51 protein-coding genes and 2 pseudogenes (2 of these 53 cut by a window edge) are annotated in these 56146 nt (G+C 71.8%); 24 read left to right on the top strand and 29 right to left on the bottom strand.

Annotation, left to right across the window (positions count from 1 at the left end; all coding sequences use genetic code 11):
- On the bottom strand, positions 1–337 hold the 5' end (the start) of the coding sequence (locus AAFF41_RS16420) for a hypothetical protein (RefSeq protein ID WP_343324127.1). Its footprint begins 1187 nt before the window's first position; only the first 337 of its 1524 coding nucleotides appear in the window; it begins with the start codon at positions 335–337; the stop codon falls past the left edge of the window.
- Between the two features lie 162 nt (positions 338–499).
- Between AAFF41_RS16420 and AAFF41_RS16415 the strand changes: the two genes are divergently transcribed.
- Genes AAFF41_RS16415 through AAFF41_RS16405 form a run of 3 tightly spaced genes read left to right on the top strand, consistent with a single transcriptional unit; the run spans position 500 to position 2984 of the window.
- On the top strand, positions 500–979 hold the full coding sequence (locus tag AAFF41_RS16415; RefSeq protein ID WP_319743860.1) for a MarR family winged helix-turn-helix transcriptional regulator: 480 nt from the start codon (positions 500–502) through the stop codon (positions 977–979).
- Positions 979–2391: an MFS transporter gene (locus AAFF41_RS16410; protein ID WP_319743858.1), complete on the top strand. Its 1413-nt coding sequence runs from the start codon at positions 979–981 to the stop codon at positions 2389–2391. Before AAFF41_RS16415 ends, AAFF41_RS16410 begins: the two co-directional genes overlap by 1 nt.
- 2 nt (positions 2392–2393) lie before the next feature.
- Positions 2394–2984: a hydrolase gene (locus tag AAFF41_RS16405; RefSeq protein ID WP_319743856.1), complete on the top strand. Its 591-nt coding sequence runs from the start codon at positions 2394–2396 to the stop codon at positions 2982–2984.
- 68 nt (positions 2985–3052) lie between these two features.
- Here the strand turns inward: AAFF41_RS16405 and AAFF41_RS16400 are convergent, their stop codons facing one another.
- Positions 3053–4003, bottom strand: coding sequence for a ketopantoate reductase family protein (locus AAFF41_RS16400; protein ID WP_319743854.1), 951 nt, complete (start codon positions 4001–4003; stop codon positions 3053–3055).
- Between the two features lie 118 nt (positions 4004–4121).
- Here AAFF41_RS16400 and AAFF41_RS16395 point away from each other — a divergent pair, with 118 nt between their 5' ends.
- Positions 4122–4355: a DUF2277 domain-containing protein gene (locus tag AAFF41_RS16395; RefSeq protein WP_054230973.1), complete on the top strand. Its 234-nt coding sequence runs from the start codon at positions 4122–4124 to the stop codon at positions 4353–4355.
- Positions 4356–4422: 67 nt separating this feature from the next.
- Here the strand turns inward: AAFF41_RS16395 and AAFF41_RS16390 are convergent, their stop codons facing one another.
- From AAFF41_RS16390 to AAFF41_RS16370, 5 genes are all read right to left on the bottom strand, one after another.
- The gene (locus tag AAFF41_RS16390) at positions 4423–5061 is read right to left on the bottom strand and encodes a DedA family protein (protein ID WP_319743852.1); all 639 of its coding nucleotides are present in this window, start codon (positions 5059–5061) and stop codon (positions 4423–4425) included.
- 297 nt (positions 5062–5358) lie between these two features.
- On the bottom strand, positions 5359–5814 hold the full coding sequence (locus AAFF41_RS16385; protein WP_319743850.1) for a DoxX family protein: 456 nt from the start codon (positions 5812–5814) through the stop codon (positions 5359–5361).
- Positions 5815–5900: 86 nt separating this feature from the next.
- On the bottom strand, positions 5901–7871 hold the full coding sequence (locus AAFF41_RS16380) for an FAD/NAD(P)-binding protein (RefSeq protein WP_343324126.1): 1971 nt from the start codon (positions 7869–7871) through the stop codon (positions 5901–5903).
- A 314-nt stretch (positions 7872–8185) separates the two neighbouring features.
- Entirely contained in the window at positions 8186–9850 is a 1665-nt protein-coding gene (locus AAFF41_RS16375) for an alkaline phosphatase D family protein (protein ID WP_343326300.1), read from the bottom strand.
- A gap of 131 nt (positions 9851–9981) precedes the next feature.
- The gene (locus AAFF41_RS16370; RefSeq protein ID WP_343324125.1) at positions 9982–10626 is read right to left on the bottom strand and encodes an HNH endonuclease family protein; all 645 of its coding nucleotides are present in this window, start codon (positions 10624–10626) and stop codon (positions 9982–9984) included.
- 472 nt (positions 10627–11098) lie between these two features.
- Between AAFF41_RS16370 and AAFF41_RS16365 the strand changes: the two genes are divergently transcribed.
- Positions 11099–11680, top strand: a complete 582-nt coding sequence (locus AAFF41_RS16365) for a TMEM165/GDT1 family protein (RefSeq protein WP_319743844.1) — start codon at positions 11099–11101, stop codon at positions 11678–11680.
- Between the two features lie 254 nt (positions 11681–11934).
- Entirely contained in the window at positions 11935–12594 is a 660-nt protein-coding gene (locus AAFF41_RS16360; protein WP_319743842.1) for an HAD family hydrolase, read from the top strand.
- 360 nt (positions 12595–12954) lie between these two features.
- Here the strand turns inward: AAFF41_RS16360 and AAFF41_RS16355 are convergent, their stop codons facing one another.
- Entirely contained in the window at positions 12955–13902 is a 948-nt protein-coding gene (locus AAFF41_RS16355; RefSeq protein WP_343324124.1) for a peptidoglycan-binding domain-containing protein, read from the bottom strand.
- Between the two features lie 360 nt (positions 13903–14262).
- Between AAFF41_RS16355 and AAFF41_RS16350 the strand changes: the two genes are divergently transcribed.
- On the top strand, positions 14263–16224 hold the full coding sequence (locus tag AAFF41_RS16350) for an MDR family MFS transporter (protein ID WP_343326299.1): 1962 nt from the start codon (positions 14263–14265) through the stop codon (positions 16222–16224).
- Between the two features lie 15 nt (positions 16225–16239).
- On the opposite strand, the gene AAFF41_RS16345 is transcribed toward AAFF41_RS16350, so the two are convergent.
- Positions 16240–16743, bottom strand: a complete 504-nt coding sequence (locus AAFF41_RS16345) for a GNAT family N-acetyltransferase (RefSeq protein ID WP_319743839.1) — start codon at positions 16741–16743, stop codon at positions 16240–16242.
- A gap of 133 nt (positions 16744–16876) precedes the next feature.
- Here AAFF41_RS16345 and AAFF41_RS16340 point away from each other — a divergent pair.
- Positions 16877–17535, top strand: a pseudogene (locus AAFF41_RS16340) (hypothetical protein).
- A gap of 4 nt (positions 17536–17539) precedes the next feature.
- Complete coding sequence (locus AAFF41_RS16335) at positions 17540–18352, top strand: hypothetical protein (RefSeq protein ID WP_388405569.1); 813 nt, start codon at positions 17540–17542, stop codon at positions 18350–18352.
- Positions 18353–18458: 106 nt separating this feature from the next.
- Here AAFF41_RS16335 and AAFF41_RS16330 read toward each other — a convergent pair whose 3' ends face one another.
- Positions 18459–18863 (bottom strand): DnaJ family domain-containing protein, encoded by a 405-nt coding sequence (locus AAFF41_RS16330; RefSeq protein ID WP_054230964.1) that lies wholly within the window; start codon positions 18861–18863, stop codon positions 18459–18461.
- 137 nt (positions 18864–19000) lie between these two features.
- Between AAFF41_RS16330 and AAFF41_RS16325 the strand changes: the two genes are divergently transcribed.
- The gene (locus tag AAFF41_RS16325) at positions 19001–19396 is read left to right on the top strand and encodes an FHA domain-containing protein (protein ID WP_054230963.1); all 396 of its coding nucleotides are present in this window, start codon (positions 19001–19003) and stop codon (positions 19394–19396) included.
- A 25-nt stretch (positions 19397–19421) separates the two neighbouring features.
- On the opposite strand, the gene AAFF41_RS16320 is transcribed toward AAFF41_RS16325, so the two are convergent.
- Both AAFF41_RS16320 and proP read right to left on the bottom strand, forming a co-directional pair.
- Positions 19422–20093, bottom strand: a complete 672-nt coding sequence (locus tag AAFF41_RS16320) for an O-methyltransferase (protein ID WP_143613229.1) — start codon at positions 20091–20093, stop codon at positions 19422–19424.
- A gap of 55 nt (positions 20094–20148) precedes the next feature.
- On the bottom strand, positions 20149–21528 hold the full coding sequence (gene proP, locus AAFF41_RS16315; protein ID WP_373559476.1) for a glycine betaine/L-proline transporter ProP: 1380 nt from the start codon (positions 21526–21528) through the stop codon (positions 20149–20151).
- A gap of 375 nt (positions 21529–21903) precedes the next feature.
- Between proP and AAFF41_RS16310 the strand changes: the two genes are divergently transcribed.
- The gene (locus AAFF41_RS16310; RefSeq protein ID WP_319743835.1) at positions 21904–23955 is read left to right on the top strand and encodes a bifunctional glycosyltransferase 87/phosphatase PAP2 family protein; all 2052 of its coding nucleotides are present in this window, start codon (positions 21904–21906) and stop codon (positions 23953–23955) included.
- Here AAFF41_RS16310 and AAFF41_RS16305 read toward each other — a convergent pair.
- Positions 23909–25537, bottom strand: coding sequence for a hypothetical protein (locus AAFF41_RS16305; protein ID WP_388405574.1), 1629 nt, complete (start codon positions 25535–25537; stop codon positions 23909–23911). The genes AAFF41_RS16310 and AAFF41_RS16305 overlap by 47 nt on opposite strands.
- Positions 25538–25742: 205 nt before the next feature.
- Positions 25743–26978: a cytochrome P450 gene (locus tag AAFF41_RS16300; protein ID WP_319743833.1), complete on the bottom strand. Its 1236-nt coding sequence runs from the start codon at positions 26976–26978 to the stop codon at positions 25743–25745.
- Between the two features lie 292 nt (positions 26979–27270).
- Here AAFF41_RS16300 and AAFF41_RS16295 point away from each other — a divergent pair, with 292 nt between their 5' ends.
- Positions 27271–28440 carry a steroid 3-ketoacyl-CoA thiolase gene (locus tag AAFF41_RS16295; protein WP_319743831.1) on the top strand — a complete coding sequence of 390 codons (1170 nt, stop codon included), beginning with the start codon at positions 27271–27273 and terminating at the stop codon, positions 28438–28440.
- Here AAFF41_RS16295 and AAFF41_RS16290 read toward each other — a convergent pair.
- Complete coding sequence (locus tag AAFF41_RS16290; protein WP_319743829.1) at positions 28424–28627, bottom strand: DUF397 domain-containing protein; 204 nt, start codon at positions 28625–28627, stop codon at positions 28424–28426. The two genes, AAFF41_RS16295 and AAFF41_RS16290, sit on opposite strands and share 17 nt — an antisense overlap.
- A complete protein-coding gene (locus tag AAFF41_RS16285) occupies positions 28587–29435 on the bottom strand; it encodes a helix-turn-helix domain-containing protein (RefSeq protein ID WP_343324123.1) in 849 nt (282 codons plus the stop codon). Before AAFF41_RS16285 ends, AAFF41_RS16290 begins: the two co-directional genes overlap by 41 nt.
- Positions 29436–29581: 146 nt before the next feature.
- Here AAFF41_RS16285 and AAFF41_RS16280 point away from each other — a divergent pair, with 146 nt between their 5' ends.
- Positions 29582–29989, top strand: coding sequence for an ATP-binding protein (locus AAFF41_RS16280; protein ID WP_343324122.1), 408 nt, complete (start codon positions 29582–29584; stop codon positions 29987–29989).
- Positions 29990–30131: 142 nt separating this feature from the next.
- Positions 30132–31412 (top strand): esterase/lipase family protein, encoded by a 1281-nt coding sequence (locus AAFF41_RS16275; RefSeq protein WP_319743823.1) that lies wholly within the window; start codon positions 30132–30134, stop codon positions 31410–31412.
- A gap of 80 nt (positions 31413–31492) precedes the next feature.
- Here the strand turns inward: AAFF41_RS16275 and AAFF41_RS16270 are convergent, their stop codons facing one another.
- Complete coding sequence (locus AAFF41_RS16270) at positions 31493–32179, bottom strand: YoaK family protein (protein WP_343324121.1); 687 nt, start codon at positions 32177–32179, stop codon at positions 31493–31495.
- A gap of 206 nt (positions 32180–32385) precedes the next feature.
- Here AAFF41_RS16270 and AAFF41_RS16265 point away from each other — a divergent pair, with 206 nt between their 5' ends.
- A complete protein-coding gene (locus AAFF41_RS16265; RefSeq protein ID WP_343324120.1) occupies positions 32386–34119 on the top strand; it encodes a PE-PGRS family protein in 1734 nt (577 codons plus the stop codon).
- Between the two features lie 145 nt (positions 34120–34264).
- Here AAFF41_RS16265 and AAFF41_RS16260 read toward each other — a convergent pair whose 3' ends face one another.
- The 6 genes from AAFF41_RS16260 to AAFF41_RS16235 form a co-directional block, all read right to left on the bottom strand.
- Positions 34265–34681 carry an aggregation-promoting factor C-terminal-like domain-containing protein gene (locus AAFF41_RS16260; RefSeq protein WP_319743817.1) on the bottom strand — a complete coding sequence of 139 codons (417 nt, stop codon included), beginning with the start codon at positions 34679–34681 and terminating at the stop codon, positions 34265–34267.
- A gap of 377 nt (positions 34682–35058) precedes the next feature.
- Complete coding sequence (locus AAFF41_RS16255) at positions 35059–35880, bottom strand: ECF transporter S component (protein WP_319743815.1); 822 nt, start codon at positions 35878–35880, stop codon at positions 35059–35061.
- Positions 35877–37520, bottom strand: a complete 1644-nt coding sequence (locus tag AAFF41_RS16250; RefSeq protein WP_343324119.1) for an ABC transporter ATP-binding protein — start codon at positions 37518–37520, stop codon at positions 35877–35879. Before AAFF41_RS16250 ends, AAFF41_RS16255 begins: the two co-directional genes overlap by 4 nt.
- A complete protein-coding gene (locus AAFF41_RS16245; RefSeq protein ID WP_319743811.1) occupies positions 37517–38632 on the bottom strand; it encodes a CbiQ family ECF transporter T component in 1116 nt (371 codons plus the stop codon). The genes AAFF41_RS16250 and AAFF41_RS16245 overlap by 4 nt, the downstream gene beginning before the upstream one ends.
- Positions 38633–38647: 15 nt before the next feature.
- Positions 38648–39319 carry an SCO2322 family protein gene (locus tag AAFF41_RS16240; RefSeq protein WP_343324118.1) on the bottom strand — a complete coding sequence of 224 codons (672 nt, stop codon included), beginning with the start codon at positions 39317–39319 and terminating at the stop codon, positions 38648–38650.
- Entirely contained in the window at positions 39316–40536 is a 1221-nt protein-coding gene (locus AAFF41_RS16235; protein WP_343324117.1) for an SCO2321 family membrane protein, read from the bottom strand. The genes AAFF41_RS16240 and AAFF41_RS16235 overlap by 4 nt, the downstream gene beginning before the upstream one ends.
- Before the next feature lie 477 nt (positions 40537–41013).
- On the opposite strand from AAFF41_RS16235, the gene AAFF41_RS16230 reads away from it, so the two are divergent.
- Positions 41014–42180 (top strand): M48 family metallopeptidase, encoded by a 1167-nt coding sequence (locus AAFF41_RS16230; protein WP_343324116.1) that lies wholly within the window; start codon positions 41014–41016, stop codon positions 42178–42180.
- A 230-nt stretch (positions 42181–42410) separates the two neighbouring features.
- Positions 42411–42728, top strand: a pseudogene (locus AAFF41_RS16225) (phosphotransferase family protein); the annotation flags it as partial.
- Between the two features lie 38 nt (positions 42729–42766).
- Here the strand turns inward: AAFF41_RS16225 and AAFF41_RS16220 are convergent.
- Positions 42767–43795 (bottom strand): PP2C family protein-serine/threonine phosphatase, encoded by a 1029-nt coding sequence (locus tag AAFF41_RS16220; protein ID WP_319743799.1) that lies wholly within the window; start codon positions 43793–43795, stop codon positions 42767–42769.
- Positions 43796–44054: 259 nt separating this feature from the next.
- Between AAFF41_RS16220 and AAFF41_RS16215 the strand changes: the two genes are divergently transcribed.
- Positions 44055–46148, top strand: coding sequence for an ATP-binding protein (locus AAFF41_RS16215; RefSeq protein WP_319743797.1), 2094 nt, complete (start codon positions 44055–44057; stop codon positions 46146–46148).
- Here AAFF41_RS16215 and AAFF41_RS16210 read toward each other — a convergent pair.
- Positions 46127–46597, bottom strand: coding sequence for a nuclear transport factor 2 family protein (locus AAFF41_RS16210; protein WP_319743795.1), 471 nt, complete (start codon positions 46595–46597; stop codon positions 46127–46129). The genes AAFF41_RS16215 and AAFF41_RS16210 overlap by 22 nt on opposite strands.
- Before the next feature lie 104 nt (positions 46598–46701).
- Positions 46702–47739: a Strvi_7410 family MBL fold metallo-hydrolase gene (locus AAFF41_RS16205; protein ID WP_319743793.1), complete on the bottom strand. Its 1038-nt coding sequence runs from the start codon at positions 47737–47739 to the stop codon at positions 46702–46704.
- A gap of 181 nt (positions 47740–47920) precedes the next feature.
- Between AAFF41_RS16205 and AAFF41_RS16200 the strand changes: the two genes are divergently transcribed.
- Together AAFF41_RS16200 and AAFF41_RS16195 are read left to right on the top strand one after the other, a co-directional pair.
- Positions 47921–49378, top strand: a complete 1458-nt coding sequence (locus tag AAFF41_RS16200; RefSeq protein ID WP_343324115.1) for an aldehyde dehydrogenase — start codon at positions 47921–47923, stop codon at positions 49376–49378.
- Between the two features lie 2 nt (positions 49379–49380).
- Positions 49381–49614 carry a ferredoxin gene (locus AAFF41_RS16195; protein ID WP_054230941.1) on the top strand — a complete coding sequence of 78 codons (234 nt, stop codon included), beginning with the start codon at positions 49381–49383 and terminating at the stop codon, positions 49612–49614.
- Between the two features lie 296 nt (positions 49615–49910).
- On the opposite strand, the gene AAFF41_RS16190 is transcribed toward AAFF41_RS16195, so the two are convergent.
- On the bottom strand, positions 49911–50555 hold the full coding sequence (locus AAFF41_RS16190) for a TetR family transcriptional regulator (RefSeq protein WP_319743791.1): 645 nt from the start codon (positions 50553–50555) through the stop codon (positions 49911–49913).
- Positions 50556–50805: 250 nt separating this feature from the next.
- Here AAFF41_RS16190 and AAFF41_RS16185 point away from each other — a divergent pair, with 250 nt between their 5' ends.
- The 3 genes from AAFF41_RS16185 to AAFF41_RS16175 are packed head-to-tail and all read left to right on the top strand — an operon-like array spanning position 50806 to position 54241.
- A complete protein-coding gene (locus AAFF41_RS16185; protein WP_319743790.1) occupies positions 50806–52428 on the top strand; it encodes a glycosyltransferase family 4 protein in 1623 nt (540 codons plus the stop codon).
- Positions 52422–53168 (top strand): class I SAM-dependent methyltransferase, encoded by a 747-nt coding sequence (locus AAFF41_RS16180; protein ID WP_075026596.1) that lies wholly within the window; start codon positions 52422–52424, stop codon positions 53166–53168. The genes AAFF41_RS16185 and AAFF41_RS16180 overlap by 7 nt, the downstream gene beginning before the upstream one ends.
- Positions 53165–54241, top strand: a complete 1077-nt coding sequence (locus AAFF41_RS16175) for a prenyltransferase (RefSeq protein ID WP_319743787.1) — start codon at positions 53165–53167, stop codon at positions 54239–54241. The genes AAFF41_RS16180 and AAFF41_RS16175 overlap by 4 nt, the downstream gene beginning before the upstream one ends.
- Positions 54242–54453: 212 nt before the next feature.
- Here AAFF41_RS16175 and AAFF41_RS16170 read toward each other — a convergent pair whose 3' ends face one another.
- Positions 54454–54747, bottom strand: coding sequence for a hypothetical protein (locus AAFF41_RS16170; protein WP_054230936.1), 294 nt, complete (start codon positions 54745–54747; stop codon positions 54454–54456).
- Between the two features lie 156 nt (positions 54748–54903).
- On the opposite strand from AAFF41_RS16170, the gene AAFF41_RS16165 reads away from it, so the two are divergent.
- The gene (locus AAFF41_RS16165; RefSeq protein WP_319743785.1) at positions 54904–55467 is read left to right on the top strand and encodes a hypothetical protein; all 564 of its coding nucleotides are present in this window, start codon (positions 54904–54906) and stop codon (positions 55465–55467) included.
- A 55-nt stretch (positions 55468–55522) separates the two neighbouring features.
- Here the strand turns inward: AAFF41_RS16165 and AAFF41_RS16160 are convergent, their stop codons facing one another.
- Positions 55523–56146, bottom strand: partial view of an LLM class F420-dependent oxidoreductase gene (locus AAFF41_RS16160; RefSeq protein ID WP_319743783.1) — the 3' portion only. The gene runs 387 nt beyond the window's last position; 624 of the gene's 1011 nt are visible here — the last part of the coding sequence; its start codon lies beyond the right edge, outside the window; the stop codon is at positions 55523–55525.

The following is a 56146-nucleotide window of genomic DNA, read 5'->3' as shown; positions in this document are numbered from 1 at the left end:
CCGGGCAGGCGGCCAGCTTCGCGCGGCGCTCGGTGACCGGATCCGTCGCGAAGCGGCGCGCCCACTCCGGGAGGCCGGCCCCCGTGTCGAGCAGGGCGAGCGCGGCCTGCGGCTGGGCCACGGGATCGATGTCGGCGGACGTCAGCCGTCCCTCGTACGCGAGGTGTACGGCGGTGCCCTCGTCGCGGGCGGCCAGCGCGAGTGCCTGGGCGCGGCCGAGGTCCGGGCGGGCGGCGAGTTCCGTGGCGATCTCGTCGTCGGCGACCGTGATCAGCCGGTCGACCAGCTCGGCGGGGAGGGCCGGGTTGGCGGCGAGCCCGCACAGGATGTGGTTCACGAGGGCACATCCTGCCCGGGGCGGGCGGGAAGCGCCCGCGGATTTCTTTCCGGTTCCCCTGGCTCCCCGTATCACCAGACATTGCTCAGCCCGGTGGTTTGCTCAGCCTGGACTGCGCAGTTTGAACTGGACAGTCTGGACTGAAGGTCTTAGCGTGGGGGCATGGACGACAGCAGGGATGACACCGAAGGTGTCGACGGCGTCTCCGGGTCCGCCGCCCGTGCCGCGCGGGATCTTCGGGTCGCGTTCAACCGGCTGCGCCGGCGGATCCGGGAGGTCGCCGAGACGCAGGGTGAGGCGCAGGACCTCACCCCCTCCCAGGTGTCCGCGCTCACGTTGGTGAGCAAGAGCGGCGCCGCGACGGCCAGTGGACTTGCGGCCTCCGAGGGGGTGCGCCCGCAGTCGATGGCCGCCACGCTCGCCGCGCTCGACCAGTACGGGCTGATCGAGCGCAACCCCGACCCCGGGGACGGCCGACGGCAGCTGGTCACGCTCACCGACGCGGGGCGCGAGCGCATCGAGGGCACCCGTCAGGCCCGTGCGGAGTGGCTGGCCCGGGCCTTCGAGGACCGCTGCACGGAGGCCGAGCGGCAGACCGTCATCGAGGCCATGGCCGTACTGGACCGGCTCACCCGGCCGTGATGCCCAAGATATCCGGACTCGCTCGCTCCGACCGGCCCTCGCGCCCTCGCCCCGCGGACTCCTTCGACCGGCGGCTGATCGCCCCGATGGTCCTCGGGTCCGTGCTGAACCCCATCAACTCCGCCATGATCGCGGTGGCGTTGGTGCCGATCGGGGCCGCGCTCGGGGCACCGCCCGCGCAGACGGCCTGGCTGGTCACGGGGCTCTACCTGGCCACCGCCGTGGGGCAGCCCGTCATCGGACGGCTCGTGGACACGTACGGACCTCGTCGTCTCTATCTCATCGGGACGGCGCTCGTGGGGATCGCCGGGCTGCTCGGCGCCCTCGCTCCGAGCCTCGGCGCGCTGGTCGCCGCCCGGGTGCTGCTCGGAGTCGGCACCTCCGCCGCGTACCCCGCCTCCATGAGCCTCACCCGCAGTGAGGCCGAGCGCACCGGGCGGGACAGCCCGGCCGGAGTGCTGACCGCGCTCGCCGTCTCCGCCCAGACCGTCTCCGTCGTCGGCCCCACCCTGGGGGGACTGCTGATCGGCGTGGGTGGCTGGCGCACCATCTTCCTCGTCAACGTGCCGCTGTCGGTGGCCTGTCTGGTCCTCGGTGCGCTGCGGCTGCCGAAGAGTCCGGGCGGGCGGCGGGAGAGGCGGAGCGTCGATCCGCTCGGCATGGCGCTGTTCGCCGGCCTGCTCGCCGCCCTCATGTTCTTCCTGATGAAACCGCGGGCCGACCACTGGTGGCTGCTCGCCCTCGCCGGTGGCGCGGCAACGGCCTTCGCGCTGAGGGAGGTTCGCGTCGCGGAGCCGTTCATCGATCTGCGGGTGCTCGGCGGCAACGTCCCCATGCTGGCGACCTTCCTGCGTCAATTCCTCAGCTTCACGACGGCGTACGCGTTCCTGTACGGCTTCACGCAGTGGCTGGAGGAGGGGCGGGACCTGTCCGCCGCCAGCACCGGACTCGTACTGCTGCCCCTGTCGCTCAGCGCGCTGGCCGTCTCCGCCGTCACCGGGCGCCGTGAGGCGATCCGGGGCAAGCTCGTCGTGGGCGGTCTGGTGCAGATCGCCGGGTGTGCCGCGCTGTTGGGCGCGAACTCCGGCAGCGCGATCTGGCTGCTCGGCACCGTCGGGATCGTCATGGGCATCCCGCAGGGACTCAACGGCCTCGCCAACCAGAACGCCCTCTACCGGCAGGCCGACCCCGCCCGCATGGGCTCCGCGGCCGGCCTCCTGCGCACCTTCATGTACCTCGGCGCGATGGTCGCCTCCGCCGCCGACGCGGCCGTCTTCCCCCATGGCGCCGACACCGGGGGCCTGCACGACCTGGCCCTCTTCATGCTCGCCGGAGCCACGCTGCTCCTGGCGGTGACCCTGCTCGACCGATCCCTGCGCTCCCTCGCGCCCTCCACCCCCCGAAAGGCCTGACCATGGCTGTCACCACGCTCGACCCGAAGACCGCGCTCGTCGTCATCGACCTGCAGAACGGCATCGCCGGAAACCCCGGCCTCGCCCCGCACCCGGCCGCCGAGGTCGTGGAGCGGGCGGCCCGGCTCGCGGACGCGTTCCGTGAGCAGAGCCTCCCCGTCGTCCTCGTCCGGGTCACCGCCGCCGCCCACGGCGCGGACGGCGTCCCCGGGCGCATCGACGGCCCCGCCCGCGCCCCCCGTGTCTGGCCGGAGGGCTGGGACGTCCTCGTCGACGAGCTCGCCGGTCACCCGGAGGACATCGTCGTCACCAAGCGGAACTGGGGCGCGTTCTACGGCACCGACCTCGACCTGCAGCTGCGTCGCCGCGGGATCACCCAGATCGTGCTGGTCGGCATCGCCACCAGCATCGGCGTCGAGTCCAGTGCCCGCGCCGCCCACGAGCACGGATACCACGTCACCCTGGCGACCGACGCGATGTCCGACATCGACGCCGACACCCACCGCAACAGCGTCGAGCGGATCTTCCCCCGTCTCGGTGAGACGGGTACGACGGACGAGATCCTGGAAGTGCTGGCCAAGACCCACGCCTGAGCCGCGCGTCGGGTGAACCGTCGTCGGGGTGAACCGTAGTCGGGAGTCGGGGTGAGCTGTAGCCGGGGTCAGTGGCGGCGGTTGCCCTCCGGCTCCTCCAACTCCCGCACCAGCCCCCGCGCCACCGGCACGGCCACCCCGTGCCGGTCCGCGGCCCGCAGCAACGCGCCGCCGATCGCGTCCAGTTCGAGCGGACGGCCCGCCTCGGCGTCGCGCTGCATGGAGGACTTGGTGTCCGGCGGGAAGGCGTCGTAGCGGGCGAGGGCCACGGCCGGGTCCGCCGGGGCGCCGCACGCCCGGCTGACGGCGGCCGTCTCCGCCACCAGGGCCGTCAACTCCTCGCGGTGGCGCGTACGGACCTCGCCCAGCGGTACCCCGTAACGGGTCGTCAGCAGCGCGAACGGCGCGAGGAACGACATCTTCGCCCACAGCGTCGCCGCCTCGTCGTCCAGCACGCGGACGGCGGGGCCGGCCGACCCCAACACCCCGGCCAGCGCCTCAAGTCGGCCGCGCGGCACGCTCTCCCCGGTCAGGTCGATCTCGGCGAAGGGGCTGCCGTGTTCGATGACCCCGGGTGCGGTCCGGGTCGACTCGACGCGGATGACGGCGGGGGCGACACGGGCGGCGCCGTAGCGGGCGCGCAGCGTCGCGGGGTGTTCGACACCGTTCAGGAACGGGACCAGCAGGCCGTCGCCGAGCACTTCCGGCCGTACCCGCTCCAGGGCCGCGTCCAGCGCCGTGTGCTTGACGGTGATCAGGCAGGCGTCGACCGGTTCGCGCAGTTCGGTGTCGGCCTCCACCGCCGCCGTGAAGTCCCCGAACCGGCCGCTGCGGACGCGGATGCCGTCCGTGCGCAGCGCCCGCGCCGTTTCGTCCCCGGCCAGACAGATCACCCGGTGTCCGGCCCGGGCCACCAGCGCCGCCAGCAGCCCGCCGACGCCGCCCGGGCCCAGTACGGCCACGGTCGACCGTTCCTCGGTCCGTTCGTCCGCCTGTTCCTTCGACTGGTCCTTCGTCATGGCTGTTCGATCCTCTCGTCGGTCGGCCCCGGAAGGTGGCCGCCTCGACGTAGATCATCCCGCTGCGGCAACAGGACCGACGCCCCGGGTTCCCACAGGTGTGCGCGAGACTGGACGCATGTGCCGCAGCATCAAGACACTCCGCCCGCCCGTGCTCCCCGAAGAGGCCACCGAGGAGGAGATCCGGGCCGCCGCCCTCCAGTACGTCCGCAAGGTGTCCGGATTCCGCGCCCCGGCCGCCCACAACCGTGAGGTGTTCGACCGAGCGGTCGAGGCGATCGCCGCCGCCACGGCCGAACTGCTGGACGGCCTGGAGGTAAGGGGAGCCGCTCAGCCGCAGCGCGCCGGATAGCACCCCGCGCGTCCGCAGGTCTGTGCGTCCGCAGGTCTGCGCGTCCGCGGGTCCGCAGGTCCGTGGGTCAGGCGCCGGTGGCCGACTCCTGGGGTTCGGGACGGCGCATCAGGTACGCCGCGCCCGCCCCCGCGCCGAACAGCGCCAGGAACGACACCCCGGTCGCGAACCAGCTCGCGCCCAGCCACTGGCCGCCGAAGTAGCCGAGGGCGACGCTGTAGGCGGCCCAGGCCAGGCCCGCCACGATCGACCACGGCAGGAACTCGCGGACCCGGCGGTGGGCCGCGCCCGCGCCGAGTGAGACGACGGAGCGTCCGGCGGGCGCGAAGCGGGCGAGGACGACCAGCGCGCCCCGGGCGCCGCCGCCGCGCGCGAGGACCGCGCCGAGGCGTTCCTGCGCGCTGGACAGCCGGCGCGAGCGGGCTATGGCCCGGTCCAGGCGTTCGCCGCCGCGCCAGGCCAGCCGGTAGGCCACCAGGTCGCCGAGGACCGAGGCGGTGGCCGCGGAGAGGGTGAGCGCCAGGATGTTGGGGACCGCCTGCCCGACGGCGGCCCCCGCGGAGGAGCCCGCCGCCGCTGCCGTGGCCGCCGTGATGACGAGGACGCCGCTCGGCAGGACCGGCAGGAAGACGTCCAGCAGGACCGAGACGGCCACCGCCGCGTAGATCCATGGGCTGCCCGTCAGCGGCCCCACACTCTCCAACACCGAAACTCCCCTGTACTCCCCCGTTGGCACGACCTCGCCGCTACGTCGCGGGGGAGCGGCAGGCGGCCTGTGACAGCCATACAGCGTACGCGGCGGGTGTGACAGGAGGGTCACTGGGGGTTCATGTGCTCCTCCCGGCGGGAGCGAGTCCGGCCGCGGCGGGCGGGGTCTGCCGGCACCTCGCGGACCCGGCTCACGCTGGAGAGGGCGGTACGGGACGGCCTGAGAAAGCGCGGTACGGTCCGGCGCCCACCTCCGGGTGAGGGGAGGTGGGCGCCGGGCCGGGTGGCGTCCGGGTCAGGCCGCGACGGGCTCCGAGGCACGCTCGTCCGCACGGGACGCGGCGGTGCGCCCGGCGAAGAGACGGTCGAGGCCGAGCGCGCCGGAGCCGGTGAAGACCAGCAGCAGCATGGTCCAGCAGAACAGCACGGAGAGCTCGCCGCCGTTCTGGATCGGCCACAGGGCCATCGACTGGTGCACGTCGAAGTACGCGTACGCCATCGAGCCCGACGCGATGAACGCCGCGCCGCGGGTGCCGAGGCCCAGCAGCACCAGGGCGCCGCCGACGAGCTGGATCACGGCCGCGTACCAGCCCGGCCAGGTGCCGGACGGGATGGAGCCGCCGTCGGTGCCGGCCGCGCCGCCGAGCACACCGAAGAGTGAGGCGGCGCCGTGCACGGCGAAGAGCAGGCCCATGACGATGCGGAACAGGCCGATGGCGTACGGCTGAGCGCTGTTGAGGCGGTCGGTCATGTGGGGGACTCCTTCGGTCTGGTCCGGCCCGTGGGGGAACCGGATCCTGGGGGCGGAACCGAGTGAGTCACCAACGTTAGGTGAACCTAATCAATGCTTGCAAGTTCAACATTTAGCCATGCTCCGGGTTCCGCTTGGGCTTCCGTTTCCGCTGTCGCCGCACGTAGCGCGGCTCGCGCCACCGCGTCGGCGTCCGAAAGCGTGACCGAATCCACACCCGGCCGGGCCCCGGCCGCGGTCACCCAGTGCACGCCCTCCGTGGGCACTCCGAAGGCGAACCGCTTTGCGTGCGTGCGACCTTGACGGTCAATCAGACGGTAGGGGCGCGGTGATACGTCCAGCCCTCCGGTTTCGTAACCGTCGCTCGTGTGCGGGCGGCACGCGCCCGTCCTGAGCAGCCGGGTGAGCAGCTCGTCGCCCGTCCGCCGGAGGTCCGGTTCCGGCAGTCGCGCCTCTATCAGCGTCGTCGCGCGCACGGTCGAACCCGGCACGTCGGGGGAGTGCGCGACCCACGCCCCGTCCTCGGCCCGCACCTCCAGCCGGGGGCCCAGCACGTCCAGGACACCCGCCTCGATCAGCGCGGCCATCTCCTCGACGCGGCGGCGGGGCGGCCCGATGGAGAGGAAGGCGTTGAGCGGTGTGTACCAGCGGTCCAGGTGGTCACGCCGGGAGCCGCCCGGCAGGCCCCCGTGGTCCACGATCCGCCGCACCTCGTTGCGCAGGTCGCGCAGGACGTCCAGGGCGGCCTTCAGGGGGCCGTCGACGTTCCCGAGCGCGGCCTGCTCGGCGTCCTCGCGCAGATGCGCCAGCAGCCAGGAGCGCCAGGCGCCGGGCGTGGCGAAGTCGCGGCCGGCGTACGGGCGCGAAACGCGGTCCCAGCACCAACGCTCGCCCTCCGGGACGCCGAACTCGTCGAGGACGCCGACCTCTTGAGGGCTCCGGTGCGGGGTGGCGAGGAAACGGTCCCTGAACTCCAGCAGCCTCGGACGCTCCCACCGCCCGGCGCACACCCCCTCGTAGTAGACCGTCTCCACCTCCTTGGCGATCAGCGGCCATATCTCGCCCAGGAAGTCCGGCGCCTCACCGGAGTCGGCGCGCTTGCGGAAGCCGGCGATGACCTCGTCGGTGAGGACGAGGGGGAGGTGGCGGCCGTAGGGGCCTTTCGCGTTGTCCCCGCGGGCCTGGTACGGGACACCGCGGCGCGAGCCCGCGTACAGACGGGGCTCGCGGCCGGAGGGGAGGTAGCGCAGGCCCTCGGCGGTGCGGGTGAAACGGCCGCCGCGGCCCGTCGTGAGCAGGGCCATGTGGTCGAAGAAGTTGAGACCGAGCCCGCGCAGCAGGACGCCTTCGCCGGGCGCGAGGGCGACGGCGGAGAGGTCGACGTCCGCCGGGTTGGCGGGCGGGATGTGGCGCAGGCCGTGCCGTTCGGCGTACGCCGTGAGGTCGCGTTGGGCGCGGTCCGGGGCCGCCGGCAGATGGCCCTGGGCGAGGACGACCGCGGACAGTTCCGGCAGGGCGCGCCCGTTGTCGAGGGTGAGGGTCTGCCGGCCGTCGGGGTCGTCGTCGAGCCGTACCGCGCGCGCGGGGTGCACCTCGACGCGCACGCCGGGCGGCGCCCCGCGCACCACCTCGGCGAACACCCACTCCAGGTAGCGACCGTAGTGCGCGCGGGTCGGGTAGTCGTCCGGGCCCAGCTCGCCGCCCGCCCAGATGTGCAGGCTCGGCCCGGGGCGGACCGGACCCGAGCAGTCCACGCTGTCGTCGGTGAAGAGGGTCACCTGCGAGGCCACGGTGTTCATCAGCAGATGCGGCGACTGCGCGGTGCGCCAGACGCGGCCGGGGCCCGGCGGCGACGGGTCGACCATGTGGACCGTCAGCCGCGCTCCGGGCGGGAGCAGCTCCGGCGCGGAGGCGCACAGGCGTTCAAGGACGCTGGTGCCCCGCGGTCCCGCGCCGACGACGGCGAGGGACACATCGACGGCAGGGGTGGTCCCGGACCCGGAGGGCGTGGCGCTCACTGCAGACAAAGGTGTGACTCCCGGGCATGGAGGGCGCATGACGGCGAACCGCCTGCTGGGAGCTCCACGGGAAGGTCCCCTGGAAGCGGACGGTCCGCCTCATCATGCCGTCGGCGAGAACCCGAACCGAGCCCCGCGCGGGGGGATCGCCGCCCGCTGTGGGATGCGTCACGGGTATCTCACGCGGCCCTCACGCACCTCTCGCACGGCCATCACGCTTGCTTCACAAGCGTGTTGTGAACGACAGGGGACGGTGGAGGACGACAGAAGACGACAAGGGGCGGCAGGGGACGACAAGGGACGGCAGAGGACGTCCGTGGGCGACAGTGCATGACCGCGCGCGACCTGGAGGCTCACGAAGCGATCTCGGACTCCGTGACCGTCCGCAGCCGGGCGGCGCCCCCGCCCTTCCCCGCCCGCGCCTGTTCCAGCCGCAGCCGGGCCGAACGTCCGTGCAGGGTCAGGGTCATGAGCTGGTTGCCGAACCAAGGGCCGCCCGTCTTGCGCCAGTCGACGGGCGGCCGGTCGCACTTGCCGTGCCGGGCGAACCGGCGCCCGATCGCCCGGCCGACCGCGCTCCACCCGAAGCGGAAGCCGAGCCTTATGGACAGGGGGATGGAGTTGTGGACGGGGGAGCAGGTCAGCTGGAGGACGCGGGCGTCGGGGGAACGGGGGGAGGGTGTCCCAGGGGTCCCGGAAGGCCACTGGGGCTCGGCGATGTAGGCGTGGTGGACGTCTCCGGACAGCACGGACACCGTCGCCGGGGCGTCCGGTCCGGAACCGGCCTCGGCGATCAGCCCCGCGAGCGCGGCGAAGGACGCGGGGAAGGCCGCCCAGTGCTCGAGGTCGGCCCGGCGGCGCAGCCTCTCCCCGAACCGGGCCCAGCGCGCGCCCCGTTCACCCCGGCACAGGGCGGCGTCCCACGCCTCGGCGTCGTGCACGAGGTGGGGGAGCAGCCAGGGCAGTGAGGTGCCGATCAGGAGGTGGTCGCAGGAGCCCGGCGCGTCCAGCGCCTGCTCGCGCAGCCACCGCTCCTCGCCCGCGTCCAGCATCGCCCGCCGGTCCTCGGCCAGCACGCGGGCCGCCCGGGTGTCCACCATCAGCAGCCGTACGCGGCCGAAGTCGCGGCGGTAGCTCCAGCGGGCGGAGGCCGGGTCGGCGTCGGACTGGGCGGCGAAGGCGCTCAGCACGTCGGTGCCGTCGGGGGTCTCGCGGACGGCGGCGTACAGGGCGTCCTCGGCGAGTTCGCGCGGTGAGAGGTTGCCGAGGTGCTGGTGGACCCAGTACGACATCAGTCCGCTCAGCAGCCGCTCGCGCCACCACGCCGTGGCCCGCATGTCGGCGAGCCAGGAGGCGCTGGTGTTCCAGTCGTCGATGACGTCGTGGTCGTCGAAGATCATGCAGCTCGGCACGGTCGACAGCAGCCAGCGCACTTCCGGGTCGAGCCAGGATTCGTAGTAGAGGCGGGTGTACTCCTCGTAGTCCGCGACCTGGTCGCCCGGGGGGTCCGCGAGGTTGCGGCGGGCGGCGAGCCAGCGCTGGGTGGCCTTCGAGGTCTCGTCGGCGTACACCTGGTCGCCCAACAGGATCAGGACGTCCGGCCGTTCGCTCCCGGGCTCGCCCGCGATACGGGCCGCGAGTGTGTCCAGCGCGTCGGGCCCGACCGGGTCCTTCTCGTCGGCGGGCGGCGCGGCCCAGCGGCAGGAGCCGAAGGTGACACGGACGGCGTCCTCCTCGCCCGGGGTGCGGACGACGGAGGGCGGGAAGGGGGAGCCGGGCAGCGGCCAGACACCGACGCCGTCCAGCACTACCTCGTAGGCGGTGTCCGTGCCCGGGGTCAGACCGCTCACCGGCACCAACGCGTAGTGGTGCCCGGCGACTTGGAAGGTGCGGGCCGAGCCGCGGGCGCCGTCGGCGCAGCGCACCTCGGCGGTGCACGGACGGCTCGCCTCGACCCAGAAGGTCGCGGACGAGCCGTCGACGTACCTCAACAGCGGTCCCAGGCGCAGCTCCGCCAAGGTGATCACCCCTCTCCGTCGCCCCGTACGGTACGGAACGACGGAGAGGAGCGGGGAGGTTCCGGGAACTGCGCCGGTTTCCGTGGGGGGAGGGGACCGGTGGGGATCCGTGGGGGGAGAGGTGCGGGGGATCAGCAGCCGCTGAGGACCGAGCTGAGCTTGCTCTTCTCCGCCGAGTCGACCTTGAGGTTGTAGTAGTACTTCACCTGGACCCAGGCGCGGACGTAGGTGCAGGCGTAGGAGTTGAGCGGGGGCATCCACTCGGCCGGGTCCTGGTCGCTCTTCTGCTGGTTCACGTTGTCCGTGACGGCGATGAGCTGCGGACGGGTCACGTCGTTGGCGAAGGCCTGGCGCTGGGCCGTGGTCCAGGCGCTGGCGCCGGAGTCCCAGGCCTCGGCGAGCGGGACGAGGTGGTCGATGTCCAGGTCGGAGGCGGCGGTCCAGGTGGCGCCGTCGTAGACCGAGTACCAGGTGCCGCTGGTGGCGGTGCAGGCGGAGTCGGTGACGACGTTCGAACCGTCGCGCTTGAGGACGTACTCACGGGTGTTGCAGGTGCCGCTGATGGTGATCCAGGTGGGGAACAGGTCCCGGCTGTAGCCGGTGCGGTTCTCCGCCGCCACGGTGAGCGAGGCGAGGTAGGTGCGCGCGGTGGCGGCGCTGACCGGGGTGGGGAGCGCGGCGGAGGCGGTCGGGCCGTTGAAAATCCCGACCATGGCTATCAGGCCGGTGAAGGCCGCGAGTATGCTCAGCCGTCGACGCGCGTAGACCTTTGGCATGCGAACTCCCTTGAGGTGGGGGGACGTTGGGGGCGAGCGGGCCCATGCTCGCGGTGGCGCATTTCCGGAAGGTGTGAGGCAGGTAAGAAACTAGTGACGTGCGCATGACATGCCAAGGGCTTCCGGGTAATCGGTTTCTGTGGATCGGGGAAGGTGGGCTCCGAGGGCGCGGCGGTGTGGCCGGCCCCGGGGGGCTCGGGACCTTTGGCCCTGTCCGGCTCGTTTCGTCATCCCGTACGATGGGTGGCGCAGAAGGGGAGTAGCTCTTCGCCGGACCGTCGACATACTGCTCAGCTCGTCTGAGCCGGCGCCCGGAGGCAGACCGTCACGGTCGGCCAGCGAGACCTTCGGCAGAGCAGTGCACTGTCCGCGCGTACGTCCTCGTGCGGACGCCGATGTGTGCTGCCGTGCCGAGGTGTCGCGTAGCAGTCACAGCACTCTCGGTGGGGCAGCCCCGACCGATTGAGGGATTTTGATCAGCATCACCGTGATGGCGCTCGTCTTCGGCGTCGTCTTCCTCGCCGAGCTGCCGGACAAGACCGCGCTCGCCGGGCTCGTCCTCGGCACTCGCTATCGCGCCTCGTACGTCTTCGCGGGCGTCGCCACCGCCTTCGCCGTGCACGTCGTGCTCGCCGTCGCCGCGGGCAGTGCGCTGACCCTGCTGCCGCAGCGGATCGTGCACGCGATCACGGGTGTGCTGTTCCTCGCCGGTGCCGCCGTGCTGCTCCTGAAGAAGGGCGAGGGCGAGGAGGAGATCCGCGATCCCGCGAACCAGAGTTTCTGGAAGGTCTCGGGGGCGGGCTTCATGCTCATCCTGGTCGCCGAGTTCGGTGACCTCACGCAGATCATGACGGCGAACCTCGCGGCCCGCTACGACGACCCGCTCTCGGTCGGTCTCGGTGCGGTGCTCGCGCTCTGGGCGGTGGCCGGACTCGGCATCGTCGGCGGCAAGGCCCTGATGAAGCGGGTTCCGCTGGAGCTCATCACCAAGGTCGCGGCCATGCTCATGCTGGCGCTGGGGGTCTGGAGTCTGTACGAGGCGGTGGCGGCCTGAGCCACTGGCGCCCCGCTCGTCGGGGTGTCGCCGCAGGGCCCGACGCTCGTCCGTCGGGGTGCCGTCGAAGGGTCCGGCGCTCGCCCTGGTCGGAGGTGGTGGCGCCGGCCCCTCTCGTTTTGTATCGTAGAGAAACAAAGTGGCTCCCGTCCGCACTCCCTGACCGGCGGGCGGGGCCGCCTTGTCCCCCGGGGGACCCGGTGCTGATCCAAGGGACGCCCCCGGCCCCTTCCCCCATGCTCTGGAGCCTGCCGATGACGGCCACCACCGTTCTGACCGCCCGCGCCCTCCTGCTCGACATGGACGGCACCCTCGTCAACTCGGACGCCGTGGTCGAGCGCTGCTGGCGCCGCTGGGCCGAGCGGCACGGTCTGGACGGGGACGAGGTCATGAAGGTCGTCCACGGGCGGCAGGGGTACGCGTCGATGGCGGTGCTGCTGCCGAACCGGCCCATGGAGCAGAACTACGCCGACAACGCGCGCATGCTCGCCGAGGAGACCGCGGACATGGACGGGGTCGTCGCGATTGCGGGTGCCGCGGAGTTTCTTGCCTCGCTGGAGGGTGTGCCGCACGCCCTTGTCACCTCCGCGGATGTGGGGCTGTCCACGGCGCGGATGGCTGCCGCCGGGCTGGGGCTGCCGGATGTGCGGGTCACCGCGGAGTCCGTCGGTGCGAGCAAGCCTGATCCGGAGGGTTTTCTGAAGGGTGCTGCCGAGTTGGGTGTGGCGCCTGAGGACTGTGTGGTCTTCGAGGACTCGGGGGCCGGGATTTCTGCTGGGCGGGGGGCCGGGATGCGGGTGGTCGGGGTGGGGGCCCGGGCCGGCTTTCATCGGCCGGATGTCGTCGTGCGTGATCTGACACAGGTGCGGGTGGAGGTTGTCGGGGGCGGGACGATACGCCTGCACGTCGGCTGACACCCGTTTTCCCCGCCCCCGCCGCCCCTGCCCTCCCCCAAGCTCTCGGCTTCGCTCGAGCAGGGGGACCCCCATCATCCTCGACCTGGGGGCTCCGCCCCCAGACCCCCCGGTGGGTTCGTCGGCTGCGGGCCGGTGGGGGCCGATCGCGCAGTTCCCCGCGCCCCTGAGGGGCCGGGGCTGCGCCCCAGGCCCCCATCGGTCTCAACGGCCTCGTCCTCAAACACCGGACGGACTGCAAGGCGCGCGCCAGCGCTCTCAAGGGGCGCGAGGGATGCGGGGCGAAGCCCCCGCCTCAGGGGCGCGGGGAACTGCGCGAGCAACCCCCGCCGGGCCGCAGCCGGCGTATCCACCGAACCCCTACGGCGTCCGTGTCTCGCCCTCCAGGCTCGCCCGCGTCGCCGCTCCGTACACCCCGGACTTGTCGTCCGTGATGCCACGGGCCCACTGGTAGCGGCGTACCGCGTCCTCGACCTGGCCGGAGTACGTGCCGTCGGCCCGGCCGGTGTAGAGGGACAACTGGCGCAGGCGCAGTTGGAGTTCGGTGACCTCGGGGCCCTGGTCGCCGCGGCGCAGGGTCTGGGCGGGCTGATCGCCCGTGGAGCCCTGGCCCGGCGCCAACGAGGCAGCCGCGGTGGGCGTGGGTGTGGGTGCAGGTGACTGCGCGGGGGCGGGCGGCTGTGATCGCGTCGCCGACGCCGACGCCGAGCGTGTCGGACTTCCGCTGGGTGAGGGGGGTGCCGTGGTCGTGGGGGACGTGGTGCCTTCGGGGGCCGACTCCGAGCTCGATCGCGGCGACGGGGACGGCGGCGTCGACGGCGGCGTCGGTGACGGGTCCGGGACGCTCGCCCGTACGTCGTCCGGCAGCGCCCTGTCCCGTGCGGGGGCGTCGTAGGAGAACAGCCCGCTCGCGAACCCCGCCGCCGCCACGACCGCCACCGCGGCCCCGGTCACGGCCAGCAGAGCCGTACGCCGTCGGCGCCGGGGAGGTTCCTCCGAGAGGGGGAGTGGGGCTGGTTCCGGCGGTGGGTACGGGGTCTCGTTCGCGGAGTAGACGTGTTGTACGGCGGTGAGGGCCTCCGACGGCACCGTACGCAGGCGCATGGTGGCGGGGGCGGACTCGTCCGCCGTCAGGTCCACGTACGGGCGGATGCGCAGGGGATCGAAGTCCTCCGCCGCTGCCGCCTCCGCGGTGCGCGCGTCGCGCAGGGCGTCGGACGCGCGCCGCGTGCAGGCGCAGGACGGGGTGCCGTCCGGCGTCCGTGGCGCGGCGCACTCGGGGCAGACATGCCCGTTCGGTTCAGTCACGCGTTGGGTCCCTCCCCCTGAGACTCGCCCCCTCGGAACTCCCGAGGTTAGTCACATCCACCACACCTTCTCCCAGGAGCCCCCGGAATCCCGCCTTCCGCACCCGTTACAAGCTTCAACAGGCCATAACCCGCCATACCGACCACCATGGAGGGTGACCCAGACCCCAGGGGCTCATGGGAGGTCCGCATGACGGGCGAGAAACCCGGTGATGTGCACGATCCGGACGCACCGCCGCAGGACCCCCCGTACGGTGTGAACGAGTCGGCCGTGCGGAGGCGCTCGGCGGCCGCCGTCGACGCCAAGGAGGCGCCGGTGCACGGCAGCGTCGTCGTCTCGATCGGCGCGCTGCTGCTCGGCATGCTGCTGGCGGCCCTCGACCAGACGATCGTGTCGACCGCGCTGCCCACCATCGTCAGCGACCTGGGCGGGCTCGAACATCTGTCGTGGGTGGTCACCGCGTATCTGCTCGCGTCGACCGCGGCCACTCCGCTGTGGGGCAAACTCGGCGACCAGTATGGCCGGAAGAAGCTGTTCCAGGCCGCGATCGTGATCTTCCTCGTCGGGTCCGCACTGTGCGGAATGGCACAGAACATGGGCGAGTTGATCGGCTTCCGGGCCCTTCAGGGCCTCGGTGGCGGTGGGCTCATCGTGCTGTCCATGGCGATCGTCGGCGACATCGTCTCGCCGCGCGAACGGGGCAAGTACCAGGGGCTGTTCGGGGCCGTCTTCGGTGCGACGAGCGTGCTGGGGCCGCTGCTCGGCGGGCTGTTCACCGAGCACCTCAGCTGGCGCTGGGTCTTCTACGTCAACCTGCCCGTCGGCGTGGTCGCGCTCATCGTGATCGCGGCGGTCCTGCACATCCCGAGGAAGTCCGCCCAGCACGTCATCGACTACCTCGGCACGTTCCTCATCGCCGCGGTCGCCACCTGTCTCGTTCTCGTGGCCTCGCTCGGCGGCACCACCTGGGGGTGGAGCTCGCCGCAGATCATCGGTCTCGCGGTGCTCGGTGTCCTGCTCGCCGTGGCCTTCGTGGCGGTGGAGCAGCGGGCGGCCGAACCCGTCCTGCCCCTGAGGCTCTTCCGCATCCGCACCTTCTCCCTCTCCGCCGTCATCAGCTTCATCGTCGGTTTCGCGATGTTCGGCGCGATGACCTATCTGCCGACCTTCCTCCAGGTCGTCCGGGGCGTGAGCCCCACCCTGTCCGGCGTGTACATGCTGCCCATGGTGTTCGGGCTGCTGCTGTCCTCGACCGTCTCCGGGCAGATCGTCAGCCGTACCGGACGCTGGAAGGTCTTCCCCATCGCGGGCACCGGTGTCACGGCGCTCGGTCTGCTCCTGCTCCACAAGCTCGACGAGCACAGCAGCACCGGCGAGATGAGCGTGTACTTCCTCGTCTTCGGCCTGGGCCTCGGCCTGGTCATGCAGGTCCTGGTCCTGATCGTGCAGAACGCGGTCTCGTACGAGGATCTGGGCGTCGCCACCTCCGGCGCCACCTTCTTCCGCTCCATCGGCGCCTCGTTCGGCGTGGCCATCTTCGGCACCGTCTTCGCGAGCCGCCTCGGCGACAACCTGGTGGCGGTGCTGAGCGGAAGGCAACTGCCCGCCGGCATCACGCCGAACAGTCTCAAGGCCGACCCGAAGGGCATCGCCGACCTGCCGTCCGCGCTCCGCCAGCCCGTCCTGCACGCGTACGCCTCGTCGATCACCGACGTCTTCCTGTACGCCGCCCCGGTCGCCCTGCTCGGCTTCGTCCTGGCCTGGTTCCTGCGCGAGGACAAGCTGCGGGGTTCGGTCACGGCACCCGACATCACCGAGACGCTCGCCACCAATCCGGTGGAGCGGTCGTCGTACGACGAGGTGTGCCGCGCGCTGTCCGTGCTCGGCACCCGGGAGGGTCAGCGGGAGATCTACGAGAAGATCACCGAGCGGGCGGGGTACGACCTGCTGCCCGCCGCGAGCTGGCTGCTGCTGCGCATCAAGAAGTACGGCTGGGCGGAGCCCGCGCTGCTGGCCGAGCGCAGCACCGTACCGCTGCCCGTCGTACTGGCCGCGGCCCGGCAGTTGGAGGAGTGCCGCCTCGCCGCCCGCGAAGGGCTCGACCTCGTCCTCACGGACGAAGGCCGCGAGGTCGCCGGGAAGCTGGCCACGGCCCGTGAGGAGTCCCTGGCGGAGCTGCTCGGCGACTGGTGGGGCCCGGACCGCCCGACCGATCTGACCCAGCTGGTCAAGGAGCTGAACGGCGAGCTGTGCGGGTCCGACGCGGAGCGGCCGCACGACGGGACGGTGCCGCGTACGCATCCGCGCGAGACACCGGCGTGAGTCCTCCGTCGGCCTTCAGGGCGTCAGCTTCTTCGTGAACCAGTGGTCGGCGTAGGTCTCGTCGTTGTGCGGCTCGGTCTCCTCGTAGCCGTGCCGCGCGTACAGGGCGCGTGCCTCCACCAGGTCACCCCGGGTGTCGAGGATCAGCCGCTCGGCGCCCAGGCCGCGCGCCGCCTCCTCGGCCGCCGTGAGCAGCAGCGCCGCGCCGCCCCGTCCGCGCAACCGCTCGCGCACGAACACGCGCTTCAGCTCACCCGTCGTGGCGTCGAGCATCCGCACCCCGGCCATGCCGCCGGGGTCGCCCCCGTAGCGCGCGACCAGCAGCACCCCGCCGGGCGCCTGGAACTCGGCACCCGGGGTCGCCGCGATCTCCCGCTCCAGTTCCTCGGGGTCGGTCGGGTGCCCCTCGTGCAGCAGGTACCAGCGGTCGCTGACCTCCGTGTAGTACGCGCGCCACAGTGCCGCGGCGACGGACGAGTCGAAGGGCTCGGGGGCGATGGTCCAGTTCATGGCGGTCATTGTCGGGAGGCGCGGCCCCTGGTTCGCAAGCGGATTTCGGCGGGGCGCCGGTGAGGGATTCGTTTGAGTGCGGGGTTCCGGGCAACCCGGTCCTCGAACCGGCCCGTCGGGTCGAGAACCCCGGAAGGCACCCATGTCCACAGGCCTCATCATCGCTTTGATCGTGATCGTGGCGGTCGCCGTCGTCGCGGCCGCGCTGATCCTTTTGGCCCGCAGGCCGCAGGGCGGGCGCACACTGCGGCGGCGCTTCGGGCCGGAGTACGACCGGGCCGTCGCCCAGCACGACGGCGACGCCAGGGCCGCCGAGCGTGACCTCGCCGAGCGGGTGAAGCGACACGGCTCGCTGCGTGAACGGCCGCTGGAGCCCGCGGCCCGCGACGAGTACGCGGCCCGCTGGGGGGCCGTTCAGGAGCGCTTCGTCGACTCCCCCAGGAGGCGGTGGCCGAGGCGGACCGGCTGGTCGCCGAGCTGGCCGGCGCACGCGGCTTCCCCGACGGCGAGCGCTACGAGGAGCAGCTCGACGCGCTCTCCGTCCACCACGGACACCATCTGCACGGCTACCGGCGCGTCCACCAGGCCACGTACGCCCCCACCGCGGGCGCCGACGGCGGCACGGAGGAACTCCGCGCGTCCATGGTGGAGGCCCGCGCCCTCTTCGAGGAGCTGCTGGCCCCGGTTCGCGAGGACGCCCGCCAGGACACCGCCCCCGCCGCGGCATCCGTCCCGGACGAGCGTTCCCACCGAGCCCATGTTCCGTCGGTACTGACCAGGCGTCACGTGAAGGGGAGTTGAGGAAGTGAAGAAGATGACTTCGGACAACGGCAATGAGAACACTCCGCGTCGTGAGGCGATGACGGGTCGCGGCGACGTCGACCCCCTCGTCCACCGGCACGCCCAGGACGCCCGGGCGACCGGCCCCGGCACCCCCGCCGACCCGGCCGTCCGCGACCCCGGCGAGGCCCCCGGCGGGGTCGAGGCCCCCGGCGGGACGGGGTCCCGCGAGACCGCGAACCCGTTCCGTTCGACGGCCGACGACACGCGGACCGTGCCCGCCGACGATCGCGACACCCGCGCAGGACAGGGCGCCGACATGCGGGCCGGGCAACAGAAAGCCATGCGCGCCATGCAGCCGGATTCCGCCCGCGCCGGGCAGGGCGGTGACCCCACCGGCGCCGGGCAGCCGGAATCCAGGCGCGACGAGGAGGCGGAGTTCGCCCGCGGTGGAGCGCGGGGTGAACCCACACGTGCCGGGCAGCAGGAATCGGCCCGTGCCGGGCAGGGCGGTCCCACCTCCGCGGGGCAGCGCGGTACCGGTCCGCAGGGGGAAGGCGACGGGACGTTGCTGTCGCACGACGAGTGCGACAAGTACTCGTTGCGGATGCAGCACGCCGTCGGTGGGTTCGTGGACGGCCCGCGGGCGGCCGTCGAGGAGGCGGACCACGTCCTGGAGGAGCTGACCACCGAGTTCACGGACGCCATGACCCGGCGCCGCCGCACCCTGCGGACGACCTGGCAGGCGGCCGGTGAGAGCGACACGGCCGACACGGAGAAGCTGCGGCTCGCCCTGCGCGACTACCGCGAGGTGACCGAGCGACTCCTGCACCTGTAGGCGACCGAGCGACTCCTGCACCTGTCAGGAGGCCGAACCGTCGAGTGCCACCGTGAGGCCGCGTCCCGGACCATGTTCCGGGGCGCGGCCTCACCCGTCGACGGGGTCATCCGGCCCGGCGCTCGCGCCACTCCCGGACGATCTCGTCCACGTCGTACGGCTTGAGGCCGAGGGGAGGTCCCGGCGGCGGCTTGAACATGACCTCGCGGATCTTGGTGTTGATGTCCTCGACGATCCGGCGCACGACACGCTCGGAGGGCGCCACCGAGGCCGCCGCGAGCGCGTCCTCGGCCTCCTTGCGCAGGGCCAGCGTCGGCGGCAGCACCGACAGCCCCTCGCGGGCCATCTTCCGCTTGATCCACCACAGTTCGTCGTACGGCGTGTCGGTCACGCCGGGCATCGGCCTGCCCGCACCGGGCAGGTCCGCGAACTCGCCGCGGGCCTCCGCCTCACGGATCTGTCGGTCGACCCAGGTCTCGAAGCTGACCCCGGGTGGCTTCCGTTCGGTCATGCGTCCATTGTGCCGTACGACACACGATCGGACGATCGGGAGATTTATCATGCGGCGGCGGCGCGTCAACCACACCCGGTACCAGGAGGGTTGAAGCGCCGCGGACCGGATGAACGCTGGAACTCGAAGGAGCGCACGTGCTCGAACTCACCATGGCCTCGGTCACCGGGGCGGACGCTGGCGCGACGGCCGGAATGCTGATGGCCGACGCGCCGAGCGACCCCGGAGCCGTGCTGCGGGTGGGCCGGGACCGGGCCGTGTGCCGGCTCGCGACCCCCGACGACTGGCTGTTCGTCTCCCGGGTCCACCTGGAGTTCCTGTGCGGCCCGGACGGTACCTGGCAGGTCACCTGGCTGCACGGGTCACGCCCGGAGCCCTCCGCCGAGGTACGGCTGACGCTGGCCGGACTGCCGACCCAGGCCGTCCCGTACGGCGGAACGGCGAAGCTCCCCGCGGGCGGTTCGGGAGAGATCGTCATCCTCGACCGCACAGGACCGCACAGCGTGAACGTGGGTTTCTACCACGAGACCTGAGCCCGCCGGAGGGGGGAAGCGGGCGTCAGGCCAGCACGCGCGCCAGCGCGAACCCGTCGTACCCCTTGCTGCCCACCGTCTGGATCGCCGTACCGCTCAACTTCGGGTGGGCGGCGATCAGTTCGAGGGCGGCCCGGGTGCCCCGCACGCTCGGTTCGGCGCTGCCCGCCTCGGTGACCCGCCCGCTGCGCACGACGTTGTCGACGACGATCAGGCTGCCGGGGCGGGTGAGCTTGAGGGCCCACTCGACGTAGTGCGGGTTGTTCACCTTGTCGGCGTCGATGAACACGAAGTCGAACGGCTCCGGGTTCTCCTCGGCCAGCTTCGGCAGCGACTCCAGCGCGGGGCCCACCCGCACCTCGGTGATCTTGTCGAGGCCCGCGCGGGCGAGGTTGCGGCGGGCGACCTCGGCGTGCGTGGCGTCGTACTCGAAGGTGATCAGCCTGCCGTCGGCCGGGAGCGCGCGGCCCAGCCAGATGGTGCTGTAGCCGCCGAGGGTGCCGATCTCCAGGATGCGGCGGGCGCCCTGGATCTCGGCGAGCAGCTGGAGCAGCTTGCCCTGGTTCGGCGCGACGGCGATCTGCGGCAGCCCCGCGGCGTCGCTGTCGCGCAGGGCCGCCGTCAGGGTCTCGTCGGCGGGGGCGAGGAGGGTGGCGAAGTAGTCGTCGACTTCGTTCCAGAGCTGCGACTCGCTCATGAACCATGCCTTTCGTATGCCTAGTTAGATGTCCTAACTAGTCCCGCGACCCAACCTACACGGCGGGCGCGGAGCCCGGCAGCGGGCGACCCGCGGACTCGGTCATGAACCACACCGCCACGCCACCGACGACGGCCGCGGCCATCATGTAGTAGGCGGGCATCATCATGTTCCCGGTCGCCCCGATGAGCGCCGTGGTCACCAGCGGGGTCGTACCGCCGAAGAGCGAGACGGAGACGTTGAAACCGATGGACAGCGAGCCGTAGCGGACCTTGGTCGGGAAGAGCGCCGGGAGTGCGGCGGGCATCGCGGAGGTGAAGCAGACCAGCAGCAGGCCCAGCGCGCCCATGCCGAGCGCGACCGCGAGCAGACTGCCCTGGCGGATCAGCAGGAGCGCCGGTACGGACAGGGCGAGGAAGCCGACGCAGCCCGCGGCGATCACCGGGCGGCGGCCGATCCGGTCGGTCAGCGCGCCCGCGAAGGGCTGGACGATCATCATCAGCGCCATCACGCCGAGGACGACCAGCAGGCCGTGCGTCTCGTCGTACTTCAGCTCGCTCGTCAGATAGCTCGGCATGTACGACAGCAGCATGTAGTCGGTGACGTTGAAGACCAGCACCAGGCCGACGCAGAGCAGCAGCGCGCGCCACTGGCCCGCGACCATGTCGCGCAGCCGCACCTTGGGGCGGTCCGCCTCCTTCTTGGAGGCCTTCGCCAGTTCCGCCGCGAACGCCGGGGTCTCCTCCAGGCGCATCCGCAGATACAGGCCGATGATCCCCATCGGGCCCGCGATCAGGAACGGCACGCGCCAGCCCCAGGACAGCAGGTCCTCGGTGGACAGGAAGGCGGTCATGAGGGTGACCAGGCCGGCGCCGCCGATGTATCCGGCGAGGGTGCCGAACTCCAGCCAGCTCCCGAAGAAGCCGCGCTTCTTGTCGGGCGCGTACTCGGCGATGAAGGTGGAGGCGCCCGCGTACTCGCCGCCGGTGGAGAAGCCCTGGACGAGCCGGGCCGCGAGCAGCAGCAGGGGAGCGCCGACGCCGATCGTGGCGTACGACGGGATCAGGCCGATCGCGAAGGTGCCCGCCGCCATCATGATCATGGTGAGGGCGAGGACCTTCTGGCGGCCGACGCGGTCGCCGAGCGGGCCGAAGACCATGCCGCCGAGCGGGCGGACGAGGAAGGCCGCGGCGAAGGCGCCGAAAGTGGACAGCAACTGCGCGGTGGGGTTGCCGGAGGGGAAGAAGACCTTGCCCAGCGTCACCGCGATGTAGCTGTAGACACCGAAGTCGAACCACTCCATCGCGTTGCCGAGGGCCGCCGCCTTGACGGCCCGTTTGACCAGGGCCGGATCGGTGACGTAGGCCTCGGGCGGCGCGGGGGTCCGGGGTCGGGGTACGGCGGGGGTGACTGCTGTGGCGGACGGCAAGGGCATGCCCTTCGTAGGGGACGGGGACGTGGCTCACCCGGAAGTGGGCCGAAAAGCGACCATAGGGGCACTCGTCCGCATCACGTGCCGTAGGCAACTCGATGCATAGTGCAAATAAATGCGCCGTACGCAGGGGTGCAGGCCCGGTCGAGCGCCGCTTTTCCGGGGCCTCTCTGTGAGCTAAGTCGCGAACGAACGGGGGAACCGGAACCATGCACGCACTATCTTCATCCGGACAAAAGGCGGGGGATCGTCAGGTGAAGAGGGGGTTGCCTGCGTCTCTCCATCGGGGCGTGCGAGCCTCGTAAGGTCCGAGCGGGGTCCGGACGCACGGGGCACGCGGGACGAACGGGACAAACGGGGTGGGAGGGTCGGCGGGGCGTGGCGAACGTTGAGCACGGCGGGACAGCGGGCAATGCCTTCGGGGCGGGGGCGGCGGACTCGGCGAGAGCGAGACTGCGCGCGATCCGGATAGGACTGTGGGTGATCGCCGCGGTCCTGGCGATACGGCAGGTCACCGTCGTGCTGAGCATCCCGAAAGGGGAACGGCTGACGGACCTGGAGACCTGGGTCGGACCCAACGGCGTCCTGCACGTGAAGGGATCGCTGTACGACTCGACGCAGTTCACCGGCACCCCCTTCGGAGGACTCGTCCTCAAACCCCTCACCCGCGCCGCCGAACAGGCACTCGGCTGGGGCTGGACCTTCGGCAGTCTCTCGCTTGTCGTCGTGCTCGGCCTGGTCGTCGCACGCGCCCTGCCCCAGCCGGTGAGCCGGCGCACCGCCCTGCTCGCCGCGCCCGTCGCGATCAGCCTGCTGATGCTGTCACTGCCGGTGCGCAACGCCCTCTATCTCGGCCAGACCAGCATCATTCCGGTGCTGCTCGTCCTGCTGGGCTGCTTCGCCGTCCGGGGTGAGCGTGCCAGCGGCCTGCTGATCGGTGTCGCCGCCGCCCTGCAGCCCACCATGCTGCTCTTCGCGCCGCTGCTCTGGTTCACCGGGCGCCGCCGCGCCGTCGAATCCACCGCGATCACCTTCGCCGGCCTCGGCGCGCTCGCCTGGGCCGCGATGCCGCACGACTCCACCACCTACTGGGTGCACCACCTGGCGGGCGTCGGCCTCGGCGGGGACGCCGACGACCTCTCCAACCAGTCGCTGCACGGCGCGCTGCTGCGGCTCGGCCTCAACGGCCCGCTGGAGATCACCCTGTTCCTGCTGCTGGGCGCCGCGGTCGCCGCCCTCGGCCTGCGCCGCGCCATCCGCTACGCACGGGACGGGCAGCTGCTGCTGGCCGTGGCGATCACCGGCTGTGTCGCCGTCGTCGTCTCGCCCACGTCCTGGCAGCACCAGCTGCTGTGGGTGCTGCTCGCGCTGGTCGGCAGGGTCGGCAAGAAGACCTCGGACCGCCCCATGTGGCCCGTCGCCGTCATCCTCGTCATGACGCTGCCCGCGAAGATGATGCTGCCGAACATGGCGGCGCTCTTCCCGCTGCGCGACAACGTGGTGCTGCTCGCCGCGCTCGCCGCCGCCACGATCGTGCCCTTCCTCTCCCGCACCTCGGAGCACTACCGGGCGCCGATCCCCACCGACTACGCCCGGTCCGTCCCCACGCGCTGGAAGCGGGTGCCGCTGCTCCCCTTCCTCGGCCGCGTGTTCACCCGCCCGAACCTGCTGCTCGAACTGCTCCTGATCCGCGTCGGCTACTCCGCCTACCAGCAGGTCAGGCTCGCCGCGACGGGCGGCACCAACGCGGGCGGCCGGACCACCGCCGAACACCACGGCGACCAGATCCTCTCCATCGAGCGGTTCCTGCACATCGACATCGAGCACTGGGTCAACCACGCCGTGTTCAAGGTCGAGTGGCTGCGGGACTTCTTCGACTTCTACTACGAGTCGTTCCACTTCGTCGTCCCGCTCACCGTCCTCGCCGTGCTCTACGCCCGCCGCCCCGGCGACTACCGCTGGGCGCGCTCGGCGCTCGGCTTCGCCACCCTCATCGCGCTCCTCGGCTTCTGGATCTTCCCGCTCGCCCCGCCGCGCCTGATGCCGGGCCTCGGCGTCATCGACACCGTGCACGGCGTGCAGGACTTCTCCAAGCCGGACTACGGCACGCTGACCGCGCTGACCAACCAGTACGCGGCGATGCCCTCGCTGCACTTCGGCTGGTCCCTGTGGTGCGGAGTCGTCATCGCGGTCCTGGCGCCCAAGTGGTGGATGAAGGCGCTCGGACTGCTGCACCCGCTGTTCACGGTCTCCGCGATCGTGGCGACCGGCAACCACTGGGTGCTGGACGCGGTGGGCGGCGCGGCCGTCGTCGGCGCGGGCTTCGGCCTGACCCACCTCCTCCAGGGGCCGCGGCCGAGGCCGCTGATGAAGCCCGTGGAGGTCAGCATGAAGGAGCCGGTCCCGGCGACGGGCCGTACCCCGAGCTGATCCGGTACTCACCCGGCTCGGTCACCGTCAGCCGCGTGAACTCGCCGTCCCGTGTCAGGCAGCCGCCCGGCGCGCGCAGCCACGGTGAGTACGCGACCCGCACGGTCACCGGGCCGGGCCTCGGCACCCGTACGTCCACCTCGGCGCTCGTCGTGCGCAGCACGGAGCCGGGCGCCGACACCAGCGGCACGGCGTCGCGCACCCGCAGCACCTGCCAGTTGGCGTCGCTCCACACCGGCTCCAGCCACGCGGGCCGGCTCCGCACCAGCCGCGCCTCCGCCTCGGCGAACCCGTCCGGCTTTCCCGCCGGCAGCACGACGAATCCCACCGCCCAGCGGTCCAGCCAGGCCCGATAGGTCGCCTCCGAGAAGGTGCCGTCGTAGAAGAGCCGCCCCCGCTCCATGTCCAGCTGACGGTTCCAGCCGCGCGCCAGGTTCACATGCGGGGCGAGCGTGGAGGCCTCGCGGTGGTTGCGGGCCGGGACCACCTCGACACGGCCGCGGCCGGCGCCGAGCCGCTCCAGCGTCCGTACGACGCCGTGCGTGTCGGCGGCCCAGGCGGGCACGGTCGTGGACACCTCCAGGTCGTCCACGGTCTTCTGTCCGACCCAGGCGACGGACAGCACGAGCGCCACCACCAGCGCCACGCGCCGCACCGCATGCCGCCCCCCGGGCGCGGTGAGCAGCGACGCGAGGAGCGCGGCGGGCGCGAACAATTCCGCGAACCGCTCCACGTTCGTCCCCACCGGGGAGGCGATCAGATACGTCAGCACGGTCCCGACCGCGTACACGACCCCGCACCACCGGGCCACCCGCCAGCCGCGCGGGGCCAGCGTGGAGATGGTCAGCCCCAGCAGCACGGGCGGCCAGATCCGGCCCGAGGGCATCAACTGCTGTCCGGCGAAGGGGAACAGCAGTGTGGTCGCCCCGACGACGACCACCGGCGGCACCAGCAGCACCGCGGCCCGCACCCGGTCCCGTACGGCGAGATGCCCGGCGCCCACCACCACCAGGAACAGTCCGGCCACCGGACTCGCCATGGTCGTCAGTGCCGCGTACGCCGCCGCCTGCAGCGTCCGCCGCTCGCCCGTCAGCAGCACACAGGCGGCGAGACCGAGGGCGACGCCCAGCGCGAAGGTGGTGCGCCCCGAGGCGACGTTGCACCACAGTGCGAGCGAGGCCAGCAGCGCGGGGCCCACCGGCCGCCGTATCCCCGTGCGGGCGATCAGCACGGCGGCCAGCCAGGTGGCGGCGAGCCCGGAGACCACCGTCACCGGGCGCACACCCAGCGCGGCCATCAGATACGGCGAGATCAGGCTGTAGTTGGCGGTGTGCATCCCGCCGTACCAGAAGAGGTTGTACGCCGATCCGCCGTGCCGCGCCACGAACTCCGCCCACGCCACCTGGGCCGCGAGATCGCCACCGCCGGTCGCGAGGAAGGCCCACCACACCGCGTACAGCGGCAGCACGGGGAGGGTGACGAGGAGAGGGAGACGGTGGCGCAGCCAGAACGCGTGAGGCGGGCGTTTTCTGCGTACGGCCGGGTGGTCGGGCCGGACGGGGGTCAGCTCGGCAGAGACCACGGTGCACCGGTTCCGTTCGAAGCGTCGGTTGTCTTCGGAGGTGGGGGGATGGCTGAGCCACCGGTGAAGACGCGAAACGGAACGGTGACGTTCATCGGAGGTTCGTCTCGGGGGAGGCAGGGGCGGGGCGTAGGAGGATGCCCCTGCCTCCCGCGGGACGGGCCGGCGGACACCGGGAGTCCGTCGGCCCGAGCGTGCGGTGCGGTCAGCCGGCGTCGACCTGGAGTTCCTTGACGCCGTTGATCCAGGCGGAGCGCAGTCGGCGCGGGTCGCCGACCAGGGTGAGGTCCGGCATCGCGTCGGCGATCGCGTTGAAGATGAGGTCGATCTCGAGGACGGCCAGGGACTTGCCGAGGCAGTAGTGGGGGCCTCCGCCGCCGAAGCCGAGGTGGGGGTTGGGGTCGCGGGTGATGTCGAAGGTGTCCGGGTTCTCGAAGACCTCGGGGTCGTGGTTGGCGGAGGCGTAGAAGATGCCGACGCGGTCGCCCTTCTTGATCTGCTTGCCGCCGAGTTCGGTGTCCTGGGTGGCGGTGCGCTGGAAGGAGACGACCGGGGTCGCCCACCGCACGATCTCCTCGGCCGTGGTCGCCGGGCGGGTGCTCTTGTACAGCTCCCACTGCTCGGGGTGGGTGAGGAAGGCGTGCATGCCGTGGGTGATGGCGTTACGGGTGGTCTCGTTGCCGGCGACCGACAGCATCAGCACGAAGAAGCCGAACTCGTCGGACCCGAGGTTGCCCTCGTCCTCGGCCGCCACCAGCGTGCTGACGATGTCCTTGGCCGGGCACTGCTTGCGGTCGGCGGCCATGTTCATGGCGTACGAGATCAGCTCGGCGGCCGACTCGGCGCCGACCTCCTCGGTGATGGCGTACTCCGGGTCGTCGTACGCGATCATCTTGTTGGACCACTCGAAGATCTTGATGCGGTCGTCCTGGGGCACGCCGATCAGCTCGGCTATCGCCTGGAGGGGCAGTTCGCAGGCGACCTCGGTGACGAAGTCGAAGGGTCCCGAGTGGGCGCGGGCGCCCTCGACGATCGCGAGGGCGCGGGAGCGGAGCCGTTCCTCCAGCGCGCGGATGGCCCTTGGCGTGAAACCGCGTTGCACGATCTGGCGGACACGGGTGTGCTCGGGCGGGTCCATGTTGAGCAGGATCAGCCGCTGGGCGTCGATCGCGTCGCGCTGCATGTGCTCGTGGAAGCGGATGATCGCGGTGTTGAGGGAGGAGGAGTAGATCTCCGGGTGCGTGGAGACGTACTTGACGTCCGCGTGCCGGGTCACCGCCCAGTAGCCCTCGTCCTGGAAGCCGGCCAGACCGGCGGGCTGGGGGATCCAGCGGACGGGTTCGGCCCGGCGCAGTTCGGCGAACTCCGGCAGGGGCACGCGGTGGTGCAGCAGATCGGGGTCGGTGAAGTCGAACCCGTCGGGCAGCGCGGGACAGGGCATCGGCGACCACCCACCATTCTGACGGTCCATCAGGAATCCGGAATTGCCGTGAAGGTAGTAACGGGTTCTACAAGTCGCAAGAGGTACGGCGCCCCGAATTCCGTGGGGAGTTCGTGCAGATCACGACTTCGAGCGCTGCACGACCCTTGCGGCGCGGGGGCTCCGATCCGCAGACTGCACACAGAACTGGTACGCGTTCTAGTTCTGCGCGGTGGGTGGGCCGGGACGCCCCGCGCTGCGCGGGTCAGCAGGGCCTGGCCGCCGGACAGGCCTGAGGAGAGGACGAGCCCCCATGGCCGCGGAACCCGTGATCGTCGAAGCCGTACGCACCCCCATCGGCAAGCGAGGTGGCGCGCTCGCCAACCTCCACCCCGCCTATCTCCTGGGCGAGACCTACCGTGAACTCCTCGGCCGCACCGGCATCCATGCCGACTGTGTCGAGCAGATCGTCGGCGGCACGGTGACGCACGCCGGCGAGCAGTCCATGAACCCCGCGCGCACGGCCTGGCTCGCCATGGGCCTGCCGTACGAGACGGCGGCGACGACGGTCGACTGCCAGTGCGGCTCCTCGCAGCAGGCCTCCCACATGGTGGCCAACATGGTCGCGGCGGGCGTCATCGACGTCGGGATCTCGTGCGGCGTCGAGGCGATGTCGAGGGTGCCGCTGGGCTCCGGCTCCAAGCACGGCCCCGGGAAACCGTTCCCGGACGAGTGGAACGTGGACCTGCCCAATCAGTTCGAGGCCGCGGAGCGCATCGCGCGAAATCGTGGCCTGACGCGCGAGAACGTCGACTCGCTGGGGCTCGTCTCCCAGGAGCGCGCCGCGAACGCCTGGGCGGAGGAGCGCTTCAAGCGCGAGACCTTCGCCGTCCAGGTGCCGACCACCGAGGACGAGCAGCGGGCCGGACAGGGCATGTGGCGCCTCGTCGACCGCGACGAGGGGCTCCGCGACACGTCCATGGAGGCGCTGGCCGGCCTCAAGCCGGTGATGCCCACGGCCGTCCACACGGCGGGCAACTCCTCGCAGATCTCGGACGGTGCGGCGGCGATCCTCTGGGCGTCCAAGCGGATGGCCCGGGCGCTGAAGCTGCGTCCGAGGGCGCGGATCGTGGCCCAGGCGCTGGTGGGTTCGGACCCGCACTTCCATCTGGACGGGCCGATCGACGCGACGCGCGCGGTGCTGGGCAAGGCGGGGATGTCCTTGAAGGACATCGACCTCGTGGAGATCAACGAGGCGTTCGCTTCCGTGGTGTTGAGCTGGGCACAGGTCTTCGGACAGGACCTGGAGAAGGTCAACGTGAACGGCGGTGCGATCGCGCTCGGGCACCCGGTCGGGGCGACGGGTGCCCGGCTGATCACTACCGCCCTGCACGAACTGGAGCGACGGGACAAGGAGTTCGCGCTGATCACGATGTGCGCGGGCGGCGGACTGGCCACCGGGACGATCATCCAGCGGCTGTAGTCCACGAGACGAAGGTGGCGAAGGCGGCGGGGGCGATCGTGAGGATCGGGCCGGTGGGGTTTTTTGAGTCTCGTACGGCGATGGTGGTGTCCAGGGTTCCGGCGATCTCTATGCACTGTCCGCCCTGGTCACCGCTGTAGCTCGACTTACGCCACTGGACCGCCGTCAGAATCGCGTTGTTCTCCATAGCGTTCCTCCATCGCGCGCCGGATCAGCTCCGCCGAGTCCCTGAGGGAGAGCGCGGAAGCTCGGAGATGATCGTAACGGAGCGAACAGTCCTTGACGGTGTCCGGGCTGGCGGTCGGATGCCCGCTTCCGTAGCTCTCGGTGTACACGATGGTCGGGTCGCTCGCGAAGCGGTAGACGTCGAACGAGCCTTGCAGTCCAGCGTGTTCTCCAGCCGAGAACGGCAGCACCTGGATGTTGATCCGGGAGTTGTCCTCGTACGACAACAGGTGGGCGAGTTGCTCTCGCATGGTCTTCGGGCCGCCGATCTCCTGGTGCAGCGCGGCCTCGCTGAGGACCGCCCAGAAGACCGGCGGTTTCCCCTTCTCCAAGATGCGCTGGCGGGCCAGGCGTACGGCGGTACGGTCGTCAAGGTCGGTCTGGTCCAGTGCGCCCAGCACGGCACGCGCGTATGCGTCGGTCTGGAGAAGACCGAGGACCATGTGCGTCTGGAAGGAACAGATCTCGACCGCCCGCGCCTCCAACTCCGCCACCTGTTGGAACCAGGCCGGAAGTTGACTACGCATCACCAGTCCGACCAGCCGGGACAGTAACCCACCCGTTCCCAGCGCCGCGTCCACCCGCTCGCTGAACTCCGGCGTCGGCAGCTTCCTCGCCGTCTCGATCTGGCCGACCAGTGAGCCGGTGTAGTTGACGATGTCGCCGAGCTGCCGCTGTGTCAGGCCCGCGGACTCACGATGGCGCCGCAACTCGAACCCGTAGTAGTCGAGCGGGGACGCGCCCGGGTCGAGGATGTTGATATGGGTCACGTACGGCCCCTCTCGTGCGCAACTCGGTCCACTCCGGGACCCGTTGTATTCGTTCCGTAGCCGAGCGTAGTCGCGCGAGGTCAGTCTCGTAGCGTGAACGAACACATTCCCCCACCCTCCTGGGCCCCCGCCCCGCCCAGTACGCGATGCGGATCACCGTCGGCGCACACTCGGTCCGGCACGTCCGGCGGATCGTCAGGTCGCTGCTGGACGACTGGGACTTGGCCGAGCTGGCCGACTCCGTGGAGCTGGCCGTGACCGAGCTGGTCGCCAACGTCGTACGCCATGTCCCGGACCGGCGCTGCGCGTTGCTGGTGCTGCGGCAGACGGCGGGCGTGAGGGTGGAGGTCGTGGACGGCTCCCCGCAACCACCCCGCGTGCCCACCGAGTTGTCGCCGGAGGCGGAGGGCGGGCGCGGGCTCGTGCTGCTCGACGCGGTGGTCGACAAGTGGGGTGTGGGGCCGGGACCCGGGGGTGGCAAGACGGTCTGGTTCGAGTGCCGACCGGCTCGGCCGCCGGGCCAAACCCGGGGGGCTGGGAATCACTCATGGTGATGATGATCGTGCGAGGGAACCCGAACATCCGTTTTTGTCCCCTGATGATGAGCCTCACATCCAAGTCGCACGGCCGCATCACGGCCCCGGTGGCGTACGCCACCGGGGCCGTCGTGCGGCCCGAAGAAGGGGAACCATCGCAGTGAGCGATGAGAAGGCAGCCCGCGAGCAGCAGTTCGTCGGTTCTATCGGCCTGGTGGCCCCGCTGGACCAGCCGAAGCCGCCACCGGCCCCGGCACCGGACGAGACGTGGCACTTCGGGCGGCACCTGAACGCGGACGAGGAGGGCCAGGAAGACTACGTGCCGGTCTACGACGGCATGGCCTGGGTGTACTACGGCAAGGGCCACCGCGGTCTGGAGCGGCCGGTGCTGATGGCCGACGGCTTCCATGTGGGGCCCAGCAGCCTGGACGAGCTCTACGACGGATTCGAGCGGGGCGAGTACCCGCTGATGACCCAGTTGCACCAGCGCGGCCGGGACGCGGTCATCTTCGGCTACGGGGAGCGCTCCGCGTCGATCCTCGACAACGCCGGGTACGTGATCGAGGCGATCACGAGGCTGATCGACGAGCGCACGGGCGACGAACCGCTGGTGGTCGGCGGGTTCAGCATGGGTGGTCTGGTCACGCGCTATGCCCTGGCGCGGATGGAGACCCAGAAGATGGACCACCAGACCGGGATGTACTTCTCCTACGACAGCCCCCACCGCGGCGCGTGGGTGCCGATCGGTCTGCAGGCGTTCGCGCACTACATCAAGCGCGGCAACCCGGCCAACAGCGCGCTGTCGGACCAGATCAACAGCCCGGCCTCCCGCGAGCTGATGTGGCGGCACATCGAGACGGTGGACGGCACTCCCGGGCAGGACAAGGCCCGTACCGAGTTCCTCGCCGCTCTGGAGCGCGTCGGCAACTGGCCGAGGCGGCCTCGGAAGCTCGGCGTCGCCAACGGCACCGGAAACGGCCGGGGCACGGGGATCCAGCCCGGCGCGAAAGCGTTCCGCGCCACCGGGATTCTGTTCCCCGGCACCACCATCTACACCCAGTCCGAGGGTGACGACGCCCTGGTCGCCGAACTGAAGGCGAACTTCGGGAAGGACGAGTCGATCACCACCGACGGGTTCCCGGAGATCGACGGCGCTCCCGGCGGGACGCTGGCCTCCTTCGGTATCGCCGCCAACACCATCAACAAGCTGATCCCCGGCAGCGCGGTGGCCCCGGTCCCCGAGATCTGCTTCGTGCCCTCGGTCAGTGCGGTGGACGTCCGCGACCTGGACACCACCGCCCTGCTGAACACCGACATCAGTGCCCTCGACCCCAACGAGAGCGAACTCGACGCGTTCCTGTGCGCCTCGCAGAACGAGGAGCACACCAAGATCACCGAAGAGCTGTGCAGCTGGCTCCTCGGCAAGCTCGACCAGCGGTAGCCCCGCCGGTATCCGTGACGGTCTCGGCCGCGGCAGCACGCCGGCGCTGCCGCGGCCGAGACGTCCTCATTCCCGTCCCCTCATTCGCGCCCCGAAGTCGCGACCGCCAGTACCCCCGCCAGCAGTGCCGCGAGCAGCAGGGGGAGGCCCAGGCCGTGGTGGATCACCAGCCATGCGCCGAGCGTCGCGCCCGCCAGCATGGCGAGGACGGCCGCCGTGCGGCGGGGGGAGCGGTGGCCCGAGCCGTCGCCGGCCGGGGAGTCGGAGGCGAGGCCGGTCAGGGTCATCGTCAGAACGGTGGTCGTGAGGTCCGGCACCCCGAGTTTGCGGACCGTCGCGTTGCGCAGGCCCATGGCGAAGGCCGTGAGGGCGATCAGGGCGTAGGCGGTCGCGGTCGCGCCCGGCGCGGCGAAGGCGACCACGGCGGAGATGCCCACGAACACCGCCTCCGCGGTGAGTGTGACCCGCGCCCAGGTCCTGCGTGAGCCGCCGCCGTACCGCCCCGCGATCCGGCCCCCGACTGCGGCGCCCACCAGGAAGCAGGCCAGCGAGGTCGAGGTGTGAGGGATCGAGAAGCCGGGGGCGCCGGCCGCGGCGAAGCCGAGTACCACCACGTTGCCGGTCATGTTCGCCGTGAAGACGTGCCCGAGTCCGAGATAGCTCACCGCGTCGATCAGCCCGCTGACCACGGTCAGCGACAGCAGCACCGCCACCAGACGCACCCCGCGCGCCTCGGGATCGTGCGTCTTCTTCGTCTCGGTGCTCATACGGCCTCCGGTCAGTGGGACGGGCCCGGTGCGCCGCGCCCCTGGGGCAGCCGTGCCCGTGAGGTCCTGTGGGCTGCCCCTTGTGTCCTTCCCCGCGCGCGTGTCCCGGAGTCACCATGACCCCTTACACCTCGGGGAACAACGGAAGCGGGCGCTCAGGCGTACGACGGGAGCCCGGCAGGTGAAGAGGTGGGTGGAGGAGATGTATGGACAGGCGGCAGTACGGCGAGGGCGGGCGCTCACGGGCGGGATCACCGGCACGTACCGCGCCCCTGCCACGCCCCGCCTCCCCGGGCCCCCACCAGGCCAGGACCGTCTCGGACGCCACACCCAGGACGCCCGCCGAGATGACGGCGATCCAGCGCACGGCCGGCAACCGGGCGGCGTCCGTGACCGTGCAGAGGGTGGGGGAGGCGAGCACGAGCGCGCCTCCCGCCGCCGAGGAGTCCGGCCGGGAGGACCAGGGCGCGGCCGTGATGACGCGGCTGAGCCGGTCGATCGAGGGCCATGTCGTCGTGGCGAAGATGAAGGTGAACCCCCTGGCGCCGGGCACGTGGTGGCCGGAGCACTGGATGCCGGAGGGGCCCGCGCGCCTGAAGCGCACCCTGGAGCGGCGGGTGATCAGCGGCGAGCTGTTCGGCGCCCAGGACCTGGAGGACATCAGGACGCTCTCCCAGGTGAACCCCCAGTGGCTCGCGAAGGTGGGTATCGGCACCCTCAAGGAGTCCGAGGACTACATCAAGGGCGACCACAAGGACTGGCTCCGGAACCCTCCGGGCAAACGCATCCTCGCCGCGACCCTGGCCTTCCAGCGGAACGCGCCGGGCACGCGCCCGGCGGGCGCGCCCACCCCGATCGCCCCGGACTACACCCTCGGCCGTTTCATGACCACCAAGGCTCCCGGGGTCTCAGGCGCGGAGAAGCAGACCCTGCGGGCCGAGCGTGACGAGCAGATACGACAGACCGCCGTCGACACCCTGCACCCGGCCGGACTCCCGTCCGAGCGCCTCCACCCCGACGCGGACAAGGCCGAGACGGTGAAGCACGCGGCGAAGGACGCGAAGGCCCGTGACGTCTTCACCTCCGTCCTGCTCCTGCTCCAGCACGGACTGAAGACCTACGACCCGGGGGCGGAGGTGGCCGCGCACGTCGACTATCGCGAGGGTGACGTCGTGCGGGCGCTCGCCCACGGCGGCCGGGTCAACATCCGCATCCCCGCCCTGCGCGCGGGCGAGTCGCCCCAGTCGTTGACGGACTTCCTGGGCGTCACGGACCGGGGCCGACGCGCGGGGTTCGTCGACAAGCGCGACTTCGCCACGCACCGCACCGCCATCGAGAAGAACAAGGGGGGCGAGCCGGGCAAGTTCCAGGAGAAGGGCGGCATCGGCGCGTCCGTCGCGAACTTTCTGACGCCGGCCGTGCCCCATGTCGGGCCCGAGCGTCCGCAGCTCATGGGCATGGACATCTCCGGCGGCGGGTTCGGCTCGCAGGACTGGAACGGCGACGTGGTCCTGCCGAACGGCTCGTACGGCCACATGCTGCTGATCCTCACCCCGCCGACCGCCGCCAAGGACGGCTCCCTGCTGGTCGGCATCGAGACGATCAAACCCCATGCCGTGAGCCCGGTCGGCTATGTGCACAACGCCCGGTCCACCGAGGCCACGGCCAACCCCGAGTCGGTCCTGCACGGTCACAAGGGGGACAAGGTCGGCACCGGCGGGCTGAAGCGCAACGAGCGCCTGGTGGAGCTGCGGGAGCTGGGGAAGGCCCAGGGAAGCGGGGACTGGCGCGCGTTCCTGGACAAGATCAAGCGGGAATGGCTCGACGAGCTGGAGAAGAACAAGGGCGACGTCGCCGAGCAGCGGAAGATGTACGAGCGGCTCGTCGGCCGTCGGCAGCACTTCTACGAGCAGACCGAGCAGACCGAGCAGGCTGAGTAGACCGACCGGGCTGAGTAGAACGAGCGGGCCGGTCGGGTCCAGTGGGGTCGATGGGCATGGCGAAGGCGGCGGCCCCGGGGATCGGGGGGCCGCCGCCTTCGCGTATGCGGGTGCCGTGGGGCGCCGGTGGTCACCGGTGGGCCGCTCAGTACCAGTTGTGGGCCTGCCAGAAGTTCCAGGCGGCGGCCGGGCTGCCGTAGCGCGAGTTCATGTAGTCCAGCCCCCACTTGATCTGGGTGGCCGGGTTCGACTTCCAGTCGGAACCGGCGGCAGACATCTTCGAGCCGGGCAGGGCCTGGACCAGGCCGTAGGCGCCGGAAGCGGAGTTCGTGGCGCTGGGGTTCCAGCCGCTCTCGTGCTCGACGATCTTGCTGAAGGCGGTGAACTGCGCGGCGTCCGGGATCATCTTGTGCGCGATCGCCTGGGCGGAGGAGGCCTGGCCGGTGGCGGCCTGAGCGGGGCTCGCGGCGAGGACCATGCCGGTGGCGGCGGCGGCCACGGCGGCGGTGGTGAGGACCTTCTTCGGGGAAGCGGCGATGGTGCGGATGAAGGAGACGGACACGCGGAGAACCTTTCTTAGGAAACAGGGCGGTCGCGGTGCGCCCTGTTCCACACGACGTGTGGTGGAGGCGTACATCGGCGCCGCGGCCCGGGTGGGCTCGTGGCGCCTGGCGACTGCTCCAGAGAAACAGGCTCAGGGGGGTGTCCGCAATGACCCCTTTTACTAGTGGTGGTCGCATCCGAGGGAAACATCCCTTCTGTGACCTGGGTCTCAAACCCCAGGTCAGAGGGGTTGACGACGCGTGCATGCCACGCCTTTGGCGCTACTAGCCCGCCTCGTATGTGACGTGGGTCCTGTGGGGTGCTTCACCCCGCGACTGGCGGAAGGTGTGCGGGTGGCTACGGGGCGCGTCCGAGTGGTGTGACCTGGGTCGCACGTCACCGGGCTTCGAAGGTGACCGGGGTCTCAAAGGCGGCCCGCCGCGTCGCCCTGCGCAGCGCCTTGAGGAGGGCCGCGCCGAGCGTGAGGGTCAGGACGACGGTGACGACGGCCCGGCCCAGATCCCAGCCGAGGGAGGTGGCCACGCAGTAGGCGAGGAAACGGGCCAGGTTGGCGGTCACGTCGGCGTGCGGGTCGAAGGCGACGTTCGAGGCCAGCGCGCCCATGAAGGGCCAGCCGGCCAGGTTCATGACCGTGCCGTACGCGAACGCGGCGCAGAACCCGTAGGCCGCGAGCAGGGCGAGTTCCCCGCGCCCGCGCATCCGGTCGGGGCCCGGCAACAGCCCGGCGCCCATCGTGAACCAGCCCATCGCGAGCATCTGGAACGGCAGCCACGGACCCACCCCGCCCGTGAGCAGCGCGGAGGAGAACATGGTCACGGACCCGAGCACGAACCCGAACCCCGGTCCGAGCACCCGGCCGCTCAGCACCATCAGGAAGAACATCGGCTCGATCCCGGCCGTCCCGGCGCCGATCGGCCGCAGCGCCGCGCCGGTCGCGGCCAGCACTCCGAGCATGGCCACCGCCTTCGGGCCGAGCCCGGACTCGGAGATCGTCGCCGTGACGACGGCGACGAGCAGCACCAGCAGCCCCGCGAACAGCCAGGGCGCGTCCTGAGCGTGTGCGGCGACCTGCGAGGTGGGATCGGCGAAGAGCGGCCAGCCGAACCCGGCGACCCCGACGGCGCTCACGAGGCAGAGGGCGGCGAGGGAGCGGGGGCCGAGGCGGACGGCTCTGGTCCGGACCTCCGGTGTCGTCATGCGAGGGCCTCCCTGACCTGGGTGACCGTGAGCCACGGCTGCGGCGCGAGCACCTTCGTGACCTGGGGCGCGAAGGACGGGGAGGCGACGACCACCTCGGCCGTGGGGCCGTCGGCGACGATCTCGCCGTCCGCGAGGACGACGACACGGTGCGCGAGCTCGGCGGCGAGTTCCACGTCGTGCGTGGCCAGGACGATCGTGTGCCCCTCGGCGGCCAGGCCGCGCAGGACCGTGACCAGACGGGCCTTCGCCGCGTAGTCCAGGCCGCGGGTCGGTTCGTCGAGGAGCAGGAGCGGGGGGCGGGCCGTCAGGACGACGGCCAGCGCGAGCGCCAGCCGCTGCCCCTCCGACAGGTCACGGGGGTGGGTGTCGTCCCCGATGTCCGGCAGCAGTTCGGACACCAGGGCCCGGCAGGTACCGGACTCGGCCCCCGCGTCCTCGTCGGCCGCCGCGCACTCGGCGGCGACCGTGTCGGCGTACAGCAGGTCGCGTGGTTCCTGCGGTACGAGACCCACTCGACGTACGAGGTCCCGTGGTGCCGTCCGGCGCGGGACCGCGCCCCCGACCAGGACCGAACCGGCCGCCGGTGCGACCAGCCCGACCAGCGTGCCGAGCAGGGTGGACTTCCCGGCCCCGTTGCGGCCCATCAGCGCGATGATCTCGCCGGGGGCGGTGGTGAGGTCGACGCGCCGGAGCGCCTCGACGCGGCCATGGCGGACGGCGAGGGCCTCGATCGAGGCCGGGGCCGTCGCCCGTGGAACCGCCGCCCGTGGAACCGCCGCCCGTGGGGCTGTCGGCCGCGCGGTCCTCGGCCTGGGGACGAGTTCCGTGAGCCGTTCCCGAAGGGACCCCGCCCTGCGCCGTGCGTCGCGCACCGTGAGGGGGAGCGGGGACCAGCCTGCCAGCCGCCCCAGGTCCACCACCGGCGGGTACACCGGGGAGACGGCCATGATCTCGGACGGGGTGCCGAGCGTCGGCGCGGCGCCCGGGGACGGGAACAGGGCGACCTGGTCGGCGTACTGGATGACCCGTTCGAGGCGGTGTTCGGCCATGAGGACGGTCGTGCCGAGGTCGTGGACGAGGCGTTGCAGCACGGCGAGGACCTCCTCGGCGGCGGCCGGGTCCAGGGCCGAGGTGGGCTCGTCGAGGACCAGGACGCGCGGGTGGGGGGTCAGGACCGAGCCGATGGCGACGCGCTGCTGCTGGCCGCCGGAGAGCGTGGCGATCGGGCGGTCGCGGAGGTCCGCCAGGCCCAGCAGGTCCAGCGTCTCCTCGACGCGGCGGCGCATCACGGCCGGCGCGAGGCCCAACGACTCCATGCCGTAGGCGAGTTCGTCCTCGACCGTGTCCGTGACGAAGTGGGACAGCGGGTCCTGGCCCACCGTGCCGACCACGTCCGCGAGCTCGCGCGGTTTGTGGGTGCGGGTGTCCCGCCCGGCGACCGTGACCCGGCCGCGCAGGGTGCCGCCCGTGAAGTGCGGCACGAGACCGGAGACCGCGCCGAGCACGGTCGACTTGCCGACGCCGGAGGGCCCCACGAGCAGGACGAGTTCACCCTCCGGGACCTCGAAGTCCACGCCCTGGACGGTGGGTTCGACAGCTCCGTCGTACGTCACGGAGACATCCTCGAAGCGGATCATGAGGGGTCCTTGGGGGTGGAGGGTTCCCGCGAGTGGGGTGTCGGGGCCACGAAGGCGGGGAGCAGGCCGAGCAGGATCGCCGCCGCGGGCCAGAGGGGCAGGGCGGGGGCGGTCAGCGGGAGGACACCGGGGCTCAGCGCCGAGGCGTCGTACGCGGCGGAGACGACCAGTCCGGCGGCGACCGCGACTCCGGAGCCCGTCACCAGCCAGGCACGTACGCCCCACACGTCCGGGCGGTAGCGCGTGCGGACCGAGCGGCGCCCGCCCAGCCACAGCCCGCCGAGCGCCGCGGCCACTCCGGCGAGCAGCACGGGCAGGCCGTAGGTGCCGCCCTCGGCGGTCAGCACTCCGTATGTGCCCGCGCAGACGCCGAGCAGACCGCCCAGCGTCAGGACGGTGGTCGTACGCCGGACGGCGGGCGCTACCTCGGCGGTGCGGCCGTAGCCGCGGGCGTCCATCGCCGCCGCGAGGGCGACCGAACGCTCCAACGCGCCCTCCAGGACCGGGAGTCCGACGTGCAGCAGGCCACGCAGCCCACGGTCGGGGCGGCCCCGCAGACGGCGGGCGGCGCGCAACCGTCGGCCGTCCGCGATCAGGTTCGGCGCGAAGGTGAGCGCGACGACCACCGCGACGCCCGCCTCGTACAGGGCCCCCGGGAGCGACTTCAACAGCCGCGCCGGGTTCGCGAGGGCGTTCGCCGCGCCGACGCAGATGAGGAGCGTGGCCAGTTTCAGGCCGTCGTACAGCGCGAAGAGCAGGCCCTCGGCGGTGACCCGGCCGCCGACACGGATGCCCTGGGCCCAGTGGGGGAGGGGGAGTTCGGGGAGGGTGACGAGGAGGTGGGTGCCGGGGACGGGGGAGCCGAGGAAGACGGCGAACGCCAGCCGGATGCCGAGGACGGCGATGCCGAGTTTGACGAACGCGGTGTAGGAGCGGGCCCAGGGGGCGTCGGTTCTGCGGGCGGCCACCACGTAACCGGCCACGGCTACGAGGAGGGCCAGCAGGAGGGGGTTGGTGGTGCGGGAGGCGGCGGTTCCCAGGCCCAGGGCCCAGATCCACCAGGCCCCTGGGGGGAGGGCGTTGGAACGGTGTGCCTTCGGCGCGCGTGTCATCGTCGGTCGCCGTACTCAGGGCCGGCGGCGGCGGGTCTGCCAGACTGCCGCCCCGCCGAGCGCGGCGACCGCGACGACTCCCGCGAGCAGGCCGAGCGACGGGCCGTGCTGGGTCGCCTCGGACTTGGCGTCGGTGTTGTCCTTGGCGTCGGCTTTCGCGGTGGTGGCAGGCGCGGTGTGTGACGTCGCGACCTGGTCGCCGCAGCCCTTCCCCGGGTAGCCCGAGATGGCGCACAGGAGGGCGTTGGTGTCGTAGCGGAGAGGCTTGGCGACCGTCGCGAGGGCCTCGGCCGTGGTCGCGTCGGCGGGGACGCGGGCACAGACCGTCCGCGGTGCGGGCGGCGTCTCGCCGCCCGGGGCGTCCGCGGTCGTGCCGGAGTCGATGACGAGCGCCACCCGCTTGTGGCCCGCCTGGGCGGGCGTCTTCGCGCAGATGGACGCGAAGTTCGCGTGGCCGCGCGGCTTGGAGGCGTCCTGCGAGTCCGCGCTCACCGCGAAACGGAAGCCCTGGACGTCGCCGTCGGACGGTCGCGCGGTCGACGGGCCCTGCGTCGCGTAATCCCACTTCCCGCCGGTCAGGTCCCAGAACGACCAGTAGCGGTAGCCGACGGCTTGGGCCTGTCCCGCGCCGCCGATGACGAGGAGGAGCAGGGACAGGACCAGCGCGTACGTCCGACGGCGGTTCACGGCTGCTGCTTCTTGTTGCGGGCGCTGATCAGGAAGCCGATGCCGATGCCGCCGACGAGTCCGACGCCGATGATCCACCAGACGCTGACGCCGCTGTCGTCCTTCTTCTTCGCGGCTTCCGCGGCGGACGCGGGCTCGGCCGGGAGGGACGCGGGCGCGGGGCCGGTGGCGTTGAGCTGCTTGACGAGGTCCTGGCCGCCGAAGTCGCGCGGGTCGAACGTCGCCGCGTCGGCGGCGAGGACCAACTGCGCGTACGCGGCGGGTCCGGACTGCTCGGCCCACTGCGCGGAGTGGGTCTCCAGCCAGCGCATCGCGTCGGCCGCCTTGTCGCCGTGCCCGGCGGTCGCGAGCGCGACGACCGCGTCCGCCGTGTTGCCGTAGTCGGGCTGGTTCTTGGCGCCGGGCATCACCGACGTGAGGTGGTGGTCCTTGGCGAGCGCCTTGACGAGGTACGCGGCACCGTTCTGGGCCGCCCGCTGGGGGCTGTCGGCGGTCCCGCAGGTGAGGGGGTCGGCCACGGACTTCAGGGGCTCACCGGCGAGGCCCTTGCCCAGGGCTCCGACCACGGCCGCGGCCGTCGCGTCCGCGTTGGCCGCGAGCTTGCCCTTCTTGTCCGGCTGGTAGGCGAACGCGCCCCCGTCGGTCCCGCCGCACGGGATCGACAGCTTGACGAGGGCGTCGTACGGCGACTTGCCGCCCTTGGAGACGTCCGCCGGCTTGGTGCCCACCGCGGCCAGTGCCCCGATCACCACGGACGTGGAGTTCGCGTCGCTCGCGCCGCCCGCCGTGTAGCCCCAGCCGCCGTCCTTGTTCTGCACGGACTTCAGCCACGCGACGGCCTTGCCCGTCTCGCCGCCGTGGCCGCCGAGCGCGGCGAGGGTCTGTACGGCCGCCGAGGTGCTGTTGGTGTCGACCATCGTCTTGGCGTCGCACTTCGCTGCCGCGTCGGCGCGGTATGCCGCGAACGCCCCGTTCGCGCACTGCTGCGCGGCCAGCCAGTCGACGGCCTTCGCCGCGGGCTTCACGCCGACGGTGTGCTGGGCGAGCAGCGCGAGGGACTGCCGCCAGACGCCGTCGTAGGTGGGGTCGGAGGTGCCGTAGAGGCCGGAGGGTATCGCTGGGGCCGGCGAAGGCGAGGCGCCCTCGGCGGCCGGGGCCAGGGCCGTACCGATCACTACGGTGGCGGCCAGTACCGCGGCGCTGCGGCGAACAATCATGACTCTCCCTGCGGAAGCCGGGCAGCACCGGGCGCAGGCTTGGCCCCGAGCGGCTCCGGCCCCGTATCCCTCGACGGTGCCGGCCACCGACGGGCTGCCGGTGGCACGAGCCGGTCACGTCCCGCACGAGGCGATCCGGCTCGCCGCCCCTGCGGGTGGCTCACGGTTGCGGGTCAGCGCCGGAATTGCACCGGCTTCTCCGCGTACGGGTGTGATGACGACCTGCTTACTGTACCGGCCCGTAGGAATCGCCCGAGGAGTGGCTGTGAGCGCCGACTCGTGGGCCTATGCTCCGCTCTCGATGTGCTCTGTTCGAACACGTCGACATTCGCCGGTCCCTGGGGGGAACCGGGGTCCAGGGGGGACACGAAGATGCGCGGCACTGTGGACGAGAAAGCTCAGTCGTGCCCGGAATGCAGCACCGAGGTGCGCACCGACCCGCGGTTCACGGCGTGGTGTGCGGCCTGCGGATGGAATGTGGATCCCGGCGAGCCGGAAGAGAGACCGGGGCGGCTGGAGGGACTGCGGCGGTCGCTGGCCCGTCAGCACGGGGAGGCACTGCTGGCCGAGGTGTCGGCCGACGGCGATCCGCGTCCGCGCCGCGATGCGGCCGCTGTCCTGGCGTACGCCGTCGCGCTGGCCATCCACGGCGCCACGATCGCCCTGCTCGGGACGGGGGTCCTGCTGGTGATACTTGGCTGGGGCACCGCTCTGCCGGTGGTGGGAGTGATCCTTCTCCTGCTGGCCTGGCTCCTTCGGCCCCGCTTCGGACGGCTGCCGGACGACGCGCCCGTGCTGCACCGGGCCGAGGCGCCCCAGCTGTTCGCCCTGGTCGACGAGATCGCCTCCGTCGTCGGCACGACCGGGGTCCACGCCATCGCCCTGACGACCGACGTCAACGCGAGCGTGACCACGTACGGAGCGCGCCGGCGCCGACTGCTGACCATAGGGCTCGGGCTCTGGGAGATCACCACCCCGCAACAGCGGATCGCGCTGCTCGGACACGAACTCGGTCACTACGCCAACGGGGACACCCGGCAGGGACTGGTCATCGCCAACGCGCTCCAGTCCCTGGCCACATGGCGCTATCTGATGCGCCCGATCTCTCACCCCACCGTCCCCGAGATGGCGCTCAACGTGCTCTATCTGCTGCCCTACGGAGCCGCCCAGGGCCTGCTGATGCTGCTCGACCAGCTGACGATGCGCGCGAAGCAGCGCGCCGAGTACCTGGCCGACGCCGCCGCGGCCCGGGCCGGTTCCAGCGAAGCCGCCGTGGCACTCATGGACCGCCTCCTCGTGACCGACTCGGCGGAGACCCTGCTGCTCCGCATGTCCAACGCCGGCCAGGTGATCCGGGCCCAGGACGCGGAGCGTCGCGAGCCGTGGCGCGATCTGTGGGACCAGTTGGCCGCTCACGTGGACTCGATCCCCGAGCACGAGTACGAGCGCCAGCGCCGCGTCGGAATCCTGCGCGGACACAGCGTCGACTCCACCCACCCACCGACGCACCTGCGCCGGGCCTGCCTGCTCGCCAGGCCCGCCGTGGCCGCCGCGGTGGTCGCGGACGACGAACGACAGCACGCCCTCGACACCGAACTGGCCCCGTCCAGGGCCCGCCTCGCCCGCCACGTACTCGCCCGGTAGGAGCGGATGGCGGCGGTAGTGCAGTACGCGGACGCCCGCGTCGCCGGAACCCCGACCGGGCACGGCGTGCAGCGCGCGCAGCAGTCCGGCAAGCACGCCACCACCCTCCCGCGCGCCGATCTCCCCCGTCTCGAACGCCGTCAGCATGGTCGGCCCCGAAAGCCGCTCCATCACCATCTCGGTCCGGCTCGCCGCCCGCACGGCCGGCGCCGGATACCCATGCCCCCCGGGATCTGCACCCGGACAACGTGATGCTCACCCCGGACGGCCCGAAGGTCATCGACTGGTCCAACGCCGAGGACGGCCCGCCCGGCCTGGACTGGGGCATGTCCGCCGTGATCCTCGCGCAGGTCGCCGTCGGCGGTGAGGTCTACGCGGAGTTGGCCCGCGAGACGCTGGTCGCGATGCTCGACGGGAACGCGGACCGGGTGACGGAGGAGGGGCTCGCGGAGGCGCGGGTGCGGCGGGCCGCCAATCCGACCATGAGCGCACACGAGGTCCAACTCCTCGGGAACTCCGCGGAGTTGATCCGGGCGCTGCTTCCCTGAGTGGTGTGGCGCCAGATGTCTCGCACCCACGGCATCGGTCACGGCACGGGTGTCGGAATTGTTGCCTCCGTGGGCTGGCACAGGACCAGGGCGAGATCGTCGGCGAGGGCTGTTCCGGTGTGGGCGAGCAGGCGGGCGTGCAGGGACCGCAGGGCCTCGTCGGGGAGCGGCTCGCGCAGGGCGAGCGCCGCCTCGCCGAGGAGGGGGAAGGGGGCGCCCTCCGCGTCACGGGCCTCGGTGAGGCCGTCGGTGTAGAGGAGCAGCCGGTCGCCGGGCTGGAGCCGTACGCGGTACGGGCGCGGATCGGGACCGAGGCCCAACGGCGGGGTGGGGACGGGGGGTTCGAGGAGTTCGATGCGTCGGCCGGAGCGCAGCGGGGGCGGATGGCCGCAGTTGACGAGCCGCACCTCGCCCGGCGCGAACTCGGCGAGCACCGCGGTGACGAAGTCCTCCGGGCCCAGTTCGGGGGTGAGAAGGGCGTCGAGTTCGGCGGTGAGGGACGTCAGGTCGGGTGCGGTGTGGACGAGTTCACGGAAGGCCGTGATGGTGTCGGCGGCCAGCCGGAGCCCCTCGACGCCGTGGCCGCGTACGTCGCCGACGAGGACCCGCAGGCCGTACGGCGTCACCGCGACGTCGTACAGGTCGCCGCCGACGGCCGATTCGTGGGAGACGCTGTGGTACCGGGTACAGACCCGGGTGCCGTCGAAGGTACGGGAGATGGGCCGCAGGATCGCCGTCTGGGTGACCCGGGCCACCTCGTGGGCCCGCGCCAGCAGCTCGCGGAGGCGGTCGCGCTGCCGGGCCGCGTACACGGTGAGCGCGCAGCCGACGAGGAGTCCGCCCCAGCGGATGCCGAAGCCGGTGCTCGGCACCGCGTCGTCGCCGAACCCCATGGCCAGGCCCAGGACCGCCGACCAGCAGCACACCAGCACGGTGTGCCGGACGCCGAGCCGGGCGCCGGCCAGCAGCGGGCCGATGAGCAACAGGGTGATGAGCGGTGGTACCCGGTCGAAGAGCAGATCCGGGACGGCGATCAGCAGACAGGTGACGAGCGGCGCGAGCAGCATCCGGCGTTCCCGCCGCTCCGGCCGATCCCGCTGTTCTTCATGTCCTTGGTCCTCTTGGCGTTCTCGTCGATCTCGCTGCCCCTGCTCCCTCGTGCCCATCACCCGACGATCTCCGAACAAAGACCGCCGCACCCTCACCAACAGGGAGTTGATCGCATCTCGTCGAAAGGTGCCCGGAACTGTCGTGGTGCCGACGCTCTTCTGTCCGAGTTCCCGGACCGTCTCCGGAGCCGGTCATGATCCGTCCAGACTGGTTGTCGTGTCCGACAAAACGACCGAGCCGACGCATCCCACCGGCGGCGGCCCCGGCAATCTGCCGCCCGAGACGCACAGCTTCGTCGGACGGCGGGAGGAACTGCGCCGGCTGGAGACCGAGTTGGACCCCTCGGTGGGCATACACCGGCTCCTGAGCGTCGTCGGCGTCGGCGGAGTCGGCAAGACCCGGCTCGCCCTGCGCGCACTGGCCCGGCTCCAGGAGGCCTACCCCGACGGCGTCTGGCTGGTGGAACTCTCCCCCCTGCACACCGCGGGCCTGGTCGGCCTCGCCGTCGTGGAGGCGCTGCGGCTCACCGACCAGTCCACCGGTCCCGTCACCGAGGTGGTGGCCGAATGGGCCTACGGCAAACGGCTGTTGCTGGTGCTCGACTCCTGCGAACACGTCCTCGTGGACTGCGCCGCGCTCGTCGAGACCCTGCTGCCCGCCCTCCCCGGCCTGCGCGTCCTCGTCACCAGCCGCGAGCCGCTCGGACTGCCCGGCGAACTCGTACTGCCCCTGGACCCGCTGCCGGTCGCCGACGACGCGGTCACCCTGTTCGCCGACCGTGCCGCCCTCACCGGGTTCACCCTCGACGACACCAACCGCCCCACCGTGGAGGCCGTCTGCCGCCGTCTCGACGGCATCCCGCTCGCCCTCGAACTCGCCGCCGCCCGCCTCTGCGAACTGTCCCTGGCCCAGCTCCACGGACGGCTCGGCGAACGCCTGCCGTCCCGGCTCGACCTGCTCAGCGCCCCGCGCGACGGCGCCGGACCGCCACGCCACCAGACACTGCGCACGGCGATCGGCTGGAGCCACGAGTTGTGCGCACCGCTGGAGCGGCTGCTGTGGGCCCGTCTCTCGGTGTTCGCGGGGGGCTTCTGCGTGGGCGCCGCCGAGGAGATCTGCGCGGGCGGCCCGCTGCCCGCCGGACGGGTCGCCACACTGCTCGCCCGGCTCGTCGAACAGTCCATCGTGCAGCGCCACCGCACCGACCCGGCCCGCTTCCGGCTCCTCGACACCGTCCGGGAGTTCGGCGCCGACTGGCTGCGCGCCCTCGGCGAGGAACACGCCGTACGGCTGCGCCACCGCGACCACTTCCGGCGACTGGTCCGCCAGGGGTGGACCGAGTGGAACACCGGACGGCAGGTCGCCTGGTGCGAACGCACCCTCACCGAACACGCCAACCTGCGCGCCGCGATGGACTGCGCGCTCATCGACCCCGACCGCCGGATCGCCCTGGGGATGGCGGCCGACCTCGGCTTCCTGTGGCGGCACTGCGGCTCTCTGCGCGACGCCCAGCACTGCCTGGACCTCGCGCTCGCCACCGACCCGCCGCCCGGACCCGACCGCACCCGCGCCCTGTGGGCACGCGGCGCGGTGGCGCTGCTCCAGGGCGACCTGGAGGTCGCGGCGCACTGGGCGGAGCGCTGCACGGACGCGGCGGACACCCAGGCCGACCCGGTGGCGGTGGTGGCCGCCGCCTACCTCACCGGGGGCCGGCTGGCGCTGAGCGGCCGGCTGGGCGAGGCGATCGACGTACTGTCCGCCACGCCCCGACTGCCCATCAGACAGGACGGGTTCGGGGCCGCCCAGCTCCAGGTCCGGGTGGCGCTGTCCTTCTCGCACCTGCTGCGCGGTGATCACGACCGGGCGCGGACGGTGGCCGAGGAGGTGCGCGAGGCCAGCGTGGAGTGCGGGGAGTCGTGGGCGGGCGCCTTCGCCGACGGGATCGTCGCTCAGACGGACCTGGCCCGCGGCGAGGTCCGCGCCGCCCTCGACAACGCCCGCACCGCGCTCGCCGGGCACGGCCTGCTGCACAACACCGTCGGCGCGGCCATGGCGCTGGACGTCCTGGCCGCCGCCGTCGTCGCGGCCGGGGACGGCCCGCGCGCCGCCCGGCTCCTCGGCATCGGCGAACGTGTCTGGGAACTCACCGGCCGGGCCCAGATGGACTCGCCCGACCTCCTCGCCACCCGCCGTTCCCACGAACTGCGCATCCGCGCCGAGATCGGCGACAGCGCCTACCGCGCGGCGTACGAGGAAGGTTTCGGGATGGCGTACGAGGAGGGGCTCGACTACGCGGCGGAGGGCCGCTGACGGGGGGTGGGGCCGCCGAAGGGCAGGAACAGGGTGCGGGTCGAGAGCAGCCACGTCCCGTCGACCCTGCGGAAGGTGTCCTCGTAGTGTCCGATCTGCACGGGAGGTCCGGCCGGGACCATGCCGCCGGTGTGGCTGTCGACCCGGTAGGTGGTGAAGTACGAGGTGGCCCGCGCCTCGGTCGGTGAGTCCACGGTGACCAGGACGTTCGCCATCATGCGGCGCGAGAGCCGGTCCGCGGGGCGCCCGCCGAAGTACGCGCGCAGGGCGGCACGCCCCTCGACGAGCCGGTCGCCCTCCGGCCACCGCCAGGCGCCGTCCTCGGAGAACAGGTCGGCGACGGAGGCGGGTTCACCGAGGTCGAGACGGTGGACGAAGTCGAGGACGAGACGCTCGCAGGCGCGCTCGGCGAGGAGTCGTTCGAGGGCGGGCTGTTCGAGAGGGGCCATGAGCTGTTGCTATCAGCTCCGGGCCTGCGGTCGCCCACGCATGGCAACGCCGCGCGAACGGGATACAGCACCACGCGAACGCGATACAACGGCGCGCGTACGCGTCACAGCGCCGCGTACGTCACCGGATCACTCCCCGTCACCGCCTCCGCCCGGCCCAGTTTCACCAGGCGGCGCACATGGGCCTCGGCCTCCGACACCGCGATGTTGCGGGAGGTGAAGGGGATCTGGTCCCACGGGCGGTTCCACTCCATGCGCTCGGCGAGCTGCCAGGCGGTGAGCGGGGTCGACAGGAGGGCGAGCAGGCCGGTGAGCCGGTCGTCGTGGTGGGCGAGCAACTCCCGTACGCGGCCGGGCGCGTCGGTGAAGGCGTGCTGGTGGGCCGGGAGCACCTCGGCCGGGTTCAGCCGGCCGACGCGTTCCAGGGCGTCCAGATAGTCGCCGAGGGGATCGGCGACGGTGGCGTCGTCGGGATCCTCGTACAGGCCGATGTGCGGGGTGATCCTCGGGAGCAGGTGGTCGCCGGAGAAGAGGCGGCCGTTGCCGGGGAGGGCGGCCGGGTGGGTCTCCTCCAGGTGGAGGCAGACGTGGCCGGGCGTGTGGCCCGGGGTCCAGATCGCGCGCAGGCGGCGGCCCGCCAGGTCGAGGAGCTCGCCGGGGACGATCTCACGGTCGGGGAGCGCGGGGGCGAAGGTGGGCAGGCCGGCGGTGAGCCGGGCCGTGCGGGCCGCGCGCAGCTGGGCGACGTGCTCCTCGGGGGCGCCCGAGGACGCCAGCTTGTCCGCCATGTAGGAGAACCAGCGGTCGGGCCGGTTCTCCCGGGTCCGCCGCACGATCGCGGTGTCCAGCGCGTGCATCGCGATCCACGCCCCGGAGGCCTCCCGCACCTTGCCCGACAGACCGTGGTGGTCGGGGTGGTGGTGGGTGATGACCACCCCGTGCACCTCGGCGACGGAGACGCCGCAGGCGGTGAGCCCGGCGGCGAGGGCGTCCCAGGAGGCCGGGTCGTCCCAGCCGGTGTCGATCAGCACGGGGCCCAGGTCGGTGTCGACGAGATGGACCAGCGTCGTGCCGAGCGGGTTGTCCGGGATGGGGACCCTGATCGACCGTACGCCCCCGCCGTGATCGGTCACCTGCGTCATGGATTCCCACCAATCGCCGTGTTCTCGCCACTATAACTAGAACCGATTCCATTGGGTGCTCAAACCAACCGTTCTGTGGGCGGTGTGCGAGTCATGGGTCCGGCCCGTGGACTCCGTCGACCGGAGCTGGTATCAGTTCTCGTATCTGATGAAGCGTCAGAAACCAGGGAGGCGGTCGGTCGTGACCGAGCTCGTGGAGCACGGACAGCTGTTCATAGGCGGGGAGTTGACGGACCCCCTGGGCACGGACGTCATCGAGGTGATCTCGCCGCACACCGAGGAGGTCATCGGACGCGTCCCGCACGCGTCGACCGAGGACGTGGACCGGGCGGTCGCCGTCGCGCGCCGGGCCTTCGACGAAGGACCCTGGCCCCGGATGAGCCTCGACGAGCGGATCGAGGTCGTCACCCGGATCAAGGACGGGATCGCGGTACGGCACGAGGAGATCGCCCGGGTCATCTCCTCCGAGAACGGCTCCCCGTACTCCTGGAGCGTCCTCGCGCAGGCCCTCGGGGCGATGATGGTGTGGGACGCGGCGCTCACGGTCGCCCGGAACTTCACGTACGAGGAGACACGCGACGGCGTCCTCGGGCGGATCCTCGTGCGGCGCGAGCCGGTGGGCGTGGTCGCGGCCGTGGTGCCGTGGAACGTGCCGCAGTTCGTGGCGGCCGCCAAGCTCGCGCCCGCGCTGCTGACCGGCTGCACGGTCGTACTGAAGCCGTCGCCCGAATCGCCCCTGGACGCCTATCTGCTGGGCGAGATCGCGAAGGAGGCCGGGCTGCCGGAGGGTGTCCTGTCGATCCTGCCCGCCGACCGCGAGGTCAGCGAGTACCTGGTCGGACACCCCGGCATCGACAAGGTCTCCTTCACCGGATCGGTCGCGGCGGGCCGGCGCGTGATGGAGGTCGCCTCGCGCAACCTCACCCGTGTGACGCTGGAGCTGGGCGGGAAGTCGGCGGCGGTGGTCCTGCCGGACGCGGACCTCGCCACCGCCGTCCCCGGAATCGTCTCGGCGGCCTGGATGAACAACGGGCAGGCGTGCGTCGCGCAGACCCGCATCCTGCTGCCGCGCTCGCGCTACGACGAGTTCGCGGACGCCTTCGCCGCGGCGGCGGGCGCGCTGGTCGTCGGGGACCCGCTGGACCCGGCCACCCAGGTCGGCCCGCTGGTCGCAAGGCGCCAGCAGCAGCGCAACCTCGACTACATCCGCATCGGCCAGGAGGAAGGCGCCAAGATCCTCACCGGTGGTGGCCGTCCGCACGGGCTCGACCGGGGCTGGTACGTCGAGCCGACCCTCTTCGGGGACGTCGACAACTCCATGCGGATCGCCCGGGAGGAGATCTTCGGGCCGGTGATCTGCCTCCTCCCGTACGGCGACGAGGACGAGGCCGTGAAGATCGCCAACGACTCCGACTACGGGCTGAGCGGCAGCGTCTGGACGGCGGACGTCGCGCACGGCATCGACGTCGCGCGGCAGGTCCGTACCGGCACGTACTCGGTGAACACCTTCAGCCTCGACATGCTCGGCCCCTTCGGCGGCTACAAGAACTCGGGGCTGGGGCGGGAGTTCGGGCCCGAGGGGTACGGCGAGTTCCTCGAGCACAAGATGATCCACCTGCCGGCCGGCTGGGAGGCCTGAGGATGGGCGACCGCTGGGGGGTCGAGGTCGACCGCTCCGTCTGCATCGGCTCCGCCCAGTGCGTCCACCGCGCCCCGGAGGCCTTCCGGCTCGACACCGCCATGCAGTCGCATCCGGCCGAGGCCGAGACCGACGCCAACGAGAAGATCCTCGAGGCGGCGGAGAGCTGTCCGGTGGAGGCCATCATGATCACACTGCTGGGCAGCGGGGAGCCGGTGTTTCCACCGGAGGACTGAGGGCGGGAGAGATCGGGCGCGATCCTGAAAAAAAAGTCCCTCTTTGAGTGGCTTCATTCCGCTGTAGGCGTTCTATCCTGGTAGTGGCCTACGAGGCGAGTGAGGGAGTTCAACCGGAGTAGCCGACTTTGGCGAGAGGCAGCAACTTCCGCCGGGGCCGACGTCGACGGTCGGGCTGAGAGGCCTGAAGGTAGTAGTCGGACCGGAAGGCGACCTCCATCACCTGATCCGGACCATGCCGGCGAAGGGAACCCGTCTCGTAGGTTTTCACGTGCCTTCGTGCACCGACGCCATGCCTAGCGCCTCTCGGTCGGCTCCGTCAGGTCGATCAAGCGGCACACCGTCTCGATGTCGATCTTGACCTGGGCGATGGAGGCGCGGCCGGAGAGCCAGGTGATCAGGGCCGAGTGCCAGGTGTGCTCGATGACCCGGACCGCGGAGAGCTGCGCGGGGCTCGGGTCGTCCAGCCCCATCGCGTCCAGGATGATCACCGTGGTCTGCCGGGACACCTGGTCGACCTCGGGGCTCACACTGCGGTCCGCGAAGGTCAGCGCGCGGACCATGGCGTCGGCGAGGTGCGGCTCGCGCTGCAGGGCGCGGAATGCCCGCATCAGCGTCTCCGCCACCCGCTCCGCCGCCGTGTCCCCGGCCGGCGGCTTCTTGCGGAGGGTGCCGTGCATGTGCTCCAACTGGTCCTGCATGGTGGCGACCAGCAGATGCACCTTCGAGGGGAAGTAGCGGTACAGCGTGCCGAGGGCGACCTGCGAGGACTCCGCGACCTCGCGCATCTGCACCGCGTCGAAGCCACCCCGGCTGGCCAACTGCGCGCTCGCGTGCAGGATCCGGCGGCGGCGTGCCTCCTGCCGCTCGGTGAGCGGGGGAGAGGCCGGCTGCGCGGCGGGTCGCGCGGACTTGGCTTCCACCTTGACTTCCGCAGGCATGGGTCCCGTTCCGTGGTTCAGCTGGAGGAGCGACGAGACAGCATGGCAGACACTTCCGTGGGTCAGAACACATCCGTCATGTCATCCGTCCCGACGCTTCCGTCGTGGCGCGGATCACCTGATCCACTGCTCACAGAGACGCTACCTGCCGGTAGATTCAGTGCTCCTCGAACGATCAAGTCTGAAACTTGTTCTAGATTAGCGTCCCGGCGTAATCTCGCGGGAATGTGCAGGGAGAAGGGGGCCGTAAGTGACCGCTGAGGCCATGGAGGCGGGCCCCGGAGCGGGCGCGGCCACCAACGGTGACGGACCGTTGCGCATCGCGCTCCTCACGTACAAGGGGAACCCGTTCTGCGGCGGTCAGGGCGTGTACGTACGGCACCTCTCGCGCGAACTGGCCCGCCTCGGCCACCGGGTCGAGGTCATCGGATCCCAGCCGTATCCCGTGCTGGACGAGAACCTCCCCGAGCTCGGCCACAATCTCACCCTCACGGAACTGCCCAGCCTCGACCTGTACCGCCAGCCGGACCCCTTTCGCACCCCGAGGCGCGAGGAGTTCCGCGACTGGATCGACGCGGTCGAGGTCGGCACGATGTGGACCGGCGGCTTCCCCGAACCCCTGACCTTCTCCCTGCGCGCCCGCCGTCATCTGCGCGCCCGGCGCGGGGACTTCGACGTCGTGCACGACAACCAGACGCTCGGGTACGGGCTGCTGGGGGACGTCGGCGCGCCGCTGGTCACCACCATCCACCACCCCATCACCGTCGACCGCCAGTTGGAGCTCGACGCCGCCGAGGGGCGCCGGCGCCGCGCGTCGGTACGCCGCTGGTACGCCTTCACGCGCATGCAGAAGCGTGTCGCGCGCCGTCTGCCGTCGGTGCTCACCGTCTCCGGCAGTTCGCAGCAGGAGATCGTCGACCACCTGGGCGTCGCCCGGGACCGTGTCCACGTCGTGCACATCGGCGCGGACACCGACCTCTTCTCGCCCGATCCGTCCGTGCCGCAGGTGCCGGGCCGGATCGTCACCACGTCCAGCGCGGACGTGCCCCTCAAGGGGCTCATCCACCTCGTCGAGGCGCTCGCCAAGGTGCGCACCGAGCACCCCGGCGCGCATCTCGTCGTTGTCGGCAAGCGTGCCGAGGACGGGCCGGTCGCCCAGGCCATAGAGCGGTACGGCCTCGAGCGCGCCGTCGAGTTCGTCAAGGGCATCTCGGACGCGGAGCTCGTCGACCTCGTACGGTCCGCCGAGGTCGCCTGCGTGCCGTCCCTGTACGAGGGGTTCTCCCTGCCCGCCGCCGAGGCGATGGCCACGGGGACGCCGCTGGTGGCCACCACCGGCGGGGCGATCCCGGAGGTCGCCGGACCCGACGGCGAGACCTGCCTCGCGGTTCCGCCCGGCGACTCGGGGGCGCTGGCCGCCGCGCTGAGCCGGGTGCTGGGCGATCCCGAACTCGGGCTACGGCTCGGCTCCGCCGGACGCGCGCGGGTACTGGACCGCTTCACCTGGGCCCGCGCCGCCGAGGGCACGGTGGCCCACTACCGCGAGGCGATGGCCCTCTCCCCCGCTCGGCTCCGCTCGCGCGGGGGGACCCCCGTCGCGCCGACGGCCATCGCGCCGGGCGCCGCCCCGTCGGGCGCTCCTGCGCAGGAGGCCGTCGCGCCAAAGGTCACCGCACCGGCAGCTGCCGCAGCGGTCCCGGCCGCGCAGGCGTCCGCCGTCGCGCCGGACGACCCCGCCCCGGCAGCCGTCGCCACGGCCGGTGTGGGCGCTGTTTCCGCTCCCGGCCCCGCAGGGACCCCCGGCCCCGTAGATTTCGGCCCGGCGACGGGCGTCACTCCCACCTCCGATCGTGAAAGCAGGGCCACGTGCTGACCGTCGACTTCTCCCGGTTCCCGCTCGCCCCGGGCGACCGCGTACTGGACCTCGGATGCGGTGCCGGCCGGCACGCGTTCGAGTGCTACCGGCGCGGCGCCCAGGTCGTCGCGCTGGACCAGAACGGCGAGGAGATCCGCGAGGTCGCCAAGTGGTTCGCGGCGATGAAGGAGGCCGGCGAGGCCCCGGCCGGCGCCACCGCGACCGCGATGGAGGGCGACGCGCTCGCGCTGCCCTTCCCCGACGCGTCCTTCGACGTCGTGATCATCTCCGAGGTCATGGAGCACATCCCGGACGACAAGGGCGTCCTCGCCGAGATGGTGCGCGTGCTGAAGCCGGGCGGCCGCATAGCGATCACCGTGCCGCGCTACGGACCGGAGAAGGTCTGCTGGACCCTGTCCGACGCGTACCACGAGGTCGAGGGCGGCCACATCCGCATCTACAAGGCGGACGAGCTGCTGGGCAAGATGAAGGAGGCCGGGCTCAAGCCGTACGGCACCCATCACGCCCACGCCCTGCACAGCCCCTACTGGTGGCTGAAGTGCGCGTTCGGCGTCGACAACGACAAGGCGCTGCCCGTGCGGGCGTACCACAAGCTGCTGGTCTGGGACATCATGAAGAAGCCCCTGGCCACCCGGGTCGCCGAGAACGCGCTGAACCCGCTGATCGGCAAGAGCTTCGTGGCGTACGCGACCAAGCCCCACCTGCCCCTCGACTCCGCCGCGGTGGACGCTTCGTGACGACTCCACGCACGCCCCGGACAGAACACCTCGTCCTGCCCGGGGTCCTCACCGCGGAGGAGGCCGCCGCCACGGTGCGGGCCGTCCTCGGGGTGCAGCGACCCGACGGCGCCATACCGTGGTTCCGCGGACACCACCTCGACCCGTGGGACCACACCGAGGCGGCCATGGCACTGGACGCGGCGGGGGAGCACGAGGCGGCCGAGCGGGCGTACGAGTGGCTGGCCCGGCACCAGAACCAGGACGGCTCCTGGTACGCGGCCTACGCCGACGGGGACGCGGACGACGTCACCGACCGCGGCCGGGAGACCAACTTCTGCGCCTACATCGCGGTCGGCGTCTGGCACCACTACCTCGCCACCGGCGACGACGCCTTCCTCGACCGGATGTGGCCCGCGGTCTACGCGGCCGTGGAGTTCGTGCTGCGCCTCCAGCAACCCGGCGGGCAGATCGGCTGGAAGCGCGAGGACGACGGCACGGCGGTCGAGGACGGCCTGCTGACCGGGAGTTCGTCCATCCACCACGCGCTGCGCTGCGCGCTCGCCATCGCCGAGCAGCGAGAAGAGCCGCAGCCCGACTGGGAGTTGGCGGTCGGCGCGCTGCGGCACGCGATCCGCAGGCACCCCGAGCGGTTCCTCGACAAGGACCGCTACTCGATGGACTGGTACTACCCGGTGCTCGGCGGCGCGTTGACCGGCTCCGAGGCCGAGGCCCGGATAGCGGAGGGCTGGGACCGGTTCGTGGTCCCGGGGCTCGGCGTGCGCTGTGTGGTGCCCAACCCGTGGGTGACCGGCGGTGAGTCGGCCGAACTCGCCCTGGCGTTGTGGGCCGTGGGCGAGTCCGACCGTGCCCTGGAGATCCTCCAGTCCATCCAGCACCTGCGCGACCCGAAGACGGGCCTCTACTGGACGGGCTACGTCTTCGACGCCCGGACGATCTGGCCCGAGGAACTGACCAGCTGGACGGCCGGCTCGCTGCTCCTCGCCGTCGCCGCGCTCGGCGGCGACGAGCCGACCTGCGCGGTCTTCGGCGGCGAGCGCCTGCCGCTGGGCCTCGACGCGGAGTGCTGCTAGGGCCTGTCCGGCGGATCAGGTCGGAGGAAAGTAACGGCGCCTCATGAGCGCGGGTGAGCGGGGTCTGGTGCGGGCTGCAAGGCGGAGGAGGGCGTCGACGCGGAGCATCGGCAACCGACGACAACGCCGCAGACGGGCGCACCAGACCCCGCGTCTGCGGCATGATCGGCCGGACAGGCCCTAGGGCCTGTCGGCAGCCCGGCGGGGCCGGCTCAGTGGCGGTGCATGCGGTTGGCGATGGCGTGGCCGATGAAGAGGTACACGACGGCGGCCAGGCCGTAACCCGCGACCACGCGTGCCCACGCCTTGTCGAAGGTGAACAGGTCGCGGGACCAGCCGGCCAGCCAGCTCGCCACGTTGTGGACGAACTGGACCAGGTCGTTGGCCCGGTTCGCGTCCAGGAGGTACATCAGGATCCACAGGCCGAGGATGACGGCCATCACGTCGGCGACGATCGCGATGACCGTGCCCGCTTGGTTGGAACCGTTGCGATATCGAGGGGACATGACCTCCGGGTTGCCGCGTATCCGTGGATGAAACCCGTGGGGGACGGAACCCGAACGCCTCGCTCGAGTGGCGCAGCGGCCGTGTTCGGGTGAGCCTGCTGGAAGAGCCGTGTCTCCCGGAAACCGGGAGAACCGTTCCCTTCCCCGGAGGACCCCGTGCCCGTACCGATACGGCGCCTCGTCGTGGCGCTCACCGTCTGTTGCGCCCTGCTCGCCGGTGCCACGGCCTGCGGCAGTGGCAGCAGCGCCACCAAGGACAGCGCCGCCGTCGTGGCGGCCGCCACCCCGTCCAGCAGCAGCACCGTGGAGAAACAGAAGCTCTCCAAGACCCGCTTCGTGGCGAACGCGGGCCTGGCCGCAGGAGCCACCTACCAGTGGATCGTGAAGCCCTGGAAGGCCGGCAAGTTCAAGAAGGGCGCCAAGGGCCGCAGGACCGCCCTGATCAAGGCGGCCGTGGCCGGCACGTTCGCGTACAACCGGCTCAAGGCCGCGAGCAGGAACGCCCAGGGCGACCCCACCCTCGCCAAGGCCGTCGCCCCGCTCACCGCGGGCATCGACGCCCTCAAGAACCTGCCGTCCAAGCTCCGCAAGGGCGACTCGACGGACGCGACCGTGGGTTCGTTCGACGACATCATCAACAAGGTGAAGGACGCGGGCAAGAGCGCGGGCGCCCCGGTCACCGACAAGGTGCCGTCGACCTCGCAGCTGTCCGGCGGCTGAGCCCCGCCCGCCGTGCCGCCCCTGGGAGTTGAGCTCGGCGTGGACCGTGCCGGGGCTAGGAGTTGAGCTCGGCGAGGACCCGTAGCGTGTGAGGGTCCGGTGACAGGACCAGCAGGTCCGTCACCGGGCCCTTGCGCCACGACTCCAGCCGCTCGGCGATGCGTTCTCGCGGTCCGACGAGGGAGATCTCGTCGGCGAACGCGTCCGGGACGGCGAGCACCGCTTCCTGGCGGCGTCCGGCGAGGAACAGCTCCTGGATGAGCCGGGCCTCCTCCTCGTACCCCATCCGTGCCATCAGATCGGCGTGGAAGTTGCGCGCCGCGTGCCCCATCCCGCCGATGTAGAAGCCGAGCATCGCCTTCACGGGCAGCAGCCCTTCGGCGACGTCGTCGCAGACGCGGACGTGAGCCATGGGGGCGACGAGGAAGTCGGCGGGGAGATCGCTCAGCGCGGCCTCGTAGGCTCCTGGGCGGGTCGGCGACCAGTACAGCGGCAGCCAGCCGTCCGCGATCCGGGTCGTCTGTGCGATGTTCTTCGGCCCCTCGGCGCCGAGCAGGATCGGCAGGTCGGCGCGGAGCGGATGTGTGATCGGCTTCAGCGGCTTGCCGAGCCCGGTGCCGTCCTCGCCCCGGTAGGGGTGCTGGTGGAAGCGGCCGTCGAGTTCGACGGGCCCTTCGCG

The organism is Streptomyces mirabilis, from assembly GCF_039503195.1.
Classification (GTDB): Bacteria; Actinomycetota; Actinomycetes; order Streptomycetales; family Streptomycetaceae; genus Streptomyces; species Streptomyces mirabilis_D.
Note: the sequence above shows the minus strand (reverse complement) of the source record. Positions and strands in the feature narration are given on the sequence as shown.

Coding starts and splice junctions, on each gene's coding strand:
- AAFF41_RS16195 (WP_054230941.1), top strand. CDS start 49,381: ATGGGCGACCGCTGGGGGGTCGAGGTCGACCGCTCCGTCTGCATCGGC.
- AAFF41_RS16405 (WP_319743856.1), top strand. CDS start 2,394: ATGGCTGTCACCACGCTCGACCCGAAGACCGCGCTCGTCGTCATCGAC.
- AAFF41_RS16270 (WP_343324121.1), bottom strand. CDS start 32,179: ATGAGCACCGAGACGAAGAAGACGCACGATCCCGAGGCGCGCGGGGTG.
- AAFF41_RS16330 (WP_054230964.1), bottom strand. CDS start 18,863: ATGACCGAACGGAAGCCACCCGGGGTCAGCTTCGAGACCTGGGTCGAC.
- AAFF41_RS16345 (WP_319743839.1), bottom strand. CDS start 16,743: ATGACCGCCATGAACTGGACCATCGCCCCCGAGCCCTTCGACTCGTCC.
- AAFF41_RS16235 (WP_343324117.1), bottom strand. CDS start 40,536: ATGATTGTTCGCCGCAGCGCCGCGGTACTGGCCGCCACCGTAGTGATC.
- proP (WP_373559476.1), bottom strand. CDS start 21,528: ATGCCCTTGCCGTCCGCCACAGCAGTCACCCCCGCCGTACCCCGACCC.
- AAFF41_RS16410 (WP_319743858.1), top strand. CDS start 979: ATGCCCAAGATATCCGGACTCGCTCGCTCCGACCGGCCCTCGCGCCCT.
- AAFF41_RS16265 (WP_343324120.1), top strand. CDS start 32,386: ATGGACAGGCGGCAGTACGGCGAGGGCGGGCGCTCACGGGCGGGATCA.
- AAFF41_RS16190 (WP_319743791.1), bottom strand. CDS start 50,555: ATGCCTGCGGAAGTCAAGGTGGAAGCCAAGTCCGCGCGACCCGCCGCG.
- AAFF41_RS16210 (WP_319743795.1), bottom strand. CDS start 46,597: ATGGCCCCTCTCGAACAGCCCGCCCTCGAACGACTCCTCGCCGAGCGC.
- AAFF41_RS16380 (WP_343324126.1), bottom strand. CDS start 7,871: ATGCGCCCTCCATGCCCGGGAGTCACACCTTTGTCTGCAGTGAGCGCC.
- AAFF41_RS16245 (WP_319743811.1), bottom strand. CDS start 38,632: ATGACACGCGCGCCGAAGGCACACCGTTCCAACGCCCTCCCCCCAGGG.
- AAFF41_RS16395 (WP_054230973.1), top strand. CDS start 4,122: ATGTGCCGCAGCATCAAGACACTCCGCCCGCCCGTGCTCCCCGAAGAG.
- AAFF41_RS16205 (WP_319743793.1), bottom strand. CDS start 47,739: ATGACGCAGGTGACCGATCACGGCGGGGGCGTACGGTCGATCAGGGTC.
- AAFF41_RS16360 (WP_319743842.1), top strand. CDS start 11,935: ATGACGGCCACCACCGTTCTGACCGCCCGCGCCCTCCTGCTCGACATG.
- AAFF41_RS16290 (WP_319743829.1), bottom strand. CDS start 28,627: ATGGAGAACAACGCGATTCTGACGGCGGTCCAGTGGCGTAAGTCGAGC.
- AAFF41_RS16250 (WP_343324119.1), bottom strand. CDS start 37,520: ATGATCCGCTTCGAGGATGTCTCCGTGACGTACGACGGAGCTGTCGAA.
- AAFF41_RS16295 (WP_319743831.1), top strand. CDS start 27,271: ATGGCCGCGGAACCCGTGATCGTCGAAGCCGTACGCACCCCCATCGGC.
- AAFF41_RS16385 (WP_319743850.1), bottom strand. CDS start 5,814: ATGACCGACCGCCTCAACAGCGCTCAGCCGTACGCCATCGGCCTGTTC.
- AAFF41_RS16300 (WP_319743833.1), bottom strand. CDS start 26,978: ATGCCCTGTCCCGCGCTGCCCGACGGGTTCGACTTCACCGACCCCGAT.
- AAFF41_RS16400 (WP_319743854.1), bottom strand. CDS start 4,003: ATGACGAAGGACCAGTCGAAGGAACAGGCGGACGAACGGACCGAGGAA.
- AAFF41_RS16170 (WP_054230936.1), bottom strand. CDS start 54,747: ATGTCCCCTCGATATCGCAACGGTTCCAACCAAGCGGGCACGGTCATC.
- AAFF41_RS16370 (WP_343324125.1), bottom strand. CDS start 10,626: ATGCCAAAGGTCTACGCGCGTCGACGGCTGAGCATACTCGCGGCCTTC.
- AAFF41_RS16350 (WP_343326299.1), top strand. CDS start 14,263: ATGCTGCTGGCGGCCCTCGACCAGACGATCGTGTCGACCGCGCTGCCC.
- AAFF41_RS16280 (WP_343324122.1), top strand. CDS start 29,582: ATGCGGATCACCGTCGGCGCACACTCGGTCCGGCACGTCCGGCGGATC.
- AAFF41_RS16220 (WP_319743799.1), bottom strand. CDS start 43,795: ATGCTGCTCGCGCCGCTCGTCACCTGTCTGCTGATCGCCGTCCCGGAT.
- AAFF41_RS16255 (WP_319743815.1), bottom strand. CDS start 35,880: ATGACGACACCGGAGGTCCGGACCAGAGCCGTCCGCCTCGGCCCCCGC.
- AAFF41_RS16415 (WP_319743860.1), top strand. CDS start 500: ATGGACGACAGCAGGGATGACACCGAAGGTGTCGACGGCGTCTCCGGG.
- AAFF41_RS16320 (WP_143613229.1), bottom strand. CDS start 20,093: ATGAGCGAGTCGCAGCTCTGGAACGAAGTCGACGACTACTTCGCCACC.